At 46.7% G+C, this 57,671-nt stretch carries 56 protein-coding genes (1 of these 56 running past the window's edge); 18 read left to right on the top strand and 38 right to left on the bottom strand.

What is annotated here, in order from left to right; all coding sequences use genetic code 11:
- The 8 genes from ATH33_RS00610 to ald form a co-directional block, all read right to left on the bottom strand.
- Positions 1–1,606, bottom strand: partial view of an IucA/IucC family protein gene (locus ATH33_RS00610; protein ID WP_147437056.1) — the 5' portion only. The gene continues 176 nt to the left of window position 1, outside the view; the window shows 1,606 of its 1,782 coding nt (coding positions 1–1,606); the start codon lies at positions 1,604–1,606; the stop codon falls past the left edge of the window.
- A 16-nt stretch (positions 1,607–1,622) separates the two neighbouring features.
- Positions 1,623–2,993, bottom strand: a complete 1,371-nt coding sequence (locus ATH33_RS00605; RefSeq protein ID WP_049719749.1) for a lysine N(6)-hydroxylase/L-ornithine N(5)-oxygenase family protein — start codon at positions 2,991–2,993, stop codon at positions 1,623–1,625.
- Entirely contained in the window at positions 2,980–3,567 is a 588-nt protein-coding gene (locus ATH33_RS00600; RefSeq protein WP_037994377.1) for a GNAT family N-acetyltransferase, read from the bottom strand. Before ATH33_RS00600 ends, ATH33_RS00605 begins: the two co-directional genes overlap by 14 nt.
- Entirely contained in the window at positions 3,545–5,380 is a 1,836-nt protein-coding gene (locus ATH33_RS00595; protein ID WP_037994375.1) for an IucA/IucC family protein, read from the bottom strand. The genes ATH33_RS00600 and ATH33_RS00595 overlap by 23 nt, the downstream gene beginning before the upstream one ends.
- A complete protein-coding gene (locus ATH33_RS00590) occupies positions 5,370–6,896 on the bottom strand; it encodes a pyridoxal phosphate-dependent decarboxylase family protein (RefSeq protein WP_121873934.1) in 1,527 nt (508 codons plus the stop codon). Before ATH33_RS00590 ends, ATH33_RS00595 begins: the two co-directional genes overlap by 11 nt.
- A gap of 12 nt (positions 6,897–6,908) precedes the next feature.
- The gene (locus tag ATH33_RS00585; protein WP_037994373.1) at positions 6,909–8,270 is read right to left on the bottom strand and encodes an aspartate aminotransferase family protein; all 1,362 of its coding nucleotides are present in this window, start codon (positions 8,268–8,270) and stop codon (positions 6,909–6,911) included.
- A 119-nt stretch (positions 8,271–8,389) separates the two neighbouring features.
- The gene (locus ATH33_RS00580; protein WP_037994371.1) at positions 8,390–9,598 is read right to left on the bottom strand and encodes an MFS transporter; all 1,209 of its coding nucleotides are present in this window, start codon (positions 9,596–9,598) and stop codon (positions 8,390–8,392) included.
- 158 nt (positions 9,599–9,756) lie between these two features.
- Positions 9,757–10,872, bottom strand: coding sequence for an alanine dehydrogenase (gene ald / locus ATH33_RS00575; protein ID WP_037994369.1), 1,116 nt, complete (start codon positions 10,870–10,872; stop codon positions 9,757–9,759).
- A 135-nt stretch (positions 10,873–11,007) separates the two neighbouring features.
- Between ald and ATH33_RS00570 the strand changes: the two genes are divergently transcribed.
- The gene (locus tag ATH33_RS00570; RefSeq protein WP_121873933.1) at positions 11,008–12,666 is read left to right on the top strand and encodes a PucR family transcriptional regulator; all 1,659 of its coding nucleotides are present in this window, start codon (positions 11,008–11,010) and stop codon (positions 12,664–12,666) included.
- 96 nt (positions 12,667–12,762) lie between these two features.
- Here ATH33_RS00570 and holB read toward each other — a convergent pair whose 3' ends face one another.
- Positions 12,763–13,791 (bottom strand): DNA polymerase III subunit delta', encoded by a 1,029-nt coding sequence (gene holB, locus ATH33_RS00565; protein ID WP_052186662.1) that lies wholly within the window; start codon positions 13,789–13,791, stop codon positions 12,763–12,765.
- A 415-nt stretch (positions 13,792–14,206) separates the two neighbouring features.
- Here holB and ATH33_RS00560 point away from each other — a divergent pair, with 415 nt between their 5' ends.
- Positions 14,207–14,554, top strand: a complete 348-nt coding sequence (locus ATH33_RS00560) for a DUF1904 family protein (protein WP_037994365.1) — start codon at positions 14,207–14,209, stop codon at positions 14,552–14,554.
- Positions 14,555–14,714: 160 nt separating this feature from the next.
- Complete coding sequence (locus ATH33_RS00555; RefSeq protein ID WP_037994364.1) at positions 14,715–15,557, top strand: DegV family protein; 843 nt, start codon at positions 14,715–14,717, stop codon at positions 15,555–15,557.
- 70 nt (positions 15,558–15,627) lie between these two features.
- Here ATH33_RS00555 and ATH33_RS00550 read toward each other — a convergent pair whose 3' ends face one another.
- Positions 15,628–17,520 carry a terpene cyclase/mutase family protein gene (locus tag ATH33_RS00550; RefSeq protein ID WP_121873932.1) on the bottom strand — a complete coding sequence of 631 codons (1,893 nt, stop codon included), beginning with the start codon at positions 17,518–17,520 and terminating at the stop codon, positions 15,628–15,630.
- Between the two features lie 175 nt (positions 17,521–17,695).
- Between ATH33_RS00550 and dnaI the strand changes: the two genes are divergently transcribed.
- Complete coding sequence (gene dnaI / locus ATH33_RS00545; RefSeq protein ID WP_037994361.1) at positions 17,696–18,619, top strand: primosomal protein DnaI; 924 nt, start codon at positions 17,696–17,698, stop codon at positions 18,617–18,619.
- A 52-nt stretch (positions 18,620–18,671) separates the two neighbouring features.
- Here dnaI and ATH33_RS00540 read toward each other — a convergent pair whose 3' ends face one another.
- The 3 genes from ATH33_RS00540 to ATH33_RS00530 all read right to left on the bottom strand — a co-directional run bounded on the left by ATH33_RS00540 (position 18,672) and on the right by ATH33_RS00530 (position 21,453).
- Positions 18,672–20,165, bottom strand: coding sequence for an asparagine synthase-related protein (locus ATH33_RS00540; protein WP_082240604.1), 1,494 nt, complete (start codon positions 20,163–20,165; stop codon positions 18,672–18,674).
- Positions 20,166–20,269: 104 nt separating this feature from the next.
- On the bottom strand, positions 20,270–20,755 hold the full coding sequence (locus tag ATH33_RS00535; protein WP_037994357.1) for a transglutaminase-like domain-containing protein: 486 nt from the start codon (positions 20,753–20,755) through the stop codon (positions 20,270–20,272).
- 404 nt (positions 20,756–21,159) lie between these two features.
- A complete protein-coding gene (locus tag ATH33_RS00530) occupies positions 21,160–21,453 on the bottom strand; it encodes a hypothetical protein (protein WP_037994354.1) in 294 nt (97 codons plus the stop codon).
- A 267-nt stretch (positions 21,454–21,720) separates the two neighbouring features.
- Here ATH33_RS00530 and ATH33_RS00525 point away from each other — a divergent pair, with 267 nt between their 5' ends.
- Entirely contained in the window at positions 21,721–23,040 is a 1,320-nt protein-coding gene (locus ATH33_RS00525; RefSeq protein WP_121873931.1) for a helix-turn-helix domain-containing protein, read from the top strand.
- Positions 23,041–23,520: 480 nt separating this feature from the next.
- Positions 23,521–24,177 carry a hypothetical protein gene (locus ATH33_RS00520; protein WP_037994349.1) on the top strand — a complete coding sequence of 219 codons (657 nt, stop codon included), beginning with the start codon at positions 23,521–23,523 and terminating at the stop codon, positions 24,175–24,177.
- A gap of 183 nt (positions 24,178–24,360) precedes the next feature.
- Here the strand turns inward: ATH33_RS00520 and ATH33_RS00515 are convergent, their stop codons facing one another.
- From ATH33_RS00515 to ATH33_RS00500, 4 genes are all read right to left on the bottom strand, one after another.
- Positions 24,361–25,368, bottom strand: coding sequence for an NADP-dependent oxidoreductase (locus ATH33_RS00515; protein ID WP_255347160.1), 1,008 nt, complete (start codon positions 25,366–25,368; stop codon positions 24,361–24,363).
- Positions 25,369–25,625: 257 nt separating this feature from the next.
- Positions 25,626–26,399 (bottom strand): ABC transporter permease, encoded by a 774-nt coding sequence (locus ATH33_RS00510; protein WP_037994344.1) that lies wholly within the window; start codon positions 26,397–26,399, stop codon positions 25,626–25,628.
- Complete coding sequence (locus ATH33_RS00505; protein ID WP_062842855.1) at positions 26,371–27,321, bottom strand: ABC transporter ATP-binding protein; 951 nt, start codon at positions 27,319–27,321, stop codon at positions 26,371–26,373. Before ATH33_RS00505 ends, ATH33_RS00510 begins: the two co-directional genes overlap by 29 nt.
- A 139-nt stretch (positions 27,322–27,460) precedes the next feature.
- Positions 27,461–28,756, bottom strand: coding sequence for a homoserine dehydrogenase (locus ATH33_RS00500; protein ID WP_062842854.1), 1,296 nt, complete (start codon positions 28,754–28,756; stop codon positions 27,461–27,463).
- 286 nt (positions 28,757–29,042) lie between these two features.
- Between ATH33_RS00500 and ATH33_RS00495 the strand changes: the two genes are divergently transcribed.
- Positions 29,043–29,873 carry a sporulation protein gene (locus ATH33_RS00495; protein ID WP_170151197.1) on the top strand — a complete coding sequence of 277 codons (831 nt, stop codon included), beginning with the start codon at positions 29,043–29,045 and terminating at the stop codon, positions 29,871–29,873.
- Positions 29,874–29,904: 31 nt separating this feature from the next.
- Here ATH33_RS00495 and ATH33_RS00490 read toward each other — a convergent pair whose 3' ends face one another.
- From ATH33_RS00490 to ATH33_RS00465, 6 genes are all read right to left on the bottom strand, one after another.
- The gene (locus ATH33_RS00490) at positions 29,905–31,233 is read right to left on the bottom strand and encodes a hemolysin family protein (RefSeq protein WP_309485139.1); all 1,329 of its coding nucleotides are present in this window, start codon (positions 31,231–31,233) and stop codon (positions 29,905–29,907) included.
- Between the two features lie 98 nt (positions 31,234–31,331).
- Positions 31,332–32,123 (bottom strand): M56 family metallopeptidase, encoded by a 792-nt coding sequence (locus tag ATH33_RS00485; protein WP_049719743.1) that lies wholly within the window; start codon positions 32,121–32,123, stop codon positions 31,332–31,334.
- On the bottom strand, positions 32,120–32,554 hold the full coding sequence (locus tag ATH33_RS00480) for a BlaI/MecI/CopY family transcriptional regulator (protein ID WP_231564581.1): 435 nt from the start codon (positions 32,552–32,554) through the stop codon (positions 32,120–32,122). Before ATH33_RS00480 ends, ATH33_RS00485 begins: the two co-directional genes overlap by 4 nt.
- Before the next feature lie 82 nt (positions 32,555–32,636).
- The gene (locus tag ATH33_RS00475; RefSeq protein ID WP_121873930.1) at positions 32,637–33,845 is read right to left on the bottom strand and encodes a cell wall-binding repeat-containing protein; all 1,209 of its coding nucleotides are present in this window, start codon (positions 33,843–33,845) and stop codon (positions 32,637–32,639) included.
- A gap of 118 nt (positions 33,846–33,963) precedes the next feature.
- A complete protein-coding gene (locus ATH33_RS00470) occupies positions 33,964–34,722 on the bottom strand; it encodes a BUD32 family EKC/KEOPS complex subunit (protein WP_062842851.1) in 759 nt (252 codons plus the stop codon).
- A 176-nt stretch (positions 34,723–34,898) separates the two neighbouring features.
- Entirely contained in the window at positions 34,899–35,387 is a 489-nt protein-coding gene (locus tag ATH33_RS00465; protein WP_037994334.1) for an SRPBCC family protein, read from the bottom strand.
- A 255-nt stretch (positions 35,388–35,642) separates the two neighbouring features.
- Here ATH33_RS00465 and ATH33_RS00460 point away from each other — a divergent pair, with 255 nt between their 5' ends.
- Both ATH33_RS00460 and ATH33_RS00455 read left to right on the top strand, forming a co-directional pair.
- Entirely contained in the window at positions 35,643–36,833 is a 1,191-nt protein-coding gene (locus ATH33_RS00460; RefSeq protein WP_037994332.1) for a glycine C-acetyltransferase, read from the top strand.
- Between the two features lie 33 nt (positions 36,834–36,866).
- Positions 36,867–37,823: an L-threonine 3-dehydrogenase gene (locus ATH33_RS00455; protein ID WP_062842850.1), complete on the top strand. Its 957-nt coding sequence runs from the start codon at positions 36,867–36,869 to the stop codon at positions 37,821–37,823.
- A 42-nt stretch (positions 37,824–37,865) separates the two neighbouring features.
- Here ATH33_RS00455 and ATH33_RS00450 read toward each other — a convergent pair whose 3' ends face one another.
- The 3 genes from ATH33_RS00450 to cls form a co-directional block, all read right to left on the bottom strand.
- On the bottom strand, positions 37,866–39,221 hold the full coding sequence (locus tag ATH33_RS00450; protein ID WP_062842849.1) for an alanine/glycine:cation symporter family protein: 1,356 nt from the start codon (positions 39,219–39,221) through the stop codon (positions 37,866–37,868).
- A gap of 169 nt (positions 39,222–39,390) precedes the next feature.
- Positions 39,391–40,221 carry an undecaprenyl-diphosphate phosphatase gene (locus ATH33_RS00445; RefSeq protein ID WP_269747553.1) on the bottom strand — a complete coding sequence of 277 codons (831 nt, stop codon included), beginning with the start codon at positions 40,219–40,221 and terminating at the stop codon, positions 39,391–39,393.
- Positions 40,222–40,365: 144 nt separating this feature from the next.
- A complete protein-coding gene (cls, locus tag ATH33_RS00440; RefSeq protein WP_052186660.1) occupies positions 40,366–41,823 on the bottom strand; it encodes a cardiolipin synthase in 1,458 nt (485 codons plus the stop codon).
- A 214-nt stretch (positions 41,824–42,037) separates the two neighbouring features.
- Between cls and yunB the strand changes: the two genes are divergently transcribed.
- The 5 genes from yunB to ATH33_RS00420 all read left to right on the top strand — a co-directional run bounded on the left by yunB (position 42,038) and on the right by ATH33_RS00420 (position 45,222).
- Positions 42,038–42,652 (top strand): sporulation protein YunB, encoded by a 615-nt coding sequence (yunB, locus tag ATH33_RS00435; protein ID WP_170151196.1) that lies wholly within the window; start codon positions 42,038–42,040, stop codon positions 42,650–42,652.
- 62 nt (positions 42,653–42,714) lie between these two features.
- Positions 42,715–43,620, top strand: a complete 906-nt coding sequence (locus tag ATH33_RS00430) for a cation diffusion facilitator family transporter (protein WP_082813460.1) — start codon at positions 42,715–42,717, stop codon at positions 43,618–43,620.
- 27 nt (positions 43,621–43,647) lie between these two features.
- Positions 43,648–43,770, top strand: a complete 123-nt coding sequence (locus ATH33_RS13785; RefSeq protein ID WP_255347158.1) for a hypothetical protein — start codon at positions 43,648–43,650, stop codon at positions 43,768–43,770.
- A gap of 102 nt (positions 43,771–43,872) precedes the next feature.
- Positions 43,873–44,163: a hypothetical protein gene (locus ATH33_RS00425; protein WP_049719736.1), complete on the top strand. Its 291-nt coding sequence runs from the start codon at positions 43,873–43,875 to the stop codon at positions 44,161–44,163.
- Between the two features lie 105 nt (positions 44,164–44,268).
- Complete coding sequence (locus ATH33_RS00420) at positions 44,269–45,222, top strand: class I SAM-dependent methyltransferase (RefSeq protein WP_121873929.1); 954 nt, start codon at positions 44,269–44,271, stop codon at positions 45,220–45,222.
- A gap of 51 nt (positions 45,223–45,273) precedes the next feature.
- Here the strand turns inward: ATH33_RS00420 and ATH33_RS00415 are convergent, their stop codons facing one another.
- From ATH33_RS00415 to ATH33_RS00390, 6 genes are all read right to left on the bottom strand, one after another.
- Positions 45,274–46,074 carry a polysaccharide deacetylase family protein gene (locus ATH33_RS00415; RefSeq protein WP_049719734.1) on the bottom strand — a complete coding sequence of 267 codons (801 nt, stop codon included), beginning with the start codon at positions 46,072–46,074 and terminating at the stop codon, positions 45,274–45,276.
- A gap of 162 nt (positions 46,075–46,236) precedes the next feature.
- Positions 46,237–46,983, bottom strand: a complete 747-nt coding sequence (locus tag ATH33_RS00410) for a M15 family metallopeptidase (RefSeq protein ID WP_049719733.1) — start codon at positions 46,981–46,983, stop codon at positions 46,237–46,239.
- Positions 46,984–47,231: 248 nt separating this feature from the next.
- Complete coding sequence (locus ATH33_RS13460) at positions 47,232–47,384, bottom strand: hypothetical protein (protein WP_170151195.1); 153 nt, start codon at positions 47,382–47,384, stop codon at positions 47,232–47,234.
- Between the two features lie 98 nt (positions 47,385–47,482).
- A complete protein-coding gene (locus tag ATH33_RS00400; protein WP_147437055.1) occupies positions 47,483–47,830 on the bottom strand; it encodes a hypothetical protein in 348 nt (115 codons plus the stop codon).
- A gap of 7 nt (positions 47,831–47,837) precedes the next feature.
- Positions 47,838–48,047 carry a hypothetical protein gene (locus ATH33_RS00395; protein WP_049719731.1) on the bottom strand — a complete coding sequence of 70 codons (210 nt, stop codon included), beginning with the start codon at positions 48,045–48,047 and terminating at the stop codon, positions 47,838–47,840.
- 153 nt (positions 48,048–48,200) lie between these two features.
- Complete coding sequence (locus tag ATH33_RS00390; protein WP_049719730.1) at positions 48,201–49,670, bottom strand: catalase; 1,470 nt, start codon at positions 49,668–49,670, stop codon at positions 48,201–48,203.
- A gap of 331 nt (positions 49,671–50,001) precedes the next feature.
- Here ATH33_RS00390 and ATH33_RS00380 point away from each other — a divergent pair, with 331 nt between their 5' ends.
- Positions 50,002–50,610: a DedA family protein gene (locus ATH33_RS00380; RefSeq protein WP_037994282.1), complete on the top strand. Its 609-nt coding sequence runs from the start codon at positions 50,002–50,004 to the stop codon at positions 50,608–50,610.
- A 30-nt stretch (positions 50,611–50,640) separates the two neighbouring features.
- Here ATH33_RS00380 and ATH33_RS00375 read toward each other — a convergent pair whose 3' ends face one another.
- Entirely contained in the window at positions 50,641–51,501 is an 861-nt protein-coding gene (locus ATH33_RS00375; protein WP_049719728.1) for a tyrosine-type recombinase/integrase, read from the bottom strand.
- 108 nt (positions 51,502–51,609) lie between these two features.
- On the opposite strand from ATH33_RS00375, the gene ATH33_RS00370 reads away from it, so the two are divergent.
- Positions 51,610–52,212 (top strand): YczE/YyaS/YitT family protein, encoded by a 603-nt coding sequence (locus tag ATH33_RS00370; protein ID WP_037994277.1) that lies wholly within the window; start codon positions 51,610–51,612, stop codon positions 52,210–52,212.
- A gap of 31 nt (positions 52,213–52,243) precedes the next feature.
- Here ATH33_RS00370 and ATH33_RS00365 read toward each other — a convergent pair whose 3' ends face one another.
- Positions 52,244–52,708 (bottom strand): sporulation protein, encoded by a 465-nt coding sequence (locus tag ATH33_RS00365; RefSeq protein WP_121873925.1) that lies wholly within the window; start codon positions 52,706–52,708, stop codon positions 52,244–52,246.
- Between the two features lie 250 nt (positions 52,709–52,958).
- Between ATH33_RS00365 and ATH33_RS00360 the strand changes: the two genes are divergently transcribed.
- Positions 52,959–54,284, top strand: coding sequence for a 6-phospho-beta-glucosidase (locus tag ATH33_RS00360; protein WP_121873924.1), 1,326 nt, complete (start codon positions 52,959–52,961; stop codon positions 54,282–54,284).
- 50 nt (positions 54,285–54,334) lie between these two features.
- Here ATH33_RS00360 and ATH33_RS00355 read toward each other — a convergent pair whose 3' ends face one another.
- Complete coding sequence (locus ATH33_RS00355; protein WP_131470847.1) at positions 54,335–54,619, bottom strand: hypothetical protein; 285 nt, start codon at positions 54,617–54,619, stop codon at positions 54,335–54,337.
- A gap of 206 nt (positions 54,620–54,825) precedes the next feature.
- Between ATH33_RS00355 and ATH33_RS00350 the strand changes: the two genes are divergently transcribed.
- Positions 54,826–55,191 (top strand): hypothetical protein, encoded by a 366-nt coding sequence (locus ATH33_RS00350; RefSeq protein ID WP_037994271.1) that lies wholly within the window; start codon positions 54,826–54,828, stop codon positions 55,189–55,191.
- Positions 55,192–55,333: 142 nt separating this feature from the next.
- Here the strand turns inward: ATH33_RS00350 and ATH33_RS00345 are convergent, their stop codons facing one another.
- From ATH33_RS00345 to ATH33_RS13455, 3 genes are all read right to left on the bottom strand, one after another.
- Positions 55,334–56,065 carry a hypothetical protein gene (locus ATH33_RS00345; protein WP_062842843.1) on the bottom strand — a complete coding sequence of 244 codons (732 nt, stop codon included), beginning with the start codon at positions 56,063–56,065 and terminating at the stop codon, positions 55,334–55,336.
- 121 nt (positions 56,066–56,186) lie between these two features.
- Positions 56,187–56,912 (bottom strand): hypothetical protein, encoded by a 726-nt coding sequence (locus ATH33_RS00340; RefSeq protein WP_121873923.1) that lies wholly within the window; start codon positions 56,910–56,912, stop codon positions 56,187–56,189.
- Positions 56,913–57,030: 118 nt separating this feature from the next.
- Positions 57,031–57,671 (bottom strand): hypothetical protein (locus tag ATH33_RS13455; RefSeq protein ID WP_170151193.1); only part of this gene is annotated, 641 nt, incomplete at its 5' end.

Below are 57,671 nucleotides of genomic sequence, written 5' to 3'. Positions count from 1 at the left end.
GGTAAGCCAGGATGGTTTCCCGTACTTTTTTCCAGAAGACTTCTTCCGGATACTGATGATATTGTTCCAACAGATCCGACAGATAGCGCATATGGCAGATAAACAATCCGGTGAAAATAAATTGGCAAAGCCCTTCCGGCTCTTCACTGCGCAACACCTGTTTCAGATCTTCCGGCAAATCTTTCAATTCCTCCAGCGGTTCCCGGCTCACGTTGACATCATCGACAAAGTCTTTCATGGCCAGGCGGATCGGAACGGAATCTTTCAACACCAAAATGGTGTTTTGCCCGTGCGGGGAGAAAACCACCCCATAGCGATACAAGTAATGGAGCAACGGCGGCAAAATGGCTTCAAACAAACGATCCAGCCATTCATCCAAGCTGAGTCCCGATTTTTCCACCAACCGGGAGACAAACGGTTTGCCTTCCCCGTCCACATGCACCAGAGCCGCCAAGGTGATCGGTTTTTCCCCTTCTTCCATAAAGTTGTAAATGCTTTCCCGCCAAATGCAACCCAACATCTCCAAATATTGATACGGGGCTCCTTTAAGCTTGGCATAATAGGGATGATCATAGTTGATGCTGGCCACTTCCCCCGGTAAGATCAACCGGCACTCCTTGTGCAAATACGGATCATTTTTCCATATGTTCCAGATGTATTCCGTGATTTTGGGAGCCAACACGGTTCTTTCGCCGGGCAATCCACGGTAAACCAAGGTGTTTAAAATGCTCATCGGCAACTTGACGTGATGCTTCTCTTTGGAACTTGTATTGACAAAGGTGCGAATCGATTGTTGCGGCAGATATTCATCTTCCCCGGTTCCCAGCAGGATGATCCGGTTTTGCGCGAGTTCTTCCGCAAAAAACGGCACAATATAATGATCCCACTGCCAGGGATGCACCGGCATGAAGTAATAATCTTTGTCATCCAAACCGTTTTGGATGAGGACTTGCCGGAAGGATTCCACCTGCTGTTCTCCCAGTTCTTTTTTCACCAGCTCCTCGTATTCAACACCGGTGACCGAATGAAAATCGGCTCTTTCTTTATGCACGGCAATCCAGGACAGTTTAGCCTTATTTTTCTGTTCGGGGGCATAGTTCAGGTAATCTTCATGGCTAAACCCGATTCTCCCCTTGTTGTAAGTGATCCACGGATGCCCTTCCATTTCCCCTTCCAGCTCGGCATAATCCATTTCGGTCAAATCCAGCTGTTGGTTTTTCTTTTTTTCAAGGATATATGCATCCGCCACCAGGGTGTGGGTGTATTCCCGAATCAAATGCCCCGCCGTCATTGAATTCATGCCGATGGTGCTTTGGATGTCCAGCAAAAATTGAATCGGATTGTCGGCCGGTTTCACCTCCCCGTTTTCCTGTCGGTAAATGGTGTCGCCATGAACCCGGTAACTGTCAAACAACCGTTTTTTCACTTCGAAAGTGTACGTGACACCGCTTTTCAGCTCCAAACGGCAACGTTGATTCTCCCCGTCCGCCTTTTCCATATCCGGATGAATGATGTCTTCATACATAAACTCGGCAATCATCTTGGTTAACAAATTCCGGGAAACGGTCTCCCATGTTTCCGGTTGAAAACTTTTCAGTGTATTCATGATGCATCCCTCCCTTTTATACCGGTAAAGAGGACGTTTGATGTGCATCCTCTGTGGTGTTGATTTCTTCCGGGACTCCGAATTGCTGAAAAACATTCCGCTTTTGAACCGGGTAAATCTCCCTTCCGGTCAGTGTATTGATAATCACGGAGTTCCGGTATGCCCCGAGACCCAGATCCGGTGCCCCCACCCCGTGGGTATGAAGCTCCGCATTCTGCACAAAAATCTCATTTTCGGCCTCTTGGGTCTTTTTGAGCCGGTAATCCAATGACACCTGATAACGTTGCTTCTCATCCCAGGCGATCAGGCCGGACAAATTCTTGACACAGGATGGGATCTGATGCTGATAACCCGTTGCCAGAACCACCACTTCACTTTCATGCGTGAAGGTTTTGTTTTGCTCACGGTGGTGACAAGTCAGGCGATATTTCTTTTCTCCCGGCACCGGCTCGATTTTTTGGATTTCCGTTTGGGCCAGCATCCGCACCGGCACATGTTGATTTCCCACCGTCCGTTCGTAAAGAAGTTCATAAATATCAGCGATGGTGGCGGCACTGATGCCCTTGTACCACAAATCCTGGGTTTTCAGCCGCGCTTCTTTCACCTTTGGCGGCAGGGAATAAAAGTAGTGAATGTAGTCCGGTGAAAAATGTTCCAGCCCCAGTTTGGAATATTCCATCGGGAAAAATCCGGTGGAACGGGTCAGCCAATCCAGCCGGTAGCCGTGATTTTTTTGTTCCTGAAGCAAGGTGTAAAAGACTTCCGCCGCACTTTGCCCCGATCCGACCACGGTAATCGATTCCGCTTCTTTTAACCGGTTAAGCCGCTCCAAAAAGTGGGCCGAGTGAAAAATATCTTCTTCCGGCAACCCTTGGAACGATGGAGGAACAGACGGAACACTGCCGACGCCGAGGACCAGGTGTTTTGCGTGATAAACCGAAGTTTGTCCGGTCAAAGGCGATGTGACTTCCACGCGGAAGTACGTTTCACGGTCTTTCACCCAATCGATTTTCGTCACTTTTTGCCCGAACCGGCAGGTTTTCAGGCTTTGTGACACCCAACGGCAATATTCGTTGTATTCCCGGCGCGGAATCAGAAAGCGCTCCAAAAAGTAGAAATGATAAAGTCTTCGCTGTTCCTTCAGATAATTCAAGAACGTATAGCGGCTGGTCGGATCCGCCATCGTCACCAGGTCGGCAAAAAAAGGTACTTGCAATGTGGTTCCTTCCATTAACAGACCCGGATGCCAGTCAAAGCGGGGTTTCTGCTCAAAAAACACCGCTTTGACTTCCGTCACGGGATCAAGCAATGCCGCCAGCCCCAAATTAAAGGGGCCAAGCCCGACTCCGATCAAATCAAACATCTCATTCGACTCATGCTTCACCATGGTTCCATCTCCTTTGAAAAGTGTCCCGGCAACAAAACATCAAAGCCGCCCGCTTATCCGGCAGATCAATCTCCCGTTGAAATTCAAATCCGCATTTTTCAAAGATATGGATCATTTTTTCATTTCGGATATCCGGCTCTGCAACCACTTTTTGCGTCGGTTGATGCTGAAATAACCGGTACGTCATGGCCCTTAACAGGGGTAAAGCATATCCTTTCCCCAAAAACGAGGGCGGACCGATCAAAAGATGAATCCCCTGGTCTTCGGGATCATAGTCATAATATTTTCCGAGAATATCACCCCGGACCCAATAGGTTTCCCAATAACTCATGGGGGTGCCGTCAAGGGAACCGATATGAAGGGTTTGGTGTGGATCCGCCAGGAATTTGCGCAAATGCTCCCGGTATTGATCAAAGGGAATGTTTAAATTCCAAAACGGAATGACATGCGGTTGGTGCATCCACTCATGCAGCCTGTCCAAATCTTTTTCCATCTCCACCCGGCGAAACGATATCACTTTGCCGATATCGGGATCCTTGATCGCAAACGTTTCAGACATGACTGGGTATTTCATCGCAAACCTTCTCTCCTTGCCGCAAGGGATTTTGAATTTGAACATAAACCGACTGGCTTTCCATCGGCCCCACCAGCTCGTCCATATCATGAAGACGGGTGAGCAGATTGGCTTTCCCCGGAAGCCATTCATCTTCCAGAAGGCTTTCAATCAAACGGGAAGGTTTTCGGTTCTTGGGCAACCATTTTCGAAGCGCTCCGGCAAGCTCCTCCAACAGCACCTTTTCGTTCGCCAGGCCACATGCCCCGAAAGCATTGATCAGCCCGAATAAATGATTGATAAAAAAGTAGTAGCGGAAACGCTCATCGGCCACGGCATCGGCACACAGGGTATGGCTTTTTTCATTAATGCCCGGAAGGATTCCTTGCAGTTTGGCAAAAGTCGATTCACAGTAGTAATAGCCCTGGTTATCCCGGTAGAAAAATTGGTCCGGATATCCGTTTTTCAGCTTTACCAGGCTGTTTTGCTGATGGGCCTCCAGTGCAATGCCGTACTCCGAATACAACCACATCAGCGGTTCAAACGAAATCGCCAGGTATTTCTTGAACCAGTCGATGCTCACTTGTCCGGGATCTCTGCCTTCCCTTTCTGCCACCTCTTTGATCACTGCGGCCAGGCGGGGTTCAAATCCGGGCAGGGCATCTTGACAAAGCCCGGCAAGCAATGTCACGTCTTCTTTACCACCTCCCTGAAACGGGTTTTCACGCAAAACCACTTCAAACCCCGACTCATCCGCACCGGGAATCTCAATCGTGATAAAGGCAGGGTCTTTGACCACATGAAATCCGGGATATTTTTGCTTCATACGGTACCCGATCTCACTGTCCAACAGGCGGGTCACTTCCACTCCCCTCTCCAACTCCTTATACAGATTTTGCCGGACGGAGTTGGTGATCTTGATCCGGACAGAAAATTTCAACATAAAGGAAGATTCCGGATGGTAGACCGTGCGGATGGAAGCGGTCGGATAATAAGCTTTTCCCAGGACCCCCAGATCTTCCAATAACCCCTTGTCCATCAACGACCGGACCCGTTCATCCTCCAGCAAATGTTTGGCTTGCAACGGATGGACGGGCAAAAGGGAATATTCATCCTCTTTCAGATACTTTTCTTTAAAGGACGGATCCACTTCTCGGTCGTTCCAAAGCTCTTTTTTGATCCAATCCGTCGCAGACTCCGGCAAGTTGCTCCCTTCTTTGACAATGGAACGGTGAGCACGGAAATAACGCAGGGAAAAACGTCCCTTCAATTCAGGAGAATAAGTCTTTTGCTCCTGCTCCGGAATGCCTTGCCGACTTTTCGGCGTCGGATGCAGCAAATGTCCGAAAATGAGGGATTGTTCGGCATCCAAATAATCAAAGTGCGTGCGGTACAGTTCTTCTGCATCTTGATATCTCTGCGCCACAAACGTTTCCATTTCATGGCAGCTTTGGATCACGCGAAGAACCAGCTCATCCGGAAAGACATTCAATTTTCGTTCAACGGTCAATTCTTTGGTCAGCATCGTCACCAGCGTCACATAATCCAGCTCCCTCAGTTTCCCGCCTTCTCCGATCCGGTAAAAGAACGGGAAGTAAAAGAGATGCCGGCCGGTCAAGGACCAGTATTTCAGCGGGGCGATAATCTCCATCTGATGGTGCTGTAAGGAAACAACCAAAAATTCTTTTGCCGGCGAATCGACCGTTTTTTGGTTGTGAATCCGGTGTTTTTCCCACTCATCCTTGGCATACCGTTTGAATTGCCGGGTTTCTCTGAGGTAACAGTTGAAAAAGGCCAGCATGCTGGCTTGTTCCGCAATTTTTTTAGCCTCCATACGAGTCTTTCTCTCTCCTCTCTTCTTCCAGTTCCAATCCGGTTTTCCTGACTTCCTCCAGTATTTCCGTCAAAACGGGAAGCGTGATCCGGGGATTGATGATCGTCAGTTTCAGCGAAGTCAGCCCGTCCACTTTGGTCAAAGCCATCACCGCTTTCCCCCGTTGCAACAACGTTTGGCGAATATCCCGGTTGATCCGATGAATATCCACGGTTTGATCACGGGGGACATAACGAAAAACCAGGGCATTCATTTGGGGCGGATCATTGACCAGTTGCAAGTGTCCGGTCCGCCGAATCCAGTCCGCCGCCTTTTTGGTCACCTCTATCGTATGGTCAATCATCCCGGCAAATCGTTTTTTTCCGACTGCTTGCAAAGAAACAAACAGTTTTAATGCATCGAACCGGCGGGTGGTTTGCACCGATTTATGAACCAGATGAGGAATTCCCGACCTTTCATCTTCTTCTGAATTTAAATAATCTGCATGCCGCTTGATCAGTTGAAAACGGGACCCGTCTTTTAACAAAAAGGCTCCGCAACTGATCGGCTGATAAAACAGTTTATGAAAATCAACGGCCAGTGAATCCGCCCGCCCGATTCCGTCCAGACGGTGCCGGTGTTTTTCACTCAAGGCCAACGCTCCGCCGTAAGCGGCATCGACATGAAACCATGCACTTTCCGCTTCCGCCCTGTCCGCAATCCCTTGCAGGGGATCGATGCTTCCAAAATCGGTGGTTCCGGCCGTCGCCACGATGGCAAACAAATGATAACCATCCTTTTTCAACCGGCTGATCTTTTCATCCAAGTCCGTTAAACTCATCTGATACTTGGCATCCGTTTTCACCGGCACCACTGCATTTTCTCCCAATCCGAGCAAGGCGGCCGATTGTTTGATCGTAAAATGCGCGATGTCCGAACAGAGAACCTTCATTTTTCCCGCCGCCGGCGGCAATCCTTGATGCATCCCGTTTATATTCAGCTTCTGTTTCAAGAAGTGATCCCTTGCCAACAGAAGTCCCATTAAATTGGACTGGGTCCCTCCGCTGGTAAAGACGCCGTTCCCCTGACTGTTTCCGTAAAAAACGGAACACAGCCAGGAAACCATTTTTTCTTCCAGGATAGTGGCGGCAGGACTTTGATCCCAGGAATCCATCGATTGGTTGGTTGCGCTGATCAAAAGCTCCGCAGCCAGGGCCGGTGTCAGCGGGGGACAATGAAGATGTGCGGAACAAGCGGGATCATGCACCCGGACGGAGTGTCTTAAAATGTGATTTCCGACATCCTCCAGCACTTCACCCAAATCCCGACCCTCTTCCGGACAAACCGGCATGTCCTTGAATAACGAAACCAGCTCGTCAATCCCGGTTCCGCTGAACGGTTGGTTCAACGATGCGTAATGTTCATACAATACCGTTTGTGCAGCTGATATCGCTAGTTGGTATGAAGACCACGCTTCCGGTGTATGTCCCAAAAACAAGTCTTTTACCGGCAACTTTGTCATCATGTTGCTCTTCAATTGCCTTCCCCCTTAAGCCAGGCCTTTTGATTGTTCGGCAGCTTGTACTGCTTCCGCAAAAATTTCAACAATGCAGTCGATCTGCTCCGATGTAATGATCAGCGGAGGCAGGAAACGGACCACACTTCCATGACGACCTCCCAACTCCAAAATGAGTCCGCGGTCAAAACACTCTTTTTGAATGAGCCGGGCCATCGCCGGGTCGGTTAGATAACTTCCCAAATGATCCGGTTCCTGTTGAGGATCCACCACCTCGACACCGATCATCAGGCCGCGGCCGCGCACCTCGCCGATCACATGGGATTCTTTTTGAACCTTTTTCAACCTGCTCATCAATTTTTCTCCCATTTCACGGGCATGTTGTTCAATTTGATTTTGGCGGATATAGCGGATCGTTGCCAGTCCGGCAGCCATGGCCAATTGGTTTCCGCGGAACGTACCCGCATGCGCCCCGGGAGCCCATCGGTCCAACGCCTCATCATACACCACCACCGCGAGCGGCAGCGAACCGCCAATCGCTTTGGACAAGGTGATCACATCCGGTATGATGCCCGCATGTTCGAAAGCAAACAGTTTTCCGGTACGTCCGAGACCGGTTTGAATTTCATCCACAATCAACGGAATTTGATGCTTCCGGGTGATGGACCGGATTTCGCGCACCCATTCATCCGGCGCCGGGATCACACCGCCTTCGCCTTGGATAATTTCCATGATCATCGCCGCCGGGGCGGGAATGCCGCTTTCCGGATCTTCCAGTGTCCTCCGGATAAACTGACTGCCAATTGAAGCTCCTTTTTCCCCGCCTTGTCCAAACGGGCAACGATAAGAATACGGATAAGGCAAAAAGTGAACATCCGGCATCAATCCCGGAATCGGATCTTTCGGCCCTTTATTCCCCATCAGACTGAGCGCCCCGTGGGTCATACCGTGGTAACCGCCCTGAAATGCCAGAACACTACGCCTTCCGGTGGCAGTTTTCACGATTTTGAGCGCCGCTTCCACCGCATCGGCACCGGCCGGACCGCAAAACTGAATTTTCGCTCTTTCCCTGAACTCGCGGGGCAAGCTGTCAAACAGCTCCTCCACAAACTCATCTTTTACCGGAGTGGTCAAATCCAATGTATGTAAAGGCAACCGGTCTTTGAGCGTCTGCTCAATGGCTTCGGTCACAACCGGGTGATTGTGCCCCAATGCCAACGTCCCGGCTCCCGCCAGACAGTCAACGTATTTTTTCCCCTCTACATCCGTGACATAAATGCCGTATGCTTCCCGGATGGCAATCGGGATTCTCCGGGGATAAGAACGCGCATTGGATTCTGTTTGTTCCTGATGCGCGAGATAATACCGATTGGTTTGTGCATGTGTGATGCTCATTGGTGATCCCCCTTGGGCTCAGCTTAATATTGATAATGATAATGATTATCATTATCATTTATCCATCGACTATATTAACATGAAGTTTGTTTTTCTGTAAACGAATTTCCGTAAATTTTTTATCTTTTATGAAAGACTGGTTGCGTGTGCTCCTTGGTTTGCGGTTTGATCAGACAAGCCATCACAATCATTCCCGACAAAACCCACAGGCAACATTCGAAAGGTACAACCGGATGAATTTCATATAAAAACGATCCGGCAACGGGACCGGCCATCGCCCCGATGCCATTGGCGACCCCGCTCAATCCGGCCGCCGCCCCTTGCGACTCCTCCCCTGCATTTAATGAAATGGCACTTAAGCACCCGGGCAGCATCAGGCTTACCCCCAATCCGATTCCCGCAAAGGAAAGAAGCATACCGGACATCGACACACTTTGCAAAAAACCGAAAAATCCCAAAAACATGACCGGCGCTCCCAGTCGAAGCAACCAGGTATTTGAAGGGTTCCATAAACGTACAATCACCATTTGTCCCAAAAATGCCGCCGTTCCCATGGCAAACATGGAAAGACTGATCCATTGAGCAGCTGTTTTCACATTGACACCCAACTGGTCCGTGAAATACAGACCTGCGGTGACTTGCAAGATGACAATGACCAAATGGACCAAAACCGTCATCAACAAATAAGGAAAAATGCTGCGGTCAAACGGGCTGAGTTTTTCTGTATGCGGTCGGGATTCTTTTCTTCTGACAGGCTCGTCAGGTTCCTTTCTCATCCATATCCATCCCATGACCAGAGGGAAAAGCGCGGCAAAATAAACCGGAACCGTCCAGTCCCACAAAACAAGGATACTTGCAAATGCCGGGCCCAATATCATCCCCAACCCATTGGCAGCTCCGAGAAGCGCCATTCCGGAAGTTCTTTCTTTTACATGGGTCAGATCAGCCATCAATGCCTGGGCCCCGGTTAAAACCGCACCAAAAACCACACCGCCATACAACCGGATCAACAAGAGAAACGCAAACAAAAGCGAAAAGGAAATCCAGTTTGCAAACCCCAATTGAATGACAAACGCAAACAGCAGATAAGCAAAGGAAAAATGAAAAACGCCATGTACCAAAAGCTTTCTCCGTCCATGTTTTTCACAATAATCCCCCCACACCAGGCTGGATACAAACAAAGACACCGCAGCAATGGCAAAAACCATGCTGATCTGTGTCTCATCCAAACGCAATTCCCTCAACATGGGAGCAATAAGGGGATTGACCATCGACAAGCCAAAATATGTACTAAACAGTGTGAAAAATAATAAATAATGATGTCTCATGGTTTACCACCTTAATAACCGCAATCGTGATATTGATAATGAGAATTATTATCATCATAGCTTGTCCCAAAGTATGGGTCAATACACGCCATCCCTCTTTCCTCCGTCAAAAAAAGCTGTGCAGAAGATCTGCACAGCTTTTTTCACTCTTTTTCACTTTATTTCAACAAATTCATCACATCAACATACTCGTAGCCGAGATCACGGGCCACCGGAAGGCAGGTGACTTTTCCTTCCAACGTATTCAATCCTTTGGCCAGTGCCGGGTTGTCCAAGGCCGCTTGGCGATATCCTTTATCCGCAATTTGCAATCCGTAATTGACGGTGACATTGGACAAAGCCATGGTGGCGGTACGCGGTACCGACCCCGGAATATTGGGCACGGCATAATGAAGGACTCCGTGTTTGACATAGGTCGGTTCATCATGGTTGGTGATCCGGTCCACGGTTTCAATTGATCCGCCTTGGTCTACGGCAACGTCCACAATGACCGATCCCGGTTTCATTTGTTTCACCATTTCTTCGGTCACCAAGCGCGGTGCACGGGCTCCCGGAATGAGAACCGCTCCGATCAGCAGGTCTGCTTTTTTCACTGCTTCGGCAATGTTGTACGGGTTGGACATCAGGGTGTTCACTTTGCCTTGGAACAGATCATCCAATTCCCGCAAACGGTTGGCATTGATGTCCAGCAATGTCACATTGGCTCCCATACCAACTGCCATTTTGGCTGCGTTGGTTCCGACGACGCCGCCGCCGATAATGACCACTTCACCGGGCAATACGCCAGGAACGCCGCCCAAAAGAATTCCTTTTCCGCCTTTTACTTTTTCAAGATATTGCGCTCCGATTTGAACGGACATTCTTCCCGCCACTTCACTCATCGGGGTTAACAAAGGCAGGGAACGGTTTTCCAATTGGATGGTTTCATAAGCGATGGCCACGACTTTGTTTTTCACCAATGCTTCCGTCAGTTCGGGAGCGGCGGCCAGATGCAAATAAGTGTACAAGATTAATCCTTCTCTGAAATATTGGTACTCTTCCGGCAATGGTTCTTTTACCTTCACAACCATATCTGCCGCCCACGCCTCTTTGGCGGAGCCAACGATTTTGGCGCCGGCATCCACATAATCCTGATCCGTGAATCCGCTTCCTTCACCGGCCGTGGTTTCTATCAACACTTCATGCCCGTGATTGATATAAGAAGCAACCGCCGCAGGGGTCAAACCCACCCGGTTTTCATTATTTTTTATTTCCTTGGGTACACCGATAATCATGAATATCACCTTTAATTTCCGTTTGTAATTCGTACGCCTCCAGTATAAATTATTTATTAAAGCGGTTCCAATAGACACCATGTCATAAATCTGTCCGCCCTTTTCTTACACTCTATCCACAGAAGGTGAATCACATTGGCATCACTCATTTTGCAAGATATCCTGAAACGTCCGACATTTGCCGAGGCCAAGGTGGTTGCAGGCCATAACGGGTTGAACCGGCGGGTCCGGTGGGTTCATATTTTGGAAGTTTCCGAGTTTGACACGTTGATCAACGGCGAAGAAATGATTCTGGCCACAGGCATCCATTTTCAATCTTCTTCGGCTTCTCCCGCCCGTTATCTGGAAAAATTGATCCGGCTCAATGCTTCCTGTTTATGCTTGGAACTGGGATACTACTTTCACACGATCCCGGATGACCTGATTCAAATTGCCAACCGGCATGACTTTCCGTTGATCGTGTTTCCCAACGACATCCGCTTTGTGGATATCACACAAGATTTGCATTCCGTTCTCATCAACAAACATTTTCAGATACTGAAAAACCTGGAAGCCCTGTCCCGTGAGTTGCACCGCTTGAGCCTGGAACCCAACGGCACCAACAAAATTTTAAAAATGCTGTATCACAAAACCCATTCACCCATTCTCTATCTGCCTTTTAAAGATCAGCCTTCTGTATTTCCAAAAATGGAACCCGAAAAAGAAACCGAACTCATTCAGTTTTTAAAAGATAAACGGACGGTTCCCGGCATGGAAACATCAGAACACCGGTCGGCCCGGTATTGGCCGTTTCAAAATCAATATATCCTGCTGCAGCCGGTAAGTGCCATGGGACAAACCTGGGCACACATCGGCATGATTTTGAAACAAAAGCCAACCCGTTACGAATTTTTGATTTTGGATTGGACCTCCTTGGCGATTGCTCAAGATCTTTTGCGCAAACGGTATATGGAAGAAAGACGGTTGCACTCTGAAAATGTATGGGTGGATGATCTGCTTCACAACCGGCTCGACGAATCCCAAATCCACCATCATTTGGGGGCCGATTTTTACGGACTGAACCATAAAAAAAGCTTTGTCTGCCTGATCGAGTGGCTTCCCCGCGCCGAAACCAAACAAGAACGGCGGGAAGTGGAGGAATATCTGCAATACGATTTTCCGATCATCATCCGCGCCATTTTTGAGCAACATCACTTTTATCCGCTGATCACCCGGAGCAACCAAAAGATCGCCATCATCGCATTCGATCTGGAATCTGATTTCTCTTGGAAATCCCGCGTTTCAAAGCTGTTGAAACAATTAAAAAAACAGTCCGGTTTCCTGTTCAAAGCCGGGGTGGGACAACGTTACAACGGGTTTGCTTCCATCAGCCAAAGTTATCAGGAAGCCCGCCAGGTTTTGGATCTGAACGCCCGCCAAAGCAGTGAATTCACCTTTTATGATGAATTGGGCGTTTTCCAGCTGATCATGAATTTAAAAGATAAAGACCAGCAATTAAAAAACTTTATCCATCAACATTTGGGACCGGTCATCGAACACGACCAGAAAAGAAACAGCCATTTGCTCTACACGCTCAAAGTTTACCTGGATCACAACGGATCCAAAAAAGCAGCCGCCGACCATCTGTACATCGCACGCCAATCGCTCTATTACCGGTTAGAGAAACTTCAAGAATTATTGGGGGACGGCTTTTTGACCACAGAAAATCAGCTGACGCTGCAGACCGCGTTGAAAGCATGCCAGTTGATCTATCCGGAATTACTGACAAGCCGTGGCGAAAACACGAAAAAATAGCTTCCCGAAAACAACCGGACGCGTCCTTTGGTCCCCTGTGGAATCCAAAAAACGCGTCCGTTTTTCTCCGGATGATCGGAAACTGCTTGTCCGTTGTTAAACTTTGGACAACGGAATGAGTTCCCAGCCGTTTTTCATACTCAACCGTTCCTCCGACACGGCCACGATCATTTGTTCAAAGATGCCTTGCCAGTTTAGCTGCGGTCTGACCAAAAGACGGCGGGCAATCAGGACATTATCCATCGCCAGCATGATTTTCCCGGGAGAATGCCTCATGCTCAAACGTTCGATCCCGGAATCGCGAAAAATTTCCGTCTCCCCTTTCAATGAATTCATCAAAATGTCCCGGTAATACAAAAGCAACACATCCAACAAAAACCAAGCTCTCTCTTCCTTCACTTCATCCAACAGCCACGATTCGGAAAGGGTGAGCAATGCATCAGGACTGCCTGACAAAATCCGGCCCCCCCACTCTTTCACCTGATGCACCACGGACGCATAGTGTTTGATTTTCCCGTCGTCATACGCTTCGCCATCCGTTTCCAATGAACCGGAAAGTCGGGCAAAGACGCCGGCAAGTTCCTCCGGAATCCCCTTTTTCAAAAGCTGTTCTTTTTTGACCGATGGCGGAATCTCGGAAAAACGGACCAATTGGCAACGGGATTTGATGGTTGGAATCACATCGGACAAATGCCTGGTGATGAGAATGACCACCATGGCGGATTGCGGTTCTTCCAAAAATTTCAACAAGCTGTTGGCGGCTTCATCCCTCATTTTTTCGGCTTCCTCGATGATGGCGAACCGGGTCACGCCTTCCGGGGCGCTGTAACGAAAACGCGATTGCAACTGTCTCAACTGCGCAATTTTGATTACATTTCCCTCCGGAAGGATCTTCAACACTTCCGGATGATTGCCTTGCGCAATTTGAATGCAAGAAGGACACCGGTCGCAGGCATCCGCTTCATTCCGTTCACAATTGGCGGCTTTGGCCAGTTCCAAAGCCATTTCTCTTTTCCCCGTGTTTTTGGGGCCGTAAAAAATATATGCATGCGCCAACCGGTTTCGTTGGATCGCGTTTTTCAGCACCTCTGCCAGATGAGGTTGCAGGGAATTTTCAAAAGACATGGCAACGCCTCCCCGCGCGAACATTCTCTTCATTCATCTTTGCATTTTCCACGCACAAAAATCAAGCGATCATTAAAAAGATCCGCACATGGCCTCCGGGAGACAACCATCCATTGAACCCGCCCGTTCCCGGATCGACAAAACCCGTTGGCATTTGGCAGAATTCTCTTTGTTTCCGATAAAAACCAAGCACTTTTTTGTTTTGTATTGATAAATTTTAGTAACCCGAAATATTATTGCTTAAGCCGGAACCAGCGGAGCAAAGAAACCTTGATTCGCGGAAAAGACGATCGGTACAATCTAATTAGCGGCCTGCACAGCTAAATTCCACCCAAAACAAACCGCAACAATCCATGCAAATTTATGATAAAACTACAATGGGACCTGATTAAACAACATAGAAAGGAAATGAATTATGCCTTTTTTACGTTTTAAAGGTTTTCCGAAGGAAACCCTGAAGCAATTGGCCCCGCAAATTGTCACCGACTTTGCCAAAATGGCACAAGTCCCTGAAGAAAAAGTAAAAATTGAATTGCTTCAGGTCGAACCGATTATCCAGTCACCGCGTTCACTGGAAATCCTGATGTTTCCCCGGGACAAAAAAGTGCATGACCAATTGGTTGCCAAACTCCATCAATTATTGGAAGAAAAAGGTTTTTCAAATACACACATTTTTTTCATTCTCCTCTCTCCCTCCCTCTATTACAAGAACGGACAACCTCTGGAGAACATTCCTTCTCCCCCCTTCCTGCATTCATACTGAGGAGCATCGATCCGGTCAGCTCACCTGGTATCACAGGTGAGCTGATTTTTTGCCCATATATTCATATAAAATATAAATTTCTTTTTATATCTAATATTATTTTTCTTGCAAACAGAAAGCCGAACCCCGTATACTGAAAGTACTTTAAGGAGGTTATTGAATGAAAATTGCATTGGTCACAGACAGCACCTGTGATTTACCCTGTGAAATGGTTGAAAAACTCAACATTCACGTTGTCCCGCTTCGCATCCATTATTCCGGCGGAGAATTCCGCGATGGAATCGATATCACTTCCCGGGATATCATAAACCGCCTCGAACACGAAGTCCCCAAAACATCCATGCCTTCCCCCGAAGATATCACCCGGATCTATCACTCTTTACAAGAGCAGGGATATACCCACTGCATCGTTCTGACAGTCTCCGCTTCCCTCAGTGGCACCCACAACACCTTCCGTTTGTGTGCACAAGAGATTTCCGGCATGAAGATCGATGTCATTGATTCCAAAGGGGTTTCTTGGATACTGGGATTTTTGGTGCTGGAAACGGCCCGGCTGATCCAAAAAACAAAGAATTATGAGGAAATCATCCGGAAGATCCACGAAACCAAAGAAAAAATTAAGGCCTATTTTATCCTGGACACGCTCCAATACGTGCAAAAAGGCGGGCGAATCGGGAAAGTGGCCAAGTCTCTCGGATCGATGCTTTCCATCAAACCCGTCATCACTTTTGATTCGGAAGGAAAACTGCACACGCACTCGGTGGCACGCGGAAAAAAACAAGCCCTCAAAAAGCTGATGGCCCCCGTTTACGAGCATCTGTCTTCCACACGCGCCCGGATTGCCGTGTTGCACACCCAAGCTGAAAAGGAAGCCGAAGCGCTGTTGAATCAAGTGAAAAACGCCGGAAATGTTTCCGAAACTTATCTGGGATGGATCAGCCCCACTCTGGCAGTCCACGCCGGCCCCGGTTTGCTGGGCATCGTCATCCATCCCCAGGATTGACATGACCTCATCCACTTTCTGTGTTTTCAGGAGTGGATGTTTTTTGCACAAAAAAAGGGCGGGTCCCCTCTCAACTATATTTTTGCAGATAATGTGTCATCGCCATTAAAGGCCAAACATACGGATAGCTGTGGTAATACACATAAAACTGCCCGGAAAGACCCGCTCCCGCCGGATAAGACCATTCTTCCCCACGTTTCTCCATCATTTTCAACAAACAAGCCATCCCCTTTTCAATCGCCGGTGTCGGATGGTCATGGTAGGCGATCAAAGCATCCAATGCCCAAGCCGTTTGCACCGGAGTCGAAAACGAAAGGGGAACAAACCGGTCCTCCACATCACTGTAACAAGATTCTCCCCATCCCCCGTCGGGACGTTGCTTGGAGAGTAAAAACCGAATCCCTTTTTGCACGGAAACATGAGTTTCGGGCACTCCCACCGCAGCCAGTCCTTTCAGCGCCGCCCAAGTTCCATAAATATAGGAAACGCCCCATCGGCCAAACCAAGAACCGTCGGAATTCTGGTGATGATAAAGCCAACTCCATGCCCGCCTGACTTCAGGGCGGTCGATGGTCCAGCCAAGCTCCGATCCCAAAAAATGCAAAACGCGTCCGGTCAGATCCGCAGTGGACGGGTCGCCCCAAACTCTTTTTTCATTGCGGGCAGGCAACAACTTGAGCCACATCTTGTTCGTGTTTCGTTCAAAAGCAGGCCATCCGCCATCCCGGTTTTGCATGCTCAACAACCATTGCAATCCCCGTTTCCATTCATCCTGCGCCCAGCCTTCCCGGACAGCCGGAGCAATTGCATGCAAACATTGAACCGTATCATCCACATCCGGATTGATCGTATTGGTGTCGGAAAATCCCCATCCGCCCGGAATCGCATAACGATTCTTTAAACACCAGTCTCCGTACGATGTATGCTGTTTTAACAAAAGATAATTTCTTCCTTTCTGTATCACACCATGCCCGGGCGAAAGGCCCGCATTTTGCAATGCCGTCATCACCAGGGAAGTGTCCCAAACCGTCGAAGTTGCCTCCTGCAAATGAGCGCCCTCTTGAAGAGGAAAAATCATCCGGTCCAATCCTTCCATTGCCTTTTGGATCAACGGATGATCAGGCGGATAGTCGAGAGACAACAAAGCAAAAATCATCAAAAAGGTACTGGTCATATAACTGTACAGCGTCCCGTCTTCTTCAATGCGGGAAAGCAAAAAGTTCTCTCCCCAGTAAAGGGCCCGCTGATGGACATTCTTCTTAAAAAACGTGGAATAAGCCGTTGTTTCCACCGCGGGAAGCAAATCCTCTTTGGTCCAAAAATAATCCGGGTGCATGCGTTCCATATACGTCCGAAAAGAAGAAGGCAACCAGTCTTCCACTTCCCGATAACCTTTGAAATGAATGTAAAAATCCTGATCGGACGCCAACATGACGGGAGCGATGTGAACACGCGCATATCCCACGAAATCAAAAAAATTGACAGGGCTTGCGGCCGGCAACAGAAAAAACTCAACCGGCAGTTTGGTGATGCGCGACCAACTCCGGTGCCCAAGCAATGCCAGAACCACTTGCGTCAAGGAGCCCGCTTTCGTTTCCATGCCGCGGGAAAGCAGGAAGTCGCGCGCTCTTTTGAGCGAAGGATCATCGGGCGTTTTCACCCCGGAATACAAAAGCGCAAGGGAGGCATCCAAAGTGGCGGAAACATTCCCTTCCTTCTCATCCGGAAACGCTTTCCAGGTTCCATCACCGGTTTGTTTGTCCAGAATGCGTTCCAAAACCGGCGCCAAGGTGCCGGGGTCAGGACGCTTTAACACTTGATGCAACAGGACATAATACGCGTCGGTCCCAATTCCATTTTCAAAGCAAAACGGCCACGTTCCATCCGGGTTCTGTTTTTGGATCAACTCTTTTTTCAACCGGTGAATCATCGCTTGAACATGAAGAATCCATTGACTTTGCATCGCACTGCTCCTTCATTCCTGCTAGTTAAAACATATTCAGGGCGCGATGACAAATGACTAAAATTTGAGAATGGAATTTTCCATGATATTTTCCTGATTTTAGAGTAAAAATCTATTCCGTTTCCTGATAGAATAGAGATTACGATCAACATCGATTGCAGGAGGAAGGTTCGTGATGAAACGGATCAACAATGTGATGGTTCCGGTGGGCAAAAACGTAAAAGCGGTCGACAAAGAACGGCAGTTAAAGCTCCTGCTTCAATTTCCGCTGGTCGAAGAATTCAGGAAGCAACATCCTGAACTTCCGACAGAAGTTTATCAGCGTTCTTTCTCCTTCCTTCAGCAATTTGTGATGGAACGTTCCAATTGCCAACAATGTCCGGGGCTGGACCGATGCCCCAACATGATGAAGGGACATTACCCGGAACTGGAAGAGTATGGCGGTTATCTGGACCTGACCATGCATGAATGCAGCAAATGGAAATCGGAAAAACAAAAATCGCTGATTCAAAGCCATTACATCGCCAAAGAAATTCAACAATCGACGTTTGAGCAGATTGACTACGACCACCCGGAACGGAACAAAGCCATTTTGACCGCCATGGATTACTGCATCAGTTTCAAAGAATCCCCTCTTTCTTACGGCCTGTATTTATACGGGGCGTTTGGGGTGGGCAAAAGCTACATTGCCGGTGCGATCACCAATGAATTGGCCAAACACAACATCTCTTCGATCATGGTTCATTTCCCCGCCTTGGTCGAAGAATTGAAAGCATCCATTGCCGATAATCAAATCAGCCGGAAAATCGAGGCGTTAAAAACCACGCAAGTCCTGATCCTGGACGATATCGGCGCCGAGTCCTTGACCCCCTGGCTGAGGGACGAAGTGCTTTCCGTCATTTTACAAAGACGGATGACGGACCAACGGCCGACCATCTATACATCCAACATGACATTGGATGAGTTGGAAGAACACTTCAGCTATACGGCAAAAGGCGGATGGGAAATTTTAAAAGCCAAGCGGTTGATGGAACGAATTCGTCCTTTTGTGCAACCGGTGTTGGTTCAGGGACGAAACCGGCGCTATCCCGCTGAATGAAAAACCTTCATCAAAAACCCCTTTCCCGTGAGAAGGAGCTTTCTGATGAAGGTCACAACAAAGAGCGGAGCCATATTTCTGTCATGAATGCCCAAATCAGCCCTTTGGTCGACAACATCAGCAACCGCTGGTGTTCCAGGCATTCTTTCAGCCGTTCACAATGGATGATTCCCCAATCCGCCAAGATCGAGTCTTCATCCAGCAATTCTTTGACTTGTTCCCGGTGCTTCAGCAAAAAACGGGCCTCCATCGGCAACACCCGGTACTGCCGGGGCACATAGGCAATCACTTCACCCGGCAGCCAATCAAAAAACGCCTGTCTCAACACCGGTTTTTCGATCCATTGCCCCCCGCGAAACAGCACTTTCATTTCAGAAGGCAGGGAAATGGCGATTTCCATCAGTTTTCTGCTGACAAAGGGAAACAACATGTTCATTTGATGCGGGGACAATTGATGCAACTGAATAAGGGACTCCTTGTCCCGGTTTAATGAATACCCCATCGCTTGCCGGGCACTGGTTTTTTCTTTCAGCGAGCCTAGATAATTTTTGGCTTCTTTTGCCGCCTTGTCGGTAAAAAAAAGCGGAATCGGGATGTCTTCCGGATGATTGGCCCACGTCGGGCGAAGCATTCCCAGCTTTTCCATCAGCCGTCTGGATAACGTTTTGTTCCATATCCGCTTGGAAAAGCGTCCGGTTCCGTCATAGCCGAAAATATAGTCGCCAAAATACCCGGAAGCAAGCAGGTTGATCCCGTCCTTTTGGCTTTGCCTGCGGGCTTCTTTGATCATCAGGTAATCCAAGCCGGGATACGGCAAATAAAATTGGTTGGCATCTTTTGTTAACGCCTTCAAATCCCCCGGTTCAAGGATAATGAGCGGGACATTCGCCAATCGTGTCACCTTTTCCGCGCTGAAACGGACCTTGGACTTTTCGCCGCGCCATCCCCAATGATATGCAACGACCGGGATCTGGCAGGATTTTAACATCATGAGAATCGCCGAGGAATCAATGCCTCCGCTCAGCAAAACCCCCACCCGGTCGGCCGGTTCAATCCGGTCCTGGATCGTTTGGGTCAGGATTTCGATCACCAAATCCGCCGCTTGGTCCCATTTTAACTTGGCATAATCCGGCCGGGGACGCAATTGGTCAAACAGGGTCATCTCTTCATTCTCCCGGTGGACGCGGATCATGTGCCCGGCCGGCAGCTTTTTGATATCCCGAAAATAGGTCTGGGATGGCTCCTGGACTTCCGCAAAACAGGACCCCACCAGTTCTTCCTTTTTCACTTTGGACAAATAGGGACGGTCTTCTCCCAGTACCTGTTCAATCCGGGTGGACCAAAAGATCTGCCGCTTGGTCCGGCGCAGATAAAGGGAATATTTACACAACAAACTTCGGTAAATCAATCCGGTTCTTTCTTTCCTTTCAAAATAAACGACAATAAAAGCACCGTCGATTTGTTTTAAAAAACCGGGCCCTTCTTTCAACAATGTTTTGAATTCTTTTTTGGCCTCATGCCAGTTGTTGTTTTGGATCAGCTTCATCAAAGGTTCCAACCGGGGCGGATAACCCCAGACCTCACCGTAAAATTGGAAAAAACTCTGAAAAAAACCGAAATCAATGAATCCCTGGATCGGATCAAATTTTCTCAATGGACGTCAAACCTTTCCGGAATACGCTTAATTTCTCGAAAGTGCCATTCAACCTCCCATGATTCATTCAGGGGAATCTGCCGGAGTTCAACCCAGACATGCAAATTTTCAATCACATGGTCGTCACTTTTTTCCCCCAACACCATTTGCGCCGGAATCCCCAACTTTTTAAGAGACGCACACAATGACAGGGAACGGAGGAAAGAATCAATTTTTCCCGCATTCAACAGGGACACCACAAATTGCGACCAGACCATCACCCGCCTGGCGAACAAAAATTCCGCCAACGGATTTTTAATGCGCACGGGATCTTTGCATCGGATCGACTTGAGCCGGTCCATGGCTTTGTTTAAACCGTAAATCCGGTAAATCAAAAGCATCCAAACCGAAATCACGATCACCCGGAGCAACCGCTTGAACGGTAATGGAGGAACTTTGGCCGCCCGGTCCTTGGCAAACAAAAGAACAAAATACAGATTCACCCAAGAAAGCCTCCAATCCATAAAAAAAGCACAGTATTCCCGAACCCCTACTGTACTTTTCCTCTCACTTATCACTCTATCTGTCAACGGTTTGGCATGATTCAGCCATCAAGAAAAATCCCCCGGTTAATTCCATTTTAATGCAAATTTTTACATCTTTCAATAAACAACTCCTTTCAGCGGACGCTTGCAGCCATGGATGTTAAAAAAGGCGGAAGAATGAAAGCGTTGCCTCCGGGAGGACGTGAAAGTCCTTTCCAGGGCAACGCTTCAGCTTTGTTGAGGTGTAAACAGGTTCTCTCTCATTTTTTCCGCCGTGCATCCTTGTTTTTGATGGTTCTATGAAATGACGTGCCATCGCACAAGCACGAGAAATTTTACATTCCATCAATATGATAAAATCATTACGTTCCAAAAATGTCAAAGGAGCGTCCGGTAATGATTTTTTTGCCGTCTTCCATCTCCACCTGGATGACATCGATCAACGGAAGTTGAATTTCCAACCCGTCACCCGTCGACAATTTCACCATTTTGATGCGGTGCTCCGGCTTGTGCTCCACGTAACAAATCACACGGATTTCTTCTTTTTCCTGAAAATTGGTTTCATCTCGCAAATATTCGATTTGCGAACGTTGTCTCAATTCCGACAAAAATGGTCCGACCTTTTCCTTTTGGCCTTCAACCTGCACCTTCAACATAAGCAACTCCTCCCAAAATTTTGCGGTGTTTCAACCACTGAAACCAATCGGCATCTTCCTGACTATAGTTTATAAATCTATTTCTTACATTGCAAATCGATACAAAATTACTAATAATAGAAGGAATTTTGCAGATTTGTGCCAAACTAGATAAATAAATAAAAATAAAGCAAAAATGTTCACCCGGATTTTGCATATTTGCATGAAAAGCAACAAAAAAACAACCGAAAATAAACAAAAATTTTTTTATTTGCGGAGGTGAGTTCGTTGCTCCCTCTTGACCATGAGAATGCGGGGCGTGTCATTCGGAAAAGGCGGAAGGATTTGGGGCTCAGGCAAAGCGATTTGGTGGATAACATGATCAAACTCCATACCATCCGCAAAGTCGAAAAAGGCGAAGTGGTGAATGAGGATATATATCTGCACATATGCAACAAGCTGGATCTGGACATCAAGCAGTTATCCAAGTCTTATGATGACGAGAAGGAACGCGAAGAACAATTGAAATTCAAATTATTCGCGATCGAGCATGACATCGACATGGCGGGTCCGGACAAAGGTTTGGAAGAACTCAGGAAAACCGAGATTGACAAAAACTCCCCCTTGCTTCCCACATACCTCTTTTTAAAAGGAAAATGCATTGCCCGGAAAAAACATTGGAAAAAGGCACAGGCCCAATTTTTGAAAACGTTGAGCACACTGAAACAGTATCCCGATTGGAAATCAACCAACGTGCAAGCCGCAACCTACAATGAACTGGGCCGTTGTTGTTATTATTTGAACAATATCGAACAAGCCCTCCATTATATTGAAAAAGGGTTGGAATCCTATGACCCCTCCGGTGAACGCGAATATGTCGTGTACCATTTAAAAATGAGCAAAGTGATTTACCTTGAAAAATTAAACCGGAATGAAGATGCTTTCCGCACCTTGGAAGATATGTGGAAAGAAGTCGACAATATCGAGGGCATCGAGATCCGCAGCAGTATGTATGAAGTGCACGCCACCTTGCTCAGCAAACAGGAGCTGCATGAAAAGGCGATCGAATATGCCACCAAAGGCCTGCATCTGGCCCGTGTGGACCAAAATGTGGACCGCGCGTTTGAGCTCTGGACGGCGCTCGGGGATTGTTATCAAAACATGGGGGATTATTACAAAGCAGAAGTTGCATTTCGCACAGCATTAAAACTAGAAAAAAAAATCGGAAAAAAAAATATGTTGGTATCTACCTATACGAAACTAGGTATGCTATACTTAAAAACAAAAAAAATCCCCTTCGCACAAAAAGCTTTGCAGAATGCCGTACAAACAGGACAAAAAACAAACGATGCTTTAAAATACTGCAATGCTCTCATTGCTCTGGGCGATTGCTACATGCGCCAAAACAAAAACGGCGATGCACGCAAATGCCTGCAAAAAGCACTCACGATCTCCGAAAAACATGCACTCAAAATCCTTGAACCGGAAATCCTCGTCAAACTTGCAAAATGTTGCGAAGAGGAAGATCCTGTCACTTATGAAAAATATAAAAACAGATTTTTTCAAACTTACTGCCAATTACTTGAAAAAGGCGAGGGAAAATTGTAACCCCTTTCCCTTCCTTTTCCTGGAAAGGAGGGATCCGGATGAAACGCCTTTTCGGCGGAGAACCGCCCGCTGTTTGATCGTACTTTTCCAATCCAATCTTAATCTTAAGGAAGGGAGTTTAACACAATGACTTTTCTCTTTGACGGAGAACCGCCTGCCGTATAATTCCAAACCAAGCCAACTTTTCTTTTTGACTGAATGATCACAAAATTCGCGCAGCCATTTTGGGGGAATGGCTGCTTTTTTTATTTGATCTTTATAGAAAGTTTATATTAATTTTACAGAATTGTCAATGTTCTCTACCCTTTCCCAGACCGGATTGGAAAAGTACCGGTCACTATATTATTCGTAACCCGGTTCGAATTTGCATCCCTTCTCTTCCACTTTTTTTGAGAAATTTGCCATAGTCTTTTCAATTGAATTCACCACAGGCATTCAGTATGATAAAATCATTGCTTGATCATAGGGAAGGGAAGTACCATGTTGAAAAAAACTCTGCTGATTGTTTGCACACTCCTTCTTGCATCCGGTTGTTCAGTCTTCGCCGATTACCAGCTTTCACACCAACTGGTTGAGTCGATCGAACAGTTGGTCGTGCAACACAATGACACTGAACATACCCGGAACAAGATGGAAACGTATTATAAAAACATGGAAAAAAGCATGAACCAATTTCAACGCAGCATTCAAGAAACGGGAAAAGCCGATCCCAATGAGTTAAAAGCGCTCTTAAGCGATATGGACCAAGTGATCGCTGAACTTCGCAACTATCAAACAGAAGAAGAAAAAGCCCTGAAGCAACTGGACCAATTGATGAAAAAAGCGGAAGAAATGTCCGGTGACAAAGGTCAGATGGCAAAGGACACCTTAAATTTGTTTAAACAGCTGGTTCAGCGTGAATCCAGACTGGCCGAAGTGAATATCGGGATTTTGACGGCGAATAAAAATTACTACACCGCCATCGCCAAGAAAAATACGCCTCCCAAAGACCAATTTGAATCGTTAAATCAGGAAAGAAAGAAATTGGAGAAAGAAACGGAAACGCTCATTCAAAAATTTAATCAGTCTTGGGGCCGCTTCAGCGAGGAAGTCACAGGACAGCCTTTGAATAAAAGCAACAGCAATCCATCCTTATAATCCGTTTTGCCTGCCTTTTCTCTCCACGATGCGGAGAAAAGGCTTTTTTGTATGCAGGTGATCATATTTTTCAAATCCTTCCAAAAAAGAGGGAGACGCCGCTTTCGGCCACTCCCTTTTGACACAGCGGAAGGGACCGGTCGGCTGCGACGGTCCCTTTGATCATAATAAGCAAACCGGTTTTTAAACTTTGACAATCTGTTTTCCCAGGTTCTCTCCGTGAAACAGCCCCAAAAAGGCATCGACGGTGTTTTCGAATCCTTCCACAATGTTTTCTTTATATTTCAGCCGGCCGGCATTTACCCATTCTGCCAACTGCTTTAACCCTTCATCAAATTTGTCGGCGTAATCGGAAACGATAAATCCTTTCATCAAAGCGCTTTTAATCAACAATTGCGGCTGGATTCTCGGTCCGATATCCGGTTTTTCCAGATTGTACAGGGAGATTTGTCCACAGAGCGGAATCCGGGCCTGATGATTTAATAATGAAAGGACTGCATCGGAAATGTTCCCACCCACGTTGTCAAAATAGATGTCCACCCCGTCGGGACAAGCTTTTTTCAGTTCTTCCCGGATGGAGTCCGTCTTTTTATAGTTAATCGCGGCATCAAAACCCAATTCGTTCTTCAAAAATTCCACTTTCGTCCCGGAACCGGCAATCCCGACCACTCGGCAACCCTTGATTTTGGCAATTTGTCCCACGGTCATGCCGACGGCTCCAGCGGCACCGGAGACCACCACCGTTTCCCCTTCCTTGGGCTGTCCGATTTCCATCAGTCCAAAATAAGCGGTAAGCCCCGGCATGCCCAAAACGCCGAGAGCGGTGGAAATCGGAGCCAGATCCGGATTCACCTTGGTCAATTCATCTTCCCCGGCCACGGCAAATTTCTGCCAACCGTAATTGCCGAGGACAATCTCTCCTTCATCAAACAGTTTGGATTCCGATGCAATCACCTCACCGACCACTCCGCCGGTAATCACTTCATTCAGCCGGTAAGGCGGTACATACGATTTTTGGTCGTTCATTCTCCCGCGCATGTAAGGATCGACGGACAGATATAACGTCTTGACCAGAACCTCACCGCTTGACGGTTGAGGAATCTCCTCTTCCACCCATGCAAAATCTTCAGGCACCGGCATTCCTTGAGGACGTCTGGCCAGCAAAATTTTTTGGTTTCTCTCTTTCCCCACGGATAACTCCCCCTTCATTCGACATTTAATAACGATATTATTCCCGCAACCTGTTTCATTCAAACGGCTTTTCAAATAAAATGAAAATGAGAAGGGATGTGATGACCGCGATGCAGCCGATTCGTTGCCTTGAGTGCTACAAACAGCGTCCGGGCGGCCGTTGTGACTTTTGCCCGCTGCACCGGAAAAACCGCGACAAGTATCAAGCATTGGGAGACGGATGGTATTTGCCGAAAGAAGAGAAGCAACCTGTTGAATCAGATCACCTCTCTTCTCGCAAATCCCCACCAAGCCAAGAAAATAAACAAGACATAGTGAACCGCAAGCATCACCAATGAGAAGCCCAAGGTCATCCCGTCAAATGCCGGGAATCCTCCAAAAATATAATTCGCCAAATCCACATTCGCAAAGAGAAGATATTTTCCCCATTGGACATCGAACCCCCGGAGCAATTCCACCCAAAAATACCCGGTGAAATACAGAAACAGGGTAAGTCCGATGGACAGCGAATTTTTGGTTGTCAAGGCCGAAATCGCAAAAGCCATGGTCACCATCATCACCATTTCCACCCACTTGCATCCGTAGATCACCAGGGCACGCGCCAAAAGCATCCCCGAATCTCCCCGGACAGGTGAACCGAAAAAAACCCATCCGTACAAGGCGGAAGTCCCCGCCAGCAACAAAACCCCTGCCAGCAACAAGAGTAAAACCGAGGCATACTTGGACAACAAGATTTTCAAACGGGAAACCGGGCGAATCCAAAGATACGTCATCGTCCCCCAGGCATATTCACTGCTGACGGCATCCGCGGCAATGATCAAAGCAAACAATTCCACCACCGGCAAAAGAAAAGTGTTCGTAAGAAAAAATCCCCAGACATCTTCCTTGATGCCGCTTACGGATTGCAAAAACAAACAGACAAACGCCATGACAAATCCGGCAAGCAAAAGAATTATAAAGAAAACCGATGTACGGGTCCTCAGAAAAATTTTCATCAACTCATTATGTACAAGCCGGTTCCAGTGGACCATCCGCTTCACCTTCAATCATTTCCAAATACTGATCTTCCATGGTCTGATGAACCACCCCGATTCCGTAAACTTTGACTCCTTGTTTCATTAATTCGGCAGTGAACTCCGGAATTTGTCCTTTTTTTAACATGATTTCAAATCCCTTGGGGACAGGCACAAATTCCTTTTCCCAATTCAATTCTTGTAAGGCGGTTTTCACGTTTTCCAGCGAATCCACTTCAAAACGGACCCAACCTGCCTCCTCTTCCTTGTCCGGTTCTCTCTTTAGCGAGCGGACCGCCACGCATTTTCCCGCATTCATCACCGCAAACCGGTCACACATCCTCTGCATTTCCGACAACAAGTGTCCGGATATGAGCACGGCCGTTTTTTGTTCCCTTGCCAGCTTGCCCAATAAATCGCGCAACCGGCGGATTCCTATGGGATCGAGACCGTTGACGGGCTCATCCAATATCAACAGGCGGGGCTTGGGAAGAATCGCCTGTGCCAATCCCAAACGTTGTTGCATGCCCGGGGAAAAGGTATGCACCGGATCATGAACGGAATCGCCAAGATCCAGGAAAGCGATTACTTCATCGATCCGCTCTTTTTCGACATCCGGCATCATCCGCGCAAAAAGGCGTAAATTTTGATACCCGGTTAAAAAGGGATACCACTTGGGACGTTCCACAATGGCGCCGACCGGCCGGATCGCCTTTTGAAATTGGGTGCGGACTGAATATCCGTCAATGAACACATCTCCCTGATCCAACTTCATCAAACCGACAATCAACCGGATCAACGTTGTTTTTCCCGCACCGTTCGGGCCAAGCAAGCCAAACACCTCTCCCGGGTAAACATCAAAAGAAACTTGGTCAATCACCTTTTGTTTTGCAATCGATTTGGATATATTTTTGATCTCAAGTATCGGTTGCCGGTCCATGTTTTTCTCTCCTTCATCCAACGGCCTTGTCTTTCAAATTGTAACAAAACCGCACAGAGTGACAAGGAAACGTTTGATGAACGAACCAAACAAAAACACCGCTCTCAAAGGAACGGTGCCGGATAAAAAATTTTGCCGCTTATCTTTCCAACACCGGGTAACAGCTTTTCAGCTCAGAAATGCCATCCTGTTGATGGATGGAGGCAAGTACCCGGTTTAAATCGGCTTTGACCGCTTCATGTGTCACCAAAATAATTTCCGCACGGTAACCTCCGTTATAAGGTTTTTGAATCACTTGCTCCATGGAAATGTGGTTTTCCGCAAACAGTTGAGTCAGCCGGGCCAGCACTCCCCGCTCATCGGCCACCACCAGCCGCAAGAAATATTTTGATCCTTTCTCTTGGTCGGTTTTTAATCGTTTGGTTTCATAAGGCGCCACCATTCTTTGCCCGTTGACGCCCAGTTTCATATTCCGGATAATCGTCACAAGATCAGACACCACGGATGTCGCCGTCGGCAATGAACCTGCCCCCGGGCCGTAAAACATGGTTTCCCCGACCGCTTCCCCTTCGATCAAAATGGCATTATTCACCCCGTCGATGGAAGCGAGCGGATGTTTTTGGGACAGGAATGTCGGTTGAACGCTCACTTCGACCTTATCGTGGTCCCGTTTGGCCAAACCCAGCAGTTTTAATTCATAGCCCAGATCTTTGCCCAACTCGATATCCTCCATGGAAACTTTTGTAATCCCCCGCACATCCACTTCATCCGGATGGACAGCGATGTGGAAACCCAGCGTGGACAAGATGGACATTTTATATGCCGCATCCCACCCGTTCACGTCGGAAGAAGGATCGGCTTCCGCATACCCCAGCTTTTGCGCCTCTGAAAGAGTGTTCTCAAAGCTTGCTTTGTTTTGGCTCATCTTGGATAAAATGTAATTGGTCGTCCCGTTGACCACTCCCATGATCTTGTGGATCCGGTCGGAGGAAAAGCTGTCCATTAACGCCCGCAAAATGGGAATCCCGCCGGCCACACTGGCCTCGTAATAAACATCGCATTGATTTTCCTGTGCCACCCGCAAAATCTCCGCCCCATAAAGAGCCATCAAATCCTTGTTCGCAGTAACCACATGTTTTTTCCTTTTCAGAGCCGTCAGAATATATTCCTTTGCCGGTTCAATGCCCCCCATCACTTCAATCACCACATCAATTTCCGGATTTTCAATCACTTCCCCCGGATGAAGGGTCATTTGATCCGGATTCACATCGGTTTCCCTTTTTTTGTGCAGGTCTTGCACAAGGACTTTATGAATTTCCACATGCAGCCCGGTCTCTTTATACAGATCCTGTTGATGATCCGAAATAATCCGCACGACCCCTTGTCCGACAGTTCCCAATCCCAATAGACCCACTTTGACGGCTTGTCTTACCATATTCTCCCTCCCGCTTGATGTAAACAATGGACAAAAGAAGGTTTTGTCCTCCGTAGAAATACATATGTTTTCCGTATGGAGACAGTATAACGAATTCAAAAAAAATTAGCAACCGATATGAAAAAGAAAAAACAGGAGATGATGGTTTCTTCTTAATATTGTCATTTTTTTCTCTTATAAATTTGATAAGATTACTATATACAAGATCATGAAAGCGTTTTTTTGGCATAAAGAGAAAAAAACCGGCGAAGTCCTTGTCTATTTCAATAAGGGGGTTTTTTCGCTTATGATGTTTAAAACCTTATTGGCCAAAATGGGGAAGGGCGGAGCACAGACAGACTTGATTCTGGAAAAGGATCGAGTGCATTTGGGAGATCAAGTGAAGGGAAAATTATTGGTTCGCGGAGGCATCATTGATCAAGAAATCCACCAGGTCGCGACCGATCTGATGATTCATATCCGGATGGAACAACAAGTGCATTCCTATTCCATTGCATCATTCCCGTTTCATTCTCCATGCTCTGTTCGTCCCTCGGAAGAAATCACGTTTCCTTTTTCTTTTCGACTGCCTGCAAACCTGCTCGTTTCCGGTTATACCGTCTCCTATCAATTTGTCACCCGGCTGGAAGTGGGTACCGGTGAGAAATACACAAAAACCGATCCGGTCATTATCACCCCGCCCCGTTCTTTTCAACCTTTGTTAAATGCTTTGGAGCAATTGGGGTTCCATGAAAAATACGGCTCCCGCAGCTATGATGGAAAAATGCAAACGTTTGAATTTAATCCCACTGCTTTTTTGAAAAAGAAAGTCCGTGAATTAGAAATGGCTGTTGCCATCGGAAAGGAAACGGTTTATATGTTGGTACAACTGCCATCTCTGGCGGCTTGCCGGGAAATCAAGTTGAAACGCGAATGGTTCAATCAACCGGAACGGCTGAAAAACTTTTTGCAGGCATCTTTATGGGAAATGGTGTATTATCCGGAGCACTGTCAACAAAGCAAAGAAATGTTTTATAAAAAATACTGTTCTCTCCCCGGGTCCATCGGCGCTTTTGCCGGAGAGTGGTCGGAGCATTATGAACACCCGGACTGGGTGATCAATCAGAAAAAGGCTTGACGACGAATCCATCGCCAAGCCTTTTTTGCAATCATGATTCCAATGGAGCTTTCTCCATGGCATCTTCTTGATGTGGTTCCTTTGAATCCAGCGGAGAGACAATGATCCGGGAAATACGCAACTGATCCATCTCTTTGACGGTAAACACCCACTTGTCAAACGATACTTGATCCCCTTCCTCCGGCACTTTATCCAGCTCGGAGAAAAGCCAACCGCCGATGGTGTCATTATCCGGATCCTCGATCGAAATGTTGAAATGTTCATTGACATCCTCGATCAACAAGCTGGCATCGATCAATGTGTCTTCTCCGACTTTTTGGATCAACGGCAGTTCGTTATCAAATTCATCCTGGATTTCTCCAAAGATCTCTTCAATGATATCTTCGGTTGTCAACAACCCTGAGGTTCCGCCGTATTCATCCACAACAATCGCCATTTCCACGCGATTCTTTTGCAAGTTATGGAAAATATCCTTTAACTCCATGGTTTCCGGCACCACCACCACCGGGCGGATGATTTGGGAAATATCCGGTTTTTCCCCTTCCGCAATGTATTTATAAATATCACGGATGTGCACTATCCCTTTGATATCGTCTTTATCCTGACCGCAAACCGGGAAGCGGGTATGATGGTTTTCTTTTATGATTTCAAAATTTTCTTCAAACGAATTTCCTTCAAAAAGGCAAACCATTTTCACCCTTGGTACCATGACTTCCCTGGCGATTCTTTCCGTAAAGTCAAAAACGTTATCAAACAACGTCAATTCGGTTTTGTCAATCACTCCGCTTTTATGGCTTTGCGCGATCAGCATCCGGATTTCTTCTTCCGTATGCGCTTGCTGATCCGCTTTTCCGTCGACACCGATTATTTTCAACGCCAAATTGGCTGAAGAGTTCAAAATAAAGATGAAAGGCTTAAACAAATTGTAAAACCAATTGAGCGGTGTTGCCGTCCATAAGGTTGTTTGCTCCGACTGGCGGATGGCCAGGGATTTTGGAGCCATTTCCCCCAAAACAATATGCAAAAATGTGATGATCAAAAATCCGATCACCGCGGAAATGGTATGAATGACCCAGCCGGGCATGCCGAAGTAAGCAAGCACCGGTTCAATCATTCTTGCAATGGCTGGCTCACCAACCCATCCCAATCCAAGCGAAGCCAGGGTGATTCCCAACTGCGTTCCTGACAAGTATGCATCCAAGTTCTTTACAACTTTTTTGGCTACCTGAGCACGGCGTCCTTTCATATTGGCAAGTTGCGTCGCTCTTACCTTGACAATGGCAAATTCTGCAGCAACAAAAAAGCCGTTTAAAAATACGAGAAAAAGCACCAGGATTAATTTCAATATAATACTTATCACTTCGTCCAAATCTTTTTCCCCCTATTAAACACCGCAAAAATCATGAAGTAAAAAGAAATCAAATCTTATTATAACGCATTTTTTCTCATGGGCGTTGATCATTTGATGAAATCATAAACCGGGCAAATCGTCAAGATCACCAGTACCAACAAGGTCAGGTAGTAATCCCGCTTCTGCTGTTTCATCACTGGTGTCTTCTTCATGAAACCGTCGATCCTGACATCCATCCATGCAGAGGAAAAGCCGGCCGACCCATGAATGGAAGACACGGGGGAAGATTGTTCCAAAATCTTCAAAAGAGCGGAAGCCAACGGTTTTAAACCGCATTGCCCGATGGCATGCCGGTCGGCAGCCAGTTCCTTTTCTAAATCATATTGTTTTGACCAGGTTCTGATTAATGGAAAATAAAAAAACCCGGCAGATGCACTTTTGGCAAACCATATTTTTAACGGATCCCTTTGTTTGCAGTGATAAACCTCATGTTCCAACACGGCTTTCAGCTCTTCCTCATGAAGCGCTTCCATCATTCCTTCGCTCACCAAAATTTGCGGGCGGAACCATCCGTACGCAAAGGCAAAAGGCTGAGGATGTTTCACCACCTTAAACGGGATTGAGGTCTTCTTTTGCATCTGGTGAACCAACGGGAAAAAGGCATCGGATTGCCATTTTAACAGTTGGTTGATCTTTCGTTTTGTTCGGATCAGAATCGTTGCCGAACGGACGGAAAAAATCATCAGACTGAGGATGAAAATCCCCTGCACAAGATCATGATGGATCCACCGGGACTCCCCAAAAAACCTGTCACAACAGTGATCCATCCATCCGGCCGCAAACCAGTTGAAAACACCCCATCCCACGGTAAAGGCAAAAAGCTTTTGGAACGAACTCATTTTCGTTCCCCTTCCTCTAACTCATTTAACAACTGTTTCAACTTTCTCAGTCCGTCCGGTGCGTTGCCCACCGCATCGACAAATTGGGCAATCGCAATATCCCCGAAATCATCCAAGATACCTTGGATCGTATGAGAGGAAAAATGACGGATCAAATCTTCCGGTTGATAACGTGCTTTGTAAAGATATCTCTTTCCCTTTTTCTTCCGGCTCAACACGCTTTTTTGGTGGAGGCGGTTCATCACCGTCATAATGGTTGTATAAGCGTAATGCTTGTGCGCCGGCAATTGATCCAACACCTCTTGCACGGTTTGCCAATCTTTTTGCCAAATGATTTTCAGGACTTCCAGCTCCAAAGGACCGAATAATTTGCTTAACATCTTGTGTTGTTCTTCTGTCATCATCGTCGTTTCCTCTCCTTCTTTCTTCATTGTATCAGCCTCCAAACCTTTCGGTGGAAAAATTCCATCGAAAAAAGAACTCCGGCTACCGGAGTTCTTTCAACCATGTTCGTTAATGATGTCCCATATGTTCGCCATGCCCGTTGTTTCCCTGCATGGGCATATGCTCCTCATGTCCGGACCCGCCGCTTTTGGGCACAATCTCCAGCAAACGGTCGATTTTCCCTTGAACCGCAAACGGAACCGATTTTTCGGAACCGATCAGATAGGCGTGATTGTAAGGGCCTTCAGTCGGCTCCTTCTCATACCCGGGCTGAAGTGATGTTAAATATTGTTGCAGCGCCGCGGATAAATCGTTCCCCTCCAAAACAAGCATGGGGGCATGTTTTCCAAGATGGGCAAACGAAGCCGAAGCAATGGCGGTGTCCAATGAACCGCTCTTGACAAAGGTCAAGCCATGCCCGGGTTCGGTCACTCCCCAGCCAAATCCGGTTTTTTCATCTTTGAATTTGGCAAAGGCAATCGCATTTTCTTCCGGAACATCTCCTGCAATCCGGACCACTTCCCCATAGGACTGCAATTCTTTTTCCACTTTGGGGGAAATCACTTGTTCCGGCCCCAGCAAATATATTTTTGCTTGCCCCTTCCGTTGTTGAAGTACCTGCCGGGTGGCTTCCGGAACCGCATCTTTGCTGACATAAAGCAACGGCTCGGGCATATGGGCGATCCAGCCGGCTGCCGGCAAAGTGTAGTCAAGCCGGTCGACCGAACCGACAATCACGTTTTTAGGATACTCTCCCCCGTTTACTTTTGCATAGTAAGCGTCCAGCTGCCGGGCCATTTCAGCAGGATCTTCCCCGTGAATGACATCCACTTTGTACCCTGCATCCGTGATTTGTTTTTTGGCCTTGGGAGCAAAAGAACCGATCATGATCACTTGGGTTCCCTGATTCATCGAACTTCCGGCCGGCTGAAGCCGCTTGATTTCATCCAGCGTCTCTTGCGGGATCTGATCTTTTTTGGCATACAACAGCGGCCCGTTATTCGGATGATGCACCAGAGTGACCGACGGCAAATTGAGTTTGGTTTTGCCATCTTCTGCAATCAATACCGTTCCCGGCCGGTTTTGCGCATCCGTGGACGGCCAAATCATCCGGGAAATCAGAACCGCAGCCTTGACCGGATCATCCTCATTCACCCGCGTCACATTCTTGGTTTGCAGCACCCATTGTCCGGCGCCTTCCGGCCGGTCCGGTTCCTGCCCCCGGGAACCGCAACCGGCCATCAGCATCGCCACGGCCAGGATCGCCATCCATACCATCCGTCTTCTCCTCATTTTCTCTCCCCTTTTTACAGTCGAAACATTTTATACTACATCATTGTAGTAGTTTGACGGGGATGATTCAACAAAAAAGACGCCCCCTTCGGGACATCTTCGGTCAGGAACTGGAAAACGAAAAATATTTTTTATATTTGCGATGGCGGTAACGGTCCGATGATGAAAAAAACGGAGACGAATAACGGCGACGGCGCGGATATGAACTTGAATACTTGTGGTGGCGCGGGTAAGAACTCGAATACTTGTAACGGCGCGGGTAAGAGCTGGAATATTTACGCCGGCGGCGGTGCTTGTGCCGGGATGAGGAAAAGAGGCTGCCGAACAATCCGCAGTGATATTGCAAACATTCCAGTTCCTCCCCGATGCGGGACCGGTAAGCCTCTTTGTCCTCTGTAAAAAAGAAACGCCCTGTATCAATCACCCGGATCCGGTTGGTGTCCTTGTCCAACATCAAATTGTTCAGATGGAGATCAGACGGGATGATTCCTTCGTCATAACAATCCTCCACAATTTCCTCGATCTGCGCATAAGTCCGGCTGTCCAGCTTTTCTCCGGACCGGACGGCCTCCGCCAGTGTGAATCCGTCCACTTTCTCGACCACCATCCACCGCTTTCTTTGATCGATGTAATGAAATGCCGGAAATGCGGGATGGCCGTTTAAACCGCTCAATGTTTTGTAATCATCATTCTCGCTGTAATTTTCTTTATACACTTTGACTGCAAATCCGTCATAATCATATACTTTTCCGCTCAACCCTTCCCCAAGCAGGGGATACTCCTCGATTTTCCCGCTTTCAATCAACGCCTCCAAATGGCGGATGGCTCCTTTATCCGTTGCAAAATTCTGTTTTTGGATCACCTACATTTCCTCCTCCATGTTTTCTACCTGAGTATTTCTCGTTTCTCCCACGGAATAAACCTCTTTTGCCCCCGCGAATATGAACAAACGATGAACACAGCGGGTTGCCAAACGAAAGCGTTCACCGGAAAACTTCCCTTTACACAAGGCATCTCCGGTAAACGCTTCCGAATTCTTCAGGAGAATAAATGCCGCTCTTGAAATTCTTTTTCGATCTCCACTGCCAACCGACTCCAATAATGATTCATTTTTTGATCCATTCTTCTTTTGAATAAGGTATAAAGAATGCCGTTCAACCAATTCCATTTCCTGGTTCTTTGTGTAATGACCGTGAGCCGGGTTCCTGCTTCCACCCGTTTGAGCCGGTAAGTATGCGTCAGGTTTTCCTCTTCCGTGGAAACGGTTGTCTTTAATAAGGAAGGAGGAGCATATTCGGCAATTTTCATTTGGATGGTTTCCGTTCCGGCCGGTTTTTCGTACGTGATCCTGAACACTCCCCCCACTTCCGGCTCCATCTCCACCTCTAACACATCCTGATGGGCCCGGCGGCGGATTCTTTCATTCGTTAATTTGGAAAAGCAAAACTCCGGCGGTGCCTGAACATAAAAAACGGACACATGTTCAATGCAGATGGTGTCTTTATTCTTTTGTTTCAGTGGTTTCATGATGTTTCCCCTTATTCCTGATCTAATCTTATTTTACTGGAATTTTTCCACTGTCGATGGAGAAAATATGTTTGATTTCTGCCTGCTTCTCTCTGTTTGTTTTTGTCCACTGTGAGTAAACATTTTTGTGAAAATATGATAAATTAGTATCAGAAACGTTGATATAAAAAGACCGACGCACCTTAATATGTCCTCGTCATGCGGACATATGTGTTTGTGCTCAAGAAAACACGGATGGCGCAAGGAGGAGTTGCCATGGCAAGCAAAACATTAGACCAGTTTTTACATGACAACTTGGAGGATTTAAAAAGCCGGGGCCTTTACAACGTGATTGATCCGCTGGAAAGCCCCAACGGACCCGTGATCGAAATCGACGGCCGGGAATTGATCAATCTTTCTTCCAACAACTATTTGGGTTTGGCAACAGACGAACGCCTGAAAGAAGCGGCATTGGAAGCGGTTCAAAAATACGGCGTCGGTGCCGGTGCCGTTCGCACCATCAACGGAACCCTGAGTCTTCATGTACAGTTGGAAGAAAAACTTGCTGAATTTAAGAATACAGAAGCGGCAATCGCTTATCAATCCGGCTTTAATTGCAATATGGCCGCAATTTCTGCCGTGATGGATAAAAATGATGCCATCTTGTCCGACGAACTGAACCATGCATCCATTATTGACGGTTGCCGCCTTTCCAAAGCAAAAATCATCCGCTTCAATCACTCCGACATGGATGATTTGTATGCCAAGGCAAAAGAAGCCAAAGAATCGGGACAATACAAAAAAATCATGGTCATCACAGACGGCGTTTTCTCCATGGACGGCGATGTCGCCAAGTTGCCGGAGATTGTGGAAATCGCCAACCGTTTTGACCTGATCACTTATGTCGACGATGCACACGGCTCGGGTGTCCTGGGTAAAGGGGCCGGCACGGTGAAACACTTCGGACTGTCCGATCAAGTGGATTTCCAAATCGGAACCTTGTCCAAGGCGATCGGCGTCGTCGGTGGTTATGTCGCGGGCAAAAAGCTGTTGATTGACTGGTTAAAAGTCCGCAGCCGTCCGTTCTTGTTCTCCACCGCCCTGCCACCGGCCGATGTGGCTGCATGCATCAAAGCCATCGAGATTTTGATGAGCAGTACGGAACTGCATGACAAATTGTGGAGCAACGGGCGCTATCTGAAAAATGGCTTGAAGGAACTGGGCTTTGATATCGGTGAAAGTGAAACCCCGATCACCCCTTGCATCATTGGCGATGAAGTGCTCACCCAGAAATTCAGCCGGCGCTTGAATGAAGAAGGCGTTTATGCCAAAGCCATCGTCTTCCCCACTGTTCCAAGAGGAACCGGGCGTGTCCGGAACATGCCGACGGCGGCCCATACCCGGGAGATGCTGGATCGCGTGCTCGCGATTTATGAAAAAGTGGGAAAAGAAATGGGCGTCATTTAATTTGACGAGTTGTGACAGCAGGAGGCGTTTTGCATGAAGAAAATATTGGTTACCGGTGCTTTGGGACAAATCGGTTCGGAACTGGTAATAAAGTTAAGGGAAATTTATGGAGACCACAATGTCATTGCAACGGATATCCGAGAAACCGACAGTACGGTCGTCCATTCCGGACCGTTTGAGATTCTGGATGTGACCGATGGCAAAGCCATGTACGATATTTCCAAAAAATACCAAATTGACACCCTGATCCATTTGGCGGCATTATTGTCTGCCACCGCGGAAAACCGTCCGCTCATGGCCTGGAATCTCAATATGGGTGGACTGATCAACGCACTGGAAGTGGCACGGGAACTTCGTTGCCAATTTTTCACCCCGAGTTCCATCGGTGCTTTCGGCCCGTCTACTCCCAAGAAACATACGCCGCAAGATACGATTCAACGCCCCACCACCATGTACGGGGTAAACAAAGTTTCCGGTGAGTTGCTGTGTGATTATTACTATCACAAGTTTGGCGTGGATACACGGAGTGTGCGTTTTCCGGGGTTGATCTCATATGTGGCTCCCCCCGGAGGCGGAACCACAGATTACGCCGTCGAAATTTACTATGAAGCACTGAAAAAGAAAGCATACACTTCCTATATTGCCCCGGGCACTTACATGGACATGATGTATATGCCGGATGCCTTGAATGCCATCATCACGCTCATGGAAGCGGACGCAGCCAAATTGAAACACCGCAATGCTTTCAATGTGACCGCCATGAGCTTCGAACCGGAAGAAATTGCGGCGGAGATCCGCAAACATATTCCGGAATTTCAACTGGATTATCAGGTGGATCCGGTCCGGCAATCCATCGCCGACAGTTGGCCCGACTCCATTGATGCCACTGCCGCCAAAGAAGAGTGGGGCTTTCATGCCGAATATGACTTGGAAAAGATGACCCAAGACATGCTCACCCGTTTGCAAGAAAAATTTGCGGTGTTGTCGTAAAAAAAGCCGTCTTCCCTCTGATTCCGGGGAAGACGGCTTTTGTCATTCTTTCTCAGATCTCTCTTTTTCTTGCCGGATGATTTGGGTGAACGCTTTGGACTCCGCCACCACGACGCCGGACAAACCGATCAGGCCGATCAAGTTGGGAATGGCCATCAATCCGTTGAAAACATCCGCAATGGACCACACCAACGCCAAATTCAGTCCCGAGCCCAACAACACCGAACAAGTGAAGACCACCCGGTAACCCGTGACCGACCGGGAACCGAACAAATATTCAAAACATTTCTCGCCGTAATAGGACCATCCCAACACGGTGGAATAAGCAAAGAAAATCAAGCCGATCGTAACGATCCATCCGCCCGGGCCCGGCAACAAACGGTTAAAAGTTTCGGTCGTCAATGCCGCTCCCGTCAAATCGCTGCCGACATAGTAGCCGCCCATCACCAGACCGATTCCCGTGATGGAACAAACAACAATGGTGTCCAAAAAGGTTCCCGTCATCGACACCAGCGCCTGCCGTCCCGGATGGTCCGTCTTGGCTGCGGCTGCAGCAATCGGAGCCGATCCCATCCCGGCTTCATTCGAGAATACCCCCCGGGCCACTCCATAGCGGATCACCGTCCCGATCGCTCCGCCGGCAACCGCTTGTCCCGTAAACGCATCCGTAAAAATCAAGGCGAGGGTGGAAGGCAGTTGATCCACATGAAGCACAATGATGAGGAGCCCCCCCAAAACATAGAAGATCGCCATCAACGGAACCAAAAAGCTGGTCACCCGGCCAATCGATTTGATGCCCCCGATAATCACCATCCCGGTGATCACCGTCAATACAACGCCGGTAATCCAGGGATTCACACCAAAACTGGCCTTCATCGACTCCGCCACGGAATTGGATTGCACCATACTGCCAATACCAAACGCGGCAATCGATCCAAACAAGGCAAACAGAACCGCCAGCCATTTCCATCCCAGACCCCGTTCGATGTAATACATCGGTCCGCCGGCCATCTCGTTCCGCTCGCCAACCACCCGGTACTTCACGGCCAAAATCGCCTCTGCATACTTTGTCGCCATGCCAAAAATCGCGGTAATCCACATCCAAAACACCGCTCCCGGCCCCCCGGCAACCACGGCCGTGGCAACCCCCGCAATATTTCCCGTCCCAATCGTCGCAGAAAGGGCGGTCATCAACGATTGAAAATGGGAAATATCCCCTTGCGACTCATGATCCTGCTTCAAGGAAAAGGCGGTTTTCAAAGCGTAAGGAAGTTGGGAAAATTGCAAAAATGACAAACGAATCGATAAATAAATGCCTGTCCCCACCAATAAAACCAGCAAGGGAGGACCCCAAACCATATTCGAAATTTGATCCAACCATTGAGTAAATGATTCCATACCGTTTTCTCCTTTTTGTCTAACACATATCGAATGAATTTTTTTATAATTTTATTTAAAAAGATAATATCACGGCCCCTTCATTTTTTCAACAGATGTTCACAATTTCGCGAAACCGCCAAATAAAAAAGCTGCCCGCCATCGAGCAGCTTTCTTTCAAGAAAATGGATCAAAATACCAAGAAATAAATGATTACCGCCAAGACAATCCGGTATACGGCAAACGGCACCAACTTGACTTTGTTAATCAGTTTCAAAAAGTAGCGAATCGACAACAATGCAAAAAGAAATGCACTGATGAAACCGGCGATAAAGAAAGGAAGAGCATCCGCCGTAAAATACTCCCAGTTTTTAATCAGAGACAGACTGCTCGCCCCGGCCATGATGGGAACGGCCATGATAAAGGTAAAATCGGAAGCAGTCCGGTGGCTCAAACCGATCAAAACCCCGCCGGAGATGGTGGAACCGGAACGGGAAAAACCGGGCCACAAGGCAATACATTGAAACAACCCGACGAGAAATGCGTCTTTGTAACTGATTTGATCCAACGTTTCCACTCTCGGTCTGGTCGGACGGAACCAGTCTGCGACAATCATCAGGATCGCCCCGGCCACCAAACCGACGAGTACCGTGGACATGCCAAAGAGATGTTCATCGATCAAGTCCTCAAATAAAAAGCCCAACACGGCAGCCGGCAGCAACCCGACAAAGATTTGCCCCAAGGTCAGGCGGTCTTTCTTTTCGCCTTCTTCGGATCCTTTTCTTTTCAAGCCCAACAGATCCAGAATCCGGTCTTTAAAGACGATCACCACCGCCAAAATCGAACCCAACTGGATGCACACTTTGAATGTATTGGCAACCGGCTCGGAAAAAATCTCTTTCGTTTTAAAAAGAATGTCATCAACCAAGATCATGTGCCCTGTTGAAGATACAGGAGCAAATTCGGTCAATCCTTCGACCATCCCCAAGATGATCCCAACAAAAATTTCCCACAAGTTCAATGCGCTCACCTTTTCCTTCAGACTTAGTGATGTATTTCCTGTGAAGACTTCGGAAAAAGAAAATCTATCTCCTATAATGGCACAATTCCTTTTTTCTTGACAATGAAAAGTCCAACAGATTTTTTAAATGTTCATAACTATTTTTTATAAAATCGGAGAGAGCAACCGGGAAATCGATTCTTTAAATCGAATCCAGTTGGAACGCCGGTTATACACCTCTTTCGTCAACTCCCGCGAATTTTTGAGATCTTGCTCAAAAATGGTTTGCAGACGTCCGGCCACCTGAACATCAAATAAAAAGGCATTGACCTCAAAGTTTAATTTAAAACTGCGCACATCAAAATTCGCTGTCCCCACCGATGCAATTTTGCCGTCGACCACGATGGTTTTGGCATGGATAAATCCTTTTTCATAGATGAAACACTTCACGCCCACTTTCAACAGTTCCCCGATATAAGAATACGTCGCCCAGTAAACAAACATGTGATCCGGTTGGTTCGGGATCATCAGGCGGATTTCCACTCCGGACAGCGCAGCAATCTTTAAGGCATGCATCAAGCTGTCGTCGGGAACGAAATAAGGTGTTTGAATATCTATGCGTTCCTTGGCGGAATAAATCATTTTTATCATCCCGTTTTTGATTTGTTCCCACTCGGAATCCGGACCGCTGGACACAATCTGAAGTGCCGAAGTCCCTTGGGATGATTTTTCCGGAAAGTAACGTTTTTCATAACGGAGCTCCTTTTCCGAAGCATTGTTCCAATCCAGGAAAAACCGGGATTGCAAAGCATCCACGGAACTTCCCTTGATCCGGAGATGAGTGTCCCGCCAATAACCAAACTTCGGGCTTAATCCCAAATACTCGTCGCCGATGTTGAAACCGCCGACATAGCCGATTTTTCCGTCAATGACAACGACTTTGCGGTGATTCCGGTAATTCACCCGGAAGTTTAAATACGGAATCCATTTGGAAGGAAAAAAGGCAGCTACTTCTCCCCCGGCTTCGATGAGCGGTTTAAAAAAGCGGGGCGGCAGCCAGGCCGATCCCATATCATCATACAGGACGCGCACCTTGACCCCCTCTTTGGCTTTTCGGGTTAAAGCTTGCACAATTTGATTGCCGATCCCGTCGTTTTTAATGATGAAATAAAGCAGATGAATATGATCTTTGGCCTGATCAATATCCTTTAAAAGAGCATGGAATTTTTCCTTCCCGTCTGTGAATATTTTCACTTCGTTGTCCTGGGTGAGCAGCCCGTATCCGCTGACCAGATTCATGTAAATAATGGGCTGGTATTGTTCAATCTCCGGATCCCGGAATTGAAACCGCCGCTCCTCCAACTCCTTGGCTTGTACGGATAATTTACGGACAAACTCTTCGGTGTGCTCGGCATTGAGCTGGAAGATTTTCCGTTTGCTCAGATTTTGTCCAAAAATAATATACAGCATAAAGCCGACAACAGGCAGAAACAGCAGGATCAAAATCCAGGCCCAGGTTGTGGCCACGTTCCGCCTCTCTAAAAATATAATGACGATCGCCAACAGAATATTCACCATGGTTAACAATGAAAGCGAATGTACACCCATGTCCACGAAATTCATCCCACTTCCTCCGCTTTTCCCATATTTTTCATAAACTCTCCAAACAAACCATATAAAACATATGAAAAGGAGAGAAATAGCCATGTCATTCGGTCCCCGTTTTTCCCGACGCATTCGTTTGTTTGCGAGAAGACGCTTTAAAACACACAAAAGAAGACCGAGGTTTGCCCGCTCGTCTTTCAGAACTTCCAATACGTTTTTGAAGCCATCTTCAATGATTTTTCTTGTCTTTCTCGGATTCACTGTATTGACCGGTTACCTTGGTTATACCTTTGTGAACCACCAATTGAAACCCGTATTGGTCGCTCTCGCTGAAGAAGAAGCCAAAAAAACGGCACAAAAAGCATTTTTAAAAGGCATTGAAGAAATGCAGCAAAAGGTGAACCCGGTGGCCACCTTGCAAGTCGACAAACAAAACCGGATCACCGGGGTCCAGTTCAACAGCCAGATGGAAGCCAAAGCCTATCAGGTGGTGACGCAACGGATTCTGAAAGAATTGAGTAAAGAAGAGAACCGGCTGAAACACATTTCTTTTGGGAAAATCTTGCAGAGCAGCATATTTGCCGATATGGGCCCCAATATCCCGGTTCATATCTGGGTCGAAGGAACCCCGCATGTCACCTTTACATCCAGTATCGAAGGAAAAGGAATCAATACCACCTTGATTACCGTAAACCTGCAGGCTGTCATCGAAATGCAGTCGTTATTGCCTTTAACCAATGAACATTATACCCTAAAATTCAACCAGCCCATTGCCCGGCAAGTGATCGTGGGGGAAGTGCCGGATTTTTATCCTTTTGGCCTGAATCCAATCCCCCAAAATGATTAGACTGTTATAATGAAAGAAACGGCTTTTTTCCGCCTGCACCCATCATGACAGGAGGACTGTTTATGCATTCGCATCACCATCATCATACCCCTTCCACCCGTAACCGCCAAAGCCTGACCATGGCACTTGCAATCACTGCAAGTATAATGGTTTTGGAGTTTGCAGGCGGATTATGGACAAAAAGTCTGGCTTTGATATCGGACTCCGGGCACATGCTAAGCGATTGCATCTCACTCGCCCTGAGCCTGGCGGCCTTATGGTTTGCCGCCCGGCCGCCATCAGCCCGCAAAACATACGGCTATTACCGGTTTGAAATCTTGGCGGCGCTTTTTAACGGCGTCACCTTGTTCATCATCGCCGGGTTCATCGTGTGGGAAGCCATCCAACGTTTTTTTTCCCCGCCCGAGATCCAAGGGAACATGATGATGGCCATTGCAACCATCGGACTGATCGCCAATGTGATGAGCGCCTGGATTCTCTTTAAAAAAGGGGATGTGAAAGAAAATCTGAATGTCAAAAGCGCCTACCTGCATGTATTGGGTGACGCCTTGGGTTCACTGGGCGCCATCATGGCCGGCCTCATGATCAGTCTGTTTTCTTTTTACCTGGCCGATCCGCTTCTCAGCATCATCGTTGCCGTCATCATCCTAAAAAATGCATGGGGAGTGATCACCCATTCGGTCCATATCTTGATGGAAGGCACACCTGTCACGGTGGATCGCGAAAAAGTGGAACAAGCATTAAAACAGATTCGCGGTGTCATCAATGTCCATGATCTTCACATCTGGACCATCACGTCGGGCATCGATTCCTTATCTTGCCACTTGCTGGTGGAAAAGGATACAGACCCGCAACAAATCTTAAAAACCGCCATCGAGGTGATCAAACAACAATTTGCCATCCAACACACCACCATTCAAATCGAAACCACTGATTTTCAGCATCAAGCCGGACACCTTCTTCACTGACCAACTTGACAGAAAGGAGCATTCATGATGCAAAACGAAGAACACAAAGAAAACGCAAAACAAGAGAAAAAAATATTATTTACCATCGTTTCCTCCGCCTTTTTGATTGCACTTCTCATCTTGATTTTTGCCATTTCCATCACTTCATAACAAAAGCCCCGGCCGATGTGGCGGGGCTTTTATTCTATCCATTTTCCCGATTGAAAAGCTGTCCCCAAAACCCGGATTGCACCCGGCTTATGGGGTATAAAATTGGAGTTGAGTATTGAGAATTATATCGAGGAAAAAAATATCAAAAGCTGTAGTAGGGATGCAAAACTAAGCCGAAAAATCCAGTCAGTATCAGAGTTTATGAAAAGCAACGAAATATTAGAAAAAGACGATTTAAAGCCTGTACATTTAATAGTTTCCTCTCAAGATTCCTTAGCTTCTACAAATACTCTTAATTCATATGTACACAATCCCAATGTACAGCCTATTCCGAAGGATCTAAAAGTAGCATGGGATAATATTGAAAAGTTTATCAAAGCCCTTTGGGATTAGACAGGTGTGAATGACCTGTCTGTTTTTTTACTCCCCATTCAAGCATGAATCCGCCTTTTTAAGAATAACATTCAGCAAATCCATCCGTTTTGGGGAGCGACGTAAATGAATGAAAAAATCGATATCCGGCAATTCAAGCGTGCCAGTAAAACGGCCGAGTTTGCCGCTTTGTTCCGCACGTTGGAATACTCTTTTCCCAAAGAACGGCGTTTGGTGGAAGATCCGTTTGCATTTCATTTTTTAAGCCGGCCATTGAAATTAATTGCAGCATTGGCCCGCATTCCGGTTGCCGGCTGGTGGATTCCCGGACTGATTGATCGCGTTGAACCCGGAGCCAGGGCTTCCGGCGTGGCCCGAACCCGCCTCATTGACGACCATTTGATCTATGCTTTGTCCCGGGGAATATCACAAGTGGTGATCCTCGGTTCCGGATACGATTCCCGCCCTTACCGCATCCCGGAATGCCGGAAAACCCGGGTGTTTGAAGTGGATCAAGCAGGAATCTTGCGTTTGAAAAGGACAAAACTGGATCGCCTTCTTCACCGGTTCCCCGGGAATGTCTCTTTTGTTAAAACCGATCTGAACATTGAAAAGATCAACGAAACATTGCGGCAACACGGGTTCAACAAAAACAAGCCCGCTTTTTTTATCTGGGAAGGTGTCACCCAATATCTGACCCGCCGCGCAGTGGACCAAACCATGGATTTTATCAGCGGGACGGCCCCCGGCAGCTTTCTGCTTTTCACCTATGTCCATAAAAAAGCGATTGAACAGTGGTTGAACGGGCCAAAAGCTAACTGGATCCGCCGTTGGGTCAAGCAAATGGGGGAACCGTGGATCTTTGGTTTTGATCCCAAAGAGCTCCCGGATTACTTGTACCGTTATGGGCTGGAATTGGTGGAAGATGTGGATTCCAAAACGTTCCGGCAGCGTTATATGAATCCACGAAGTCCCCATATCGAAGAATACCGGTTTTACCGGGCGGCTCTGGCCCGCGTTAAAAGCGAAGAACAACCCCGGATCCGATTCTTTCGATCTTTTTTTCGCCAAATGGAATAAAAAAAGAAACCAATGCCTACAATGAACCTTAAAGAGGCACTGGTTTCCCGTTTAATCCTGATGGTACGCAGGAATATCCAAAAGTTCATTCACGGTGACAAACTGGTAGCCTTCTTGTTTTAACTGTTGAATCAGCCGGGGGAGGGCTTGAACCGTTGCCGAACGATTGCCTCCTCCGCTGTGCTGTAAGACAATGCTGCCGGGTGATGCATGTTGGACCACATTTTGAAAAATCCGGTCCGGTGTCTGTCCCGGTTCCCAGTCCAATGTGTCGATATCCCATTGAATGACGGAAATCCCCATTTGATGGATCAATTTTTCTTTTCCTTTGACAGCCCCGTATGGCGGTCGCAGCATCGCCATTTTTTTGCCTGTCAGTTTTTCCACGATTTGATAGGTTTTGGTGATTTCCTGCCGTACTTTCGCATCATTCTCCTTCACCAAATTCGGATGGCTCCAGGTATGACTGGCAATCACATGTCCTTCATCCACAATCCTTTTGACCACGTCTGGATGGCGCGGCACTTGATTGCCGATCACGAAAAATGTGGCAGGCACCTGCTGTTGCTTTAAAATGTCCAGAACCTGACTGGTATATGTAGCATCCGGTCCGTCATCAAAAGTGAGTGCAATTTTTTTCTCTTTGGTCGCGCTCTGGTAATAAGTTGCAGCTGGTTTCGCGTGATAATAAAAAGAAGGGACAGAAGCCCTCTCCGCAAGTTTATCCGGCATGGCAAGCGTTTTTTCGTTCAATGCATCCGGCTGCTCTTCCGGATTTGCTGCAAACAAAGGCGTGCCTGCACAACCGCTGAGCAAAAAACAACACGACAACAGTAAGATTAACTTTCTCATCGATGAACTTCCTACTCTATTCTTCTATATAGTAAGCGATCCTATATTAAATCTATGCCATCTATGAATCTAAATTCAAGCGATGATCCGTGGAAATTTTTGATGATCATGTGAACCTTTTGCATTACAATGACACCACATCTGCGATCGTTGATCCTTATGTCATTTTAAAGAAAAATATTCTTCCATGACCAGTCCTTTTTCATTCAGCTCTTTGGCCAATTCTTTGCCCACATACCGAATATGCCACGGCTCATAAGCATAACCGGTCACGTCTTCTTTTCCTTTGGGATACCGGATAATAAAGCCATGCTCCGCCGCATGATCGGCAAGCCAACGTCCGGCTTTGGTTTCTCCGAATGATTCAATCAACTGATAATTAACGATGGAACTGGAAACGTCCATCGCCAGTCCGGTCTGATGTTCGCTGTGTCCCGGCCGGGCATTATACTTCGACGTATCGGCCATCCCCTTGCGTTGCAAAGCAGACTGATACGTCGCTTGTTGCCGCTTATATGAACGGTAACCGGATACGGCAACCAGATCAACCCCGTCTTTTTCAGCCGCCTTGAACAATTCCGCCAAGGCTTCTGCCGCTTCCTTTCGCATCAATTTCTTTTCAGCGGTGCCGGCAAAAGAAAAGGTCACATCCGGTTCAACCAAATCCGGGGGAACATAATCCGCCGGAATTTCTCTCTTTTTATTCACCACCACCGTGATCGAATCCGGCGTATCAATATCCCATTTTTCCTGCGGCGGTACCGGTTTGGGTTTCTCCTGTGTCACCTTTTCCTGTTTGGGTTCTATATTTTTGGCATCAGCCGGCACATCCGTCTGAGTACAGCCGGCCAATAGCACTGTGCCTGCAATCAGTGGAATCGAAATGGATTTGAAAAACATTTTTTTCATATCTGTCCTGCCTCCAGTGTGCATATCCGTCCAAGCGAACGTGTCAACGGATAAACCATTGAACTTCCTCATATCATTATATCGCTAATCCAACGGTATGTGCGGGGGAACTCTTCGTTGTTCGAAAAAATATCAGCCTTTTTTGCCGTTTTTAACCATTTTGTAACATGAAAGCAGAAGAAAGAATTACTCTTCCCCCTTCTCCCGGTTCAAGGCGCAATCGGTATCCCGCCTCATTTTTCTATGTATTATGAATGGAAATAACCTTTTGCAAACAACACGATGGTATCCAGGACATTGAGTCCGATCAAGATCCAAGCCCCGGTCTTCTTCTTTCTCAACATCAGCGATACAACGGCCCACAAAAGAGAAGCAATGCCGAAAGGTGACCAAAGAAACACAAAAAGGATAACCACCGTAATCCTCGAACTGAGATCGGGCAGCAAAAGGATTATGTTATATGTCACCACAAATTTGACAAGGAGCGTCACGGCTGCCATCACATTATAACCATTGATTTTTTCAGTACTTTTTTCCAGCCTTCTTCTTCCCCCGGGAGAGTGTCTTCTTCCAGAACTTCATCTCCTGCCTTCTGTTGATTGATCAGATACTGCAGATAGAAAGCCCCCAGAAAAAAGGCCAACAGATAGGTGACGATTTGATTGGCGAGGTCGGTGCCTTTCCCCTCATGCTCCAAAAACATGCCCCGTAAATAAACGGGAATGATCCGGTTTAGAACAAACAAAACCGGGAAAATCACCAAAGCAACAAATTCAAGATAGAAATCTAAAAATTCGTAGGAAAACTCAAGTCCTGCCAATCCCGCAAACAACCATACAAAACTCATGGCAAAATCAAGCAATGCGGCGATCCAGATATACCAAAACGGGAAACGCTTTTGGGTGTTTAATTGCTGAATCGCTTTTTTTTCTGCCCAAATACCAGTAATAACCATAAAACCGCCATGTCACCACTTGCAAAAGAATCATTGCCACTACCGGAATTTTTTTAAATCCGGCTGCCCGGTATGTTTTTTTCAGTCCGGCATGACCAATGGCTTCCAAATTAAAATCTCCTTTTCGGAAATTATAATTCTATTCATTTATCTTATCATAAAACTGTTTCACAAGAATTATCGCAACCCCCGGAATAAAACATTAAAAAAGGCTGTTGACTTTTAATAAGCCAACAGCCTTTCAGTCTGCCTTCATACGGGATTATGATTGAAATTTCCCGAGGACGTCAGCGATATTGACTCCCAAAGCATCCGCCAAACGAGTGCCGTATTCTTCATCCGCACGGTAGAAGTTGTAGATGGCCCGTTGTTTCGTCTCTTCATGCACTTCTTTCAAATCATTTGTCAGGTTTTTGATCAAATTGTCCTGCTCTTCTTTTGTAAACGAACGGTAACGTTCGCCTGCCTGCTTAAAGTCGAGGGTTTTATAGATTTTATTCCGTCCGGCGTTTCCTTCCAGCGGGGTTTCGCTTTCCAAGTATGCCGGATCTTCTTTCGGACGGTCGTCATAGCGGTTGGGTTCATAGTTAACGGTCGGGACATCTTGCTTCATTTGCATGGGTCCGTCCGTTTGATAGTTATTCACCGGAGCAATCGGCCGGTTGATCGGGAGGTGCAGGTAGTTTGCCCCCAAACGGTGACGTTGCGTATCCGGATAAGAAAACAACCGTCCTTGCAACAATTTGTCTTCCGACGGCTCAATTCCCGGAACCAGCGCACTCGGGGAAAATGCCGCTTGCTCGACTTCGGCAAAGAAGTTTTGCGGGTTCCGGTTCAAAGTCATGCGGCCGACCAATTGCCACGGATACTCGTCTTCCGGCCAGATTTTGGTTGCATCCAGCGGATCAAAATCAAATTTATCCATATCTTCCGGCGGCATGATTTGGACGTAAAGATCCCATTCGGGATAATTCCCTTTTGCAATATTTTCAAACAGATCGCGTGTGGCATGGTTTGCGTCTTTTCCTTGGATTTCCATTGCTTCTTCCGCGGTCAAATTTTTGACACCCTGGAGGGGTTTCCAGTAATATTTAACATATACGACTTTACCTTCATGATTTACCCATTTAAACGCATGTACACTAAACCCTTCCATTTGCCGGTAGTTCGCGGGAATGCCGTAATCGGAAAACAGCCATGTCATCATATGTGTGGATTCCGGACTCAGTGTCATGAAATCCCAATACCGGTCCGGCGACTGGATATTGGTATCGGGAGCCGGTTTCAGCGAATGAACCATATCCGGAAATTTGATGGCATCGCGAATAAAGAATACCGGCAAATGGTTCCCCACCAAATCATAGTTTCCTTCCTCAGTATAAAACTTCGTTGCAAAACCGCGCGGATCCCGGGCCGTTTCCGGCGAACCTTTGGAATTGATCACGGTTGAGAAACGGACAAATACCGGTGTCTCTTTCCCCACTTCTTGCAAGAAAGCCGCTTTCGTATATTCTTTCATGCTGTTGATCACACGAAACACACCGTGTGCGCCGGCACCCCTCGGGTGAACCACCCTTTCCGGAATGCGTTCACGGTCAAAGTGCGCCAGTTTTTCGATCAAATGATAATCTTCCAACAGGGTGGGACCACGCCGGCCTGCGGTGCGGGAATTTTGGTTGTCGCCAACAGGAGCCCCCTGGTTCGTGGTTAAACGTTTTTTGGATTGATCCATCTGTCTATCGACCCCTTTTCAAGGTGATTATTATTATCATTCTTTATTAATAATAATTATAATCTAGAAAAAATGCAATGGGTTTTCCGGAAAAAGATTTGACATAAAAAAAAAGCGATCCCGTCCAGGACCGCTTTCATAAATCCGGGGAACATCTCTTCTTTCTCTCTGATAATATTATTCGCAAACGGACCTGCGTTTACGGTCTCCGAAACAAAAAAATCATGAATCTGTTTCATTTCTTTTAATAATCAGCTATAAAAATAGCAATGAACACGCTATACTTATGTGGGAATAATCATGGAAATGGATGAGGAGTTGAAACACGCAAATGGAGAACTGGATTATTGAATTCATGGAAAAATTCGGATATTTTGGCGTCTTTTTAATGATTGCTTTGGAAAACATCTTCCCTCCCATCCCTTCGGAAGTGGTTCTCACCTTTGGCGGATTTATGACCACCAAATCGGAACTATCCGTTTTCGGCGTGGTGGTTGCAGCTACATTAGGAGCCGTTGTCGGAGCCGTCATCCTGTATCTGATCGGGTTTTTGTTGAATGTGAACCAACTGGAAAAGATCATTGACCGTTGGGGACATATCCTGAAAATTAAGAAAGAAGATATCCATAAGGCAGATCGTTGGTTTGAACGTTATGGCGTATGGACTGTTTTCTTTTGCCGCATGGTTCCCATTGTGCGCAGCCTGATTTCTGTTCCGGCCGGCATGGCCCGCATGAACATGGTTATATTTTTGGTTTTCACCACCATCGGAACCCTGATCTGGAACACCATTTTGGTCATGCTGGGAGCTGCTTTCGGTGAAGCTTGGACCACGGTGTTGGATTATATGAGCGTTTACTCCAACGTTTTCTACGTCATTTTTGCCGTTTTGTTCATTTTGGTGATCGCTTGGTATGTCAAAAAACGCAAAGCTTATTAAACAAACAAAAGGTAGGGAAAGGGAACTTCCCTACCTTTTGTTTGTTGCCAAATATCTTTTGGTCGTCTCCATGCTTTGGTGTCCGGCCAAACGGCAAACGGTTTTTAAATCGGCTCCGGCTTCGATTAACCGGCGGCAAAAGGTGTGCCTTAAGGTATGGGGCGAATACTCTTTTAACCCGACCTCCTTCAAATATTTTTTCACCAGGTAATGAACCCCCTGCCTGGACATTTTTTCCCCGTTTTGGGTGCAAACCACCGTCCCTTTGTTTCCCCCTTCTCTCCGCCAGTCATTCAGCGCCCGGTAAAGACGTTGCGTGACCGGAATCCTTCGTTCTCCCTGTTCGTTTTTCACTAAAATTTCGTGATCTTCCCACAATATTTGCTCCCAATCCATCGTAATCAGCTCAGAAACCGTGCAACCTGCGTCCAGCATCAACAACAACAGGCACCGGTTCCTTGATCGTTTCCAATCATTTTTCTCCAGCTCCACCCGGTTCAGCAACCGCTTCTCTTCCTCTTTACTCAACCAGGAGTGGGGAGGCAAAACGGTTGGGGAAGAAGGTGTTTTCCAATCAATCTCCAGCAATGGATTGGTTCCCGCCAGATTTTTTTCGATCAAAAAGTCCCAAAAAGATTTTAATGAAGCCATATATTTATGAACCGTGGCGATCGAAAGCTTTCTCTGCGTTAACAATTCCTGTTGAAAAGCAATGATATGAGAGCTCAACACCTGGGTAGGCAAGGCCAATGAAGGATATTTTTGCTGAAACCATGCCGCGAACATCAACACCGTCATCACATATTCATCAATCGTCCGCTGCCTTCTTCCTGTGTCAACCAACCACTTCACAAACTCATCCACAAAATCCGAAAAACTGCTGAAATCCACAAATCACACCTCCCTTGGTGTCTCCCATTATAACATCCGGATCAGTTGGCAAATTGTTGGAAGTTGAAACATATAAATAATCAAAAACGGACAAGGTTGGTTTCGCTGATGTACAAGCTTATCATGCGCATGCTGTGCTACCCCGCCGGTTTGATCATCAAATCACTGGGAATCACGCTGATGATCGTCTCCCGGGCGGGAACCGATGCCTGGAACGGATTATATGTGGGAATGAGTAATCAGTTTGGATTCACCGTCGGGACATGGGTGATTCTCATCGGAATGCTGATCATTTTGCTCAATGCCGGTTTAAAAAAGAGCAGGCCGGATCTTTTTTCATTGCTGACGGTGCTCATTCTCGGAACCTGCATCGATTTTTGGCTGAACATCCTTTCCTTTTATCCGGTCAATCGCTTGGAGCAAATGCTCACGTTTTGGGCCGGACTGCTTTGCACCTGTTTTGGCATTTCGGTCTATGTACAAGGAAAATTTGCGCTGACACCATGTGATGATCTGATGTATGTCCTGTGCCGGCGGTTCAGGCTGAGCCTGGCTGTATCCAAAACCCTCATGGACGGCTTCGCGCTTGTTTTCGCATTGATGCTTCACGGGCCGATTTCGGTCGGAACTGTCATCTTCACCTTTTTAAGCGGCCCTTTGGTGCAGTTTTTTGCCCCCAAAATCGATGGGTTGTTGGAACGGGTAAAATAATCCATCCTCTTCGGCAAAAAAACGGCCATCCCTACGAAGCCAGGGATGGATCATTGCCCGGAGGCGCCAACGCCTTGATCTCCAGGTTTTTCCCAATTCGGAATATCAGGCGGGTCCCATCCGGATATTGGCTCAATTGTTCTTGGATCCAGTTTTCCACCACCCGGTTGTTGTCACTGGGAACATAATCCACATACGAACCGGCTCCGCCCTCCTTGCAGACATGAAGCGGCCACTCCACCCGGTCATAACCATCTTTTACGGGATGGTTTTTAAAAGCGGCTTCCCTCCGTGCTTCGGCATTGGCCCGGTCGAGGGTGCAAACATGGATCTTGGTAGTCCGGAAAGCATTCCGGAAAAACCTGGCCCTTTCGGCAAACGTCTTGTCCAAATAAAAAACGGCCCCTTTGCTGAAATCAGCACTCTGGTTTTCCCCGCTTGCCGAACATCCCGTAACCAGCCAAATCAAACTGAACATCACACTCCAAAAGCGCATCGGTTTCCTCCTTTATGGCAAAACAATTTCCGGAATCAACACATGTTTTCCATTTTTAATATGGACGGATCCATCCCTTTTTATAAGCGCCATTTGCCAAGCGAAAGTTGGTATGCCCGCCATCAAAGCCTGACCAATATCTTTGCCATCCGGATCACTCTTTTGGTTCCCGACCTTCAGATCCTATATAATGAATAATAGGAATGTTTTTATAAATATCCAACCGAATTCATCCGGAGGTGTCGTTTCCATGCCCCAAAAACAAAGACTAAAAATTGTCGCCATCGGCGGCGGGTCCAGCTATACGCCGGAACTGGTCGAAGGATTCATCAAAAGATACGACCATCTGCCTGTCCGGGAATTGTGGCTGGTCGATATTCCCGAGGGAGAAGAGAAATTAAACATTGTCGGGAATCTGGCCAAACGCATGGTGAACAAAGCCGGACTGCCCATCCGCATTCATCTCACGTTAGACCGGCAGCAAGCGCTTCAAGGTGCGGATTTCGTCATCACCCAGTTCCGGGTCGGAGGCCTTCGCGCCCGGGCATTGGATGAAAAGATCCCTCTCCGATACGGTGTGATCGGACAGGAAACCAACGGGCCGGGCGGCCTTTTCAAAGGACTTCGCACCATCCCCGTCATCCTGGACATCTGCAAAGAGATGGAAACCCTTTGTCCCGATGCCTGGCTGATCAATTTCACCAATCCGGCCGGCATGGTCACGGAAGCCATCCTCCGATACAGCCCGCTTACCAAAGTGGCCGGCCTTTGCAACATTCCCGTCGGAATGAAAATGAGCGTGGCCCAAATGCTTCAGGTCGAGCCGGAGCGGATTCATATCGACTTTGCCGGATTAAACCACATGGTCTTCGGGCTCAACGTTTATCTCGACGGGCAAAACATCACCGGACAAATCATTGACCGGATCGCCCAAGGAGACACCTCCGGCATCCGTGCCAAAAACATTATTGACTTGGGCTGGGAAAAAGAGTTTATCAAAGCGTTGGGCATCCTTCCTTGTCCGTATCACCGGTACTACTTCCAAACGGAAAAAATGCTGGCCGAAGAACAAGAGCAAGCGCGAAAAACCGGAACCCGCGCCGAAGTGGTGCAAAAAGTGGAAGCTGAACTGTTTGAAAAATACAAAGACCCAAAGCTCGCCGCCAAACCGCCCGAACTGGAACAACGCGGCGGCGCTTACTACAGTGATGCCGCCTGCAACCTGATCGACTCCATTTATCATGACCGCAAAGACATCCAAACCGTCAATGTAAAAAATCAAGGCGCCATCGCCAGCATCCCCCACGATTCCGCCGTCGAAATCAACTGCGTCATCACCGCAAGCGGCCCCAAACCCATCGCCATCGGAGACCTGCCCATCCCCGTCAGAGGCCTCGTCCAACAGATTAAATCCTTCGAACGGGTTGCCGCCGAAGCCGCCGTAACCGGCAACTACCATACCGCCCTGCTTGCCATGACCATCAATCCGCTCGTCCCTTCCGACTCCGCCGCCAAAAAAATCCTGGATGAAATGCTGAAAGCCCACCAAAAATATCTGCCGCAATTTCAACAATAAAAAAGGCGGGGATTCATTCCCCGTCCCAACCATAAAATTAGAGAACCGGATTAAACACAACGCACCGAAATCAGCGTATTTCGGCGAACTCTCCGGACAATCGTTCTCCGGATGCGCCGCCCTCTGCAGACAAAAATAAAGGTTTGTCTGTGCCGGCCCCGGCCGCAGATGACCACCAAAACTTCACCGGGGCGCAAAAAAAAGCGGCGAATGCGCACCACTCTTCTTCCGCAGCGCACAATTCTTCTCTCTCCCCGGCGGAGAACGAAAATTCTCCTTGCCTGTGCCGCAGTGACCCCATGATCTTGGCCAAGGTGGATTCCAAACTCTGTCATCCTATCCCTCCTTTTTACAAAGCTAAATTATTCTATGAATTTCCCTGCAATTGGTCTAAACCAAGAACCAAATTTCATGAAATTAAACTTCTTCTTGATTCCCCCTGTCATTTGCTTTGCATGCAGATGCAAAATTGCTCTTGACACTCTGAAACAAAAGGATCATCATGACCGTGCGAAGAAAAAACAGGGAGAGGAGACAAAACATGGAGAATGTACCTGCCAGCGTGATAACCGAATCCATCCAATCCTTTCAATCCACCATCCGCAAATCGGAGAATGCCTTGGATCAGATGACGCAAAAAGGCGCAAACACCTCCCTCATCCGGAAAAGGCTCAAAGCCTTTCACATCGGCTTGGCCATGCTGGAATACGCCTGGTATCAAAGGCCTCATCCTTTCACATCTGAAGAGCTGACCGAAGCCCGCCAAATTCTCACCGGTTTGCTCCCTTCCATTGAAAAGATTTACGCAAAGTCAAAAGAAGGAAGTCCGCAAAAAACGCTTTTGGAAAGAAGAATCCAAGCGTTCAACCTGGCCGTTCAAGCAATTGACGATTCAGCGAAAAAGTAAAGGACAGGCCGGCCGCCGTGCGGTCTTCCTGCCCTTTCGTATTTAATGTTGCAATTGTTAAGATCATTATATATATACTGTCTAAGTGGCTCAGCCATAAATTTAGGGATGGGCCGATTTCTTTCTGCCCCTCCCCGTTTCTCTATTCTTTAATGACTGTCTTATATTGATTCAGATCATGATGATCAATGTCTATGTTTTGGATATCTTCAAAATGAATATTATAGCGGTATAAGGTATATTGACTTTCTTCAGCTTCCTTTGGTGCTGATTTTAATTCATCATCTGCAACAAAAATTGTTACTCCAACTTGGTTAAAGTTTAACCTTTTTAATTCTTTTAGAAAGTTTTTGATTCCTTGTTCATATTGACCATTTTGCTCATAAACCCTTAAGGTCACATTTAGCTTATATTCTGGATCCCCTCCATTTTTCAAGACTTCAAACACAGATGGAATCTCTCCGGTATACTTATCTTTTTTGGTTCCGTTTGAAAAACCAATATTTTCGATTTCTCTTACATCAAAATTTTTTTCAACTAAAGACGTGATTTTGGGTTTTAATTCTTCCGTCCATAATGTTGCCACATAGGTATCCCTGATTTCATTCGGTTCCATAATGATTGCCACATAAGTGTTTTGACCATCTTTTATATTCCCTTCAACGGTATAAGTCTTGCCAGTAAAAAGATCTTTCCTGACCTCGGATACTTCATAATCTTTATTATATGTATCTTTGATATACTGGATCGCTTTTTCTTTGATCTCTTTCTCTTCTGCTCGATTCATATCTCCCATGCCTCCCGTTCCTGTGCATCCAGCCACAAGGAATACAAACAACAGAATGAAAACCATCCAGCTTCTTTGGATATTCACCTTTTCCACTTCCTTCCTATCATCAATCAATTCCTAAGGTCATTATATAAATTTCTCTGTCCCATTAACTTAGCCATAAATTTAGGGATGGGCAAATTTCTTTCTGCCCGTCCCTATTTGATCAATCTTTAAGTACTGTTTTGTATTGATCCAAATTGTGATGATCGATATCGATTTTTTGGATATCGTCAATAGAAATGTTATAGCGATATAAGATGTAATCCCTATCATTGGTACCCTCTGGAGCTGTTTTTAGCTTGTCTTCAAAAACAAAAACTGCAACTCCAATTTCGTTAAAATTCAATTCTTTTAGCTCTTTTAAAAAGTTTTTGATTCCTTGTTCATATTGGCCATTTTGTTCATAAACATCCAATGTTACAGATAAATCATATTCGGGATCTCCTCCATTTTTCAATATTTCAAAGATAGAAGGAATCTCTCCTGTATACTTATCTTTTTCAGTTCCATTTGCATAAGTTATATCTTCAATTTCTCTTACGTCAAAATCTTTTTCAACCAAAGATGTAATTTTTGGCTTTAATTCCTCCGTCCATAATGCAGCCACGTATGTATCCCTGATTTCATTCGGTTCCATAATAATGGATACTTGAGTGTTCTTTTGATCTTTGACATTTCCTCTAACTGTATAAGTCTGTCCTATGAAACGGTCCTTACTTACCTCGGATACTTCAAAATCTTTATTATATGTATCCTTGATATATTGGATCGCTTTTGCTTTGATCTCTTTTTCTTCAGCTTTATCCATATCTTCCATGTTTCCTGTGCATCCGGCCAACAGGAATACTAATAACATGATGAAAACAATCCAGCTTCTTTGGATATTCACCTTTTTCTACTCCCTTCCTATCATCAAACAATTGTTAAGATCATTATATAAATTCCGCTGTCCCATTGACTTAGCCATAAATTTAGGGATGAACCGATTTCTTTCTGCCCCTGTTTCTCTATTCTTTGATTACCGTTTTATATTGATCCAGATCAAGATTATCAATATCTAATTTTTGAATGTCATCAATAGATATATTATATCGATATAAAATATAATCATTTTCTTTTTCGTTATCTGTCGCTGTTTTTAGTTTGTCGTTTGCTACAAAAATCTCCATTCCAATATGGTTAAAATTTAACTCTTTCATCTCCTTTAAAAAGCTTCTGATCCCTTGTTCATATTGACCATTTTGTTCATACACCCAAAATGTGGTGTTTAATGCAAAACCAGGATCTCCTCCATTTTCCAGCACTTTAAAAACAGAAGGAATGTCCCCTTTATATTTATCTTTTTCCGTTCCATTTGAATAAACAAAATGCTCAATCTTTCTCACATCAAAATACTTTTTAACTAATGTTGTTATCGTTGGTTTTAATTCTTCGGTCCATAATTCATCCACATACGAATCTCTGATTCCATCGGGTTCGATAATAATTAACACAGAGGTGTTTTGATCATCTTTTATATTCCCTTTAACGGAATATGTCTGTCCTGTAAACAAATCTTTACTTACCTCAGATACTTCGAAATCTTTTTTATATGTATCCTTGATATACTGAATGGCTTTTTCTTTGATTTTTTTCTCTTCTGCCTGAT

It is taken from the genome of Thermoactinomyces vulgaris (assembly GCF_003688725.1).
Lineage (GTDB): Bacteria > Bacillota > Bacilli > Thermoactinomycetales > Thermoactinomycetaceae > Thermoactinomyces > Thermoactinomyces vulgaris.
The sequence above is the reverse complement of the archived record's forward strand: the minus strand, read 5'-3'. Positions and strand labels throughout refer to the sequence as shown.

Bases quoted from the DNA above. Each gene is read 5' to 3' on its own strand.
- ATH33_RS00605 (WP_049719749.1), bottom strand. From the start codon at position 2,993: ATGGTGAAGCATGAGTCGAATGAGATGTTTGATTTGATCGGAGTCGGG.
- ATH33_RS00600 (WP_037994377.1), bottom strand. From the start codon at position 3,567: ATGAAATACCCAGTCATGTCTGAAACGTTTGCGATCAAGGATCCCGAT.
- ATH33_RS00595 (WP_037994375.1), bottom strand. From the start codon at position 5,380: ATGGAGGCTAAAAAAATTGCGGAACAAGCCAGCATGCTGGCCTTTTTC.
- ATH33_RS00585 (WP_037994373.1), bottom strand. From the start codon at position 8,270: ATGAGCATCACACATGCACAAACCAATCGGTATTATCTCGCGCATCAG.
- ATH33_RS00580 (WP_037994371.1), bottom strand. From the start codon at position 9,598: ATGAGACATCATTATTTATTATTTTTCACACTGTTTAGTACATATTTT.
- ald (WP_037994369.1), bottom strand. From the start codon at position 10,872: ATGATTATCGGTGTACCCAAGGAAATAAAAAATAATGAAAACCGGGTG.
- holB (WP_052186662.1), bottom strand. From the start codon at position 13,791: ATGTCTTTTGAAAATTCCCTGCAACCTCATCTGGCAGAGGTGCTGAAA.
- ATH33_RS00560 (WP_037994365.1), top strand. From the start codon at position 14,207: ATGCCTTTTTTACGTTTTAAAGGTTTTCCGAAGGAAACCCTGAAGCAA.
- ATH33_RS00555 (WP_037994364.1), top strand. From the start codon at position 14,715: ATGAAAATTGCATTGGTCACAGACAGCACCTGTGATTTACCCTGTGAA.
- ATH33_RS00550 (WP_121873932.1), bottom strand. From the start codon at position 17,520: ATGCAAAGTCAATGGATTCTTCATGTTCAAGCGATGATTCACCGGTTG.
- dnaI (WP_037994361.1), top strand. From the start codon at position 17,696: ATGAAACGGATCAACAATGTGATGGTTCCGGTGGGCAAAAACGTAAAA.
- ATH33_RS00540 (WP_082240604.1), bottom strand. From the start codon at position 20,165: ATGAAGCTGATCCAAAACAACAACTGGCATGAGGCCAAAAAAGAATTC.
- ATH33_RS00530 (WP_037994354.1), bottom strand. From the start codon at position 21,453: ATGTTGAAGGTGCAGGTTGAAGGCCAAAAGGAAAAGGTCGGACCATTT.
- ATH33_RS00520 (WP_037994349.1), top strand. From the start codon at position 23,521: ATGTTGAAAAAAACTCTGCTGATTGTTTGCACACTCCTTCTTGCATCC.
- ATH33_RS00510 (WP_037994344.1), bottom strand. From the start codon at position 26,399: ATGGTCCACTGGAACCGGCTTGTACATAATGAGTTGATGAAAATTTTT.
- ATH33_RS00505 (WP_062842855.1), bottom strand. From the start codon at position 27,321: ATGGACCGGCAACCGATACTTGAGATCAAAAATATATCCAAATCGATT.
- ATH33_RS00500 (WP_062842854.1), bottom strand. From the start codon at position 28,756: ATGGTAAGACAAGCCGTCAAAGTGGGTCTATTGGGATTGGGAACTGTC.
- ATH33_RS00495 (WP_170151197.1), top strand. From the start codon at position 29,043: ATGATGTTTAAAACCTTATTGGCCAAAATGGGGAAGGGCGGAGCACAG.
- ATH33_RS00485 (WP_049719743.1), bottom strand. From the start codon at position 32,123: ATGAGTTCGTTCCAAAAGCTTTTTGCCTTTACCGTGGGATGGGGTGTT.
- ATH33_RS00480 (WP_231564581.1), bottom strand. From the start codon at position 32,554: ATGAAGAAAGAAGGAGAGGAAACGACGATGATGACAGAAGAACAACAC.
- ATH33_RS00475 (WP_121873930.1), bottom strand. From the start codon at position 33,845: ATGGTATGGATGGCGATCCTGGCCGTGGCGATGCTGATGGCCGGTTGC.
- ATH33_RS00465 (WP_037994334.1), bottom strand. From the start codon at position 35,387: ATGAAACCACTGAAACAAAAGAATAAAGACACCATCTGCATTGAACAT.
- ATH33_RS00460 (WP_037994332.1), top strand. From the start codon at position 35,643: ATGGCAAGCAAAACATTAGACCAGTTTTTACATGACAACTTGGAGGAT.
- ATH33_RS00455 (WP_062842850.1), top strand. From the start codon at position 36,867: ATGAAGAAAATATTGGTTACCGGTGCTTTGGGACAAATCGGTTCGGAA.
- ATH33_RS00450 (WP_062842849.1), bottom strand. From the start codon at position 39,221: ATGGAATCATTTACTCAATGGTTGGATCAAATTTCGAATATGGTTTGG.
- cls (WP_052186660.1), bottom strand. From the start codon at position 41,823: ATGAATTTCGTGGACATGGGTGTACATTCGCTTTCATTGTTAACCATG.
- yunB (WP_170151196.1), top strand. From the start codon at position 42,038: ATGATTTTTCTTGTCTTTCTCGGATTCACTGTATTGACCGGTTACCTT.
- ATH33_RS00430 (WP_082813460.1), top strand. From the start codon at position 42,715: ATGCATTCGCATCACCATCATCATACCCCTTCCACCCGTAACCGCCAA.
- ATH33_RS13785 (WP_255347158.1), top strand. From the start codon at position 43,648: ATGCAAAACGAAGAACACAAAGAAAACGCAAAACAAGAGAAAAAAATA.
- ATH33_RS00420 (WP_121873929.1), top strand. From the start codon at position 44,269: ATGAATGAAAAAATCGATATCCGGCAATTCAAGCGTGCCAGTAAAACG.
- ATH33_RS00415 (WP_049719734.1), bottom strand. From the start codon at position 46,074: ATGAGAAAGTTAATCTTACTGTTGTCGTGTTGTTTTTTGCTCAGCGGT.
- ATH33_RS00410 (WP_049719733.1), bottom strand. From the start codon at position 46,983: ATGAAAAAAATGTTTTTCAAATCCATTTCGATTCCACTGATTGCAGGC.
- ATH33_RS00400 (WP_147437055.1), bottom strand. From the start codon at position 47,830: ATGAGTTTTGTATGGTTGTTTGCGGGATTGGCAGGACTTGAGTTTTCC.
- ATH33_RS00390 (WP_049719730.1), bottom strand. From the start codon at position 49,670: ATGGATCAATCCAAAAAACGTTTAACCACGAACCAGGGGGCTCCTGTT.
- ATH33_RS00380 (WP_037994282.1), top strand. From the start codon at position 50,002: ATGGAGAACTGGATTATTGAATTCATGGAAAAATTCGGATATTTTGGC.
- ATH33_RS00370 (WP_037994277.1), top strand. From the start codon at position 51,610: ATGTACAAGCTTATCATGCGCATGCTGTGCTACCCCGCCGGTTTGATC.
- ATH33_RS00365 (WP_121873925.1), bottom strand. From the start codon at position 52,708: ATGCGCTTTTGGAGTGTGATGTTCAGTTTGATTTGGCTGGTTACGGGA.
- ATH33_RS00360 (WP_121873924.1), top strand. From the start codon at position 52,959: ATGCCCCAAAAACAAAGACTAAAAATTGTCGCCATCGGCGGCGGGTCC.
- ATH33_RS00355 (WP_131470847.1), bottom strand. From the start codon at position 54,619: ATGACAGAGTTTGGAATCCACCTTGGCCAAGATCATGGGGTCACTGCG.
- ATH33_RS00350 (WP_037994271.1), top strand. From the start codon at position 54,826: ATGGAGAATGTACCTGCCAGCGTGATAACCGAATCCATCCAATCCTTT.